Raw genomic sequence first — 56162 nt, forward strand, 5'->3', positions numbered from 1 at the left:
CAGCTTACAAAGGTCGCGGATGCGGCCGATGTAGCTGGCGCGCTCGGCGACGGCGATCGCGCCGCGGGCGTTCATCAGGTTGAAGAGGTGGCTGGCCTTCAGGACCATGTCGTAGGCGGGCAGGACGAGCGCCTTGCCCTGGTACGAGCGGGCCAGCATCAGCGGCACCTGCTCTTCCATCTGCTCGAACTGCTGCTTGAGCACGGCGACGTCGTAGCCATGGAAGTTGGCTTCCGACTGCTGGCGTTCGTTCTCGAGGAACACGTCGCCATAGGTGGTCGCGCCCAGTGGCGAATCCGGGTCGTTGAACGGCAGGTCGTAGACGTTGTCGACGCCGAACACGTACATGGCTAGGCGTTCCAGACCGTAGGTCAGCTCGCCGGCCACCGGCGAGACGTCCAGGCCGCCGACCTGCTGGAAGTAGGTGTACTGCGACACTTCCATGCCGTCGCACCAGACTTCCCAGCCCAGGCCCCAGGCGCCGACGGTCGGGTTTTCCCAGTCGTCCTCGACGAAGCGGATGTCGTGGGTGCGCAGATCCAGGCCGATCGCCTCCAGCGAGCCGAGATACAGGTCCTGCATGTTCTCGGGGTTCGGCTTCAGGATCACCTGGTACTGATAGTAGTGCTGCAGGCGGTTGGGGTTCTCGCCATAGCGGCCGTCGCCCGGACGGCGCGAGGGCTGCACATAGGCCGCGTTCCACGGCTTGGGGCCCAGGGCGCGCAACACCGTGGCCGGGTGCAGGGTCCCTGCCCCCACCTCCACGTCATGCGGCTGCAGGATGATGCAACCCTGCCGGCTCCAATAGTCGTGGAGCGTCAGGATCAGGCTTTGGAAGGACTTGGGTTTTTCGCGCGACATCAATCGAAGCAGGCCTAGAAAAAAGTCGGCGGACCATAGGGCCCGCCGACCGGTGCTTCAAGCGATGTCCTGACCGTTGAGGCCAGGTCCGCGACTAGTTTCCCTTGGGCGCGGTGCGCTTGCCGGCGTTCGACATCGGCTTGCCGTACTTGGCCCGGTTCTCCGGTGTGTCGGCCACCGGGCCGTTGGAGACGACGTTCGGATCGCCGGCCTTCAGCGAAGCCTGGGCCTCGGGCGACTGCGACGACACCGGAACCGTCCCGGCGGTGTTCACCCCGGCGGCCGGCGCGGCCGTGGCCGAGGGCGAAGCGGCCGGATCGGCGGCCATGTCGGTCGAGGTCGCCGGCGTCGCGGGGGTCGGATTGGTCGCGGCCGGGGCCGTTGTAGTCGGGGTCTGGGCGCCCGCTTGCTCGGGCGGCGCGGGCGGCGAGACCTGCTCGTTGGCGGCGACGTTCATGGTCGCGGCGGCGTCCGTCGCGGCCGGCGTGGACGCCGCGGCGGCCTGCAGGGCCGGCACGTCCTTGGGCAGCAGGACCTTATCCACCACGTGCAGCACGCCGTTGCTGGCCATCACGTCGGCCTGAACAATGGCGGCGTTGTCGACCATCGGCGTCGTCCCGCTGCCGTCCAGCATCAGCGACGAGCCTTCGACGCTCTTCACCTCGCCCTTGGCGCCCTTGATCTTGGTGGAGTCCACCTTGGCGTTGATCAGGTGGTAGGTCAGCACCTTCTGCAGCATCGGGCCGTTTTCCGGCAGCATCAGCTTTTCCAGCTCGCCGGCCGGCAGCGCCGCGAAGGCCGCGTCGGTCGGGGCGAACAGAGTCAGGTTCTGATTGGTCTTCAGGACGCTGGTCAAGTTCACGGCCGAGACGGCCTTCAGGAAGGTCGAGAACTGGCCCGAGGCCGTGGCGGTTTCGATCAGGTCGCCCTTGGCCACGACGGGCGAGGCGGCGGCCGGCGCCTGCGCGGCGGGCGCCGGAGCGGCGGCGGTCTGGGCGTGGGCGGCGCCAGCCATCAGGGCGATGGCGGCGGCGGCGGTCAGGAGGCGCTTGGTGTTCATGGTCGAGTTCCTCTCGGTTCGAGCGGTGTACGCCCGGACCCCGGACTCGGTTCCGCGATCACGCCCTCGTGATCTCCATTTCTAGCCGCGAGAAAAGAACACCAGCGCCGCGCCACAGACGATCAGGCCGAAACCCGCCAAGGTCGTCCAGCGGATCGCTTCTCCCAGATAGAAATACGAAAACAGCGTGAAGACGATCAAGGTGATCGCCTCTTGCCCGGTCTTGAGCTGGGCCGTCGAATACGTGGCGCTTCCAAGGCGATTTGCCGGAACGGCGAGCATGTATTCAGGAAGCGCGATCATCCAGCTGGACAATATCGCCACCGGCAGGGCCAGACTCTTGTGCTTCAGGTGGCCGTACCAGGCGAACGTCATGAAGACGTTGGACGCCACCAGCATCAGCCACGGCGCGATCTTCAGGACGATGGGCGGCATGTCTGCGAGCTCCGGTGTTGGCCCCTGGGGATTCCGCCAACCTAGGACAAGAGCCCCGCTGCAAACCAGAGCCCTCCCGTCGGGCGAAATCGCCGCTTTATGACGCAGTCGCGATGCGCCTCGCCCAGAATTTAGGCGCCTTGCCTATTTCCTTTCCAAAACCTTGTCGCCGCGCGCCGTCACCGAACCGTCGCCGATAGCGTGGCCGGGCCGGGGAAACGATGCAGCGCATGATGTGCGGCGTCGGCGGTGATCACACCGGGGGCGATCTCGCTTCCTGCAACCAAGCAAACAAGCCCGCGTCGCGGCGGGCCGGAGCAAGGCGGATGAAACTGATCATAGCGGTCGTCAAACCCTTCAAGCTGGACGAGGTGCGCGAAGCGCTCGTCGCCGCCGGCGTCGAAGGTCTGACGGTGTCGGAAGTGAAGGGCTACGGCCGCCAGAAGGGCCAGACCGAGATTTACCGGGGGGCCGAGTACCAGGTGAACTTCGTGCCGAAGGTGAAGTTGGAAGCGGTCGTCGACGATGCGTCGGCCGCCAAGGCGATCGAGGCCGTCAAGGCCGCCGCCGCCACCGGCAAGATCGGCGACGGCAAGATCTTCGTCCTCAATGTCGAGGAAGCCGTCCGCATCCGCACCGGCGAAACCGGCTCGGCCGCGCTGTAATCGGGAACAAGGGGATACCGACGATGAAACTCACCTTTAAACCGCTGGCCGGGCTCTTGCTCGCCGCGACCATCGCGGGGGCTCCGCTGGGGGCGACCGCCTTCGCCCAGGACGTCGCGCCCACGCCGGCCGCCGCCACGACCGCCGCGCCCGCCGAGGCTGCGCCGGCTCCGGCCGCCACGCCCGCCGCCGCCGAGGCTCCCGCGCCCGCCATCGTCGACAAGAACGACAAGGGCGACAACGCGTGGATGCTGACCTCCTCGCTGCTGGTCCTGCTGATGATCCTGCCGGGTCTGGCCCTGTTCTACGGCGGCCTGGTGCGCGCCAAGAACATGCTGTCGGTCATGATGCAGGTCTCGACCGTGGCCATCATCGGTTTCGTCGCCTGGGTTCTGTGGGGCTACAGCTTCGCCTTCACCGATGGCGGCGGCCTCGACACCTTCGTCGGCGGCCTCGGCCGGCTGTTCCTGAAGGATGTGACCCCCGCCAGCAACGTCGCGACCTTCTCGACCGGCGTGGTGATCCCCGAGTTCACCTTCATCGCCTTCCAGTCGACCTTCGCGGCCATCACCGCCGCCCTGGTGGTCGGTTCGCTGGTCGAGCGCATGAAGTTCGCCGCCATCGTCGCCTTCGCCGTCCTGTGGCCGCTGCTGTCGTACTATCCGATGGCCCACATGGTCTGGTGGTGGCCGGGTCCCGACGCGATCGCCACGGCTCCGACCGCGCCGATCAAGTCGGGCCTGATCTGGGGCTTCGGCGCCCTGGACTTCGCCGGTGGCACCGTCGTCCACATCAACGCGGGTATCGCCGCCCTGGTCGGCGCCCTGATCCTCGGCAAGCGCCAAGGCTTCGGCAAGGAGCCGATGCCCCCGCACTCGTTGACCCTGACCCTGGTCGGCGCTGGCCTGCTGTGGGTGGGCTGGTTCGGCTTCAACGCTGGTTCGAACCTCGAGTCGAACGGCTACGCCTCGCTGGCCATGATCAACACCTTCGTCGCCACCGCGGCCGCCGGCCTGTCGTGGATCATCGTCGAATGGGCCACTCGCGGTAAGCCGTCGGCCCTGGGCCTGGCCTCGGGCATCGTCGCCGGCCTCGTCGCCGTCACCCCGGCGGCCGGCTTCGCCGGTCCGATGGGCTCGGTGATCCTGGGTCTGGTCGTCTCGCCGATCTGCATCTTCTTCTGCTCGGTCGTGAAGAACGCCCTGAAGTACGACGACAGCCTGGACGCCTTCGGCATCCACGGCATCGGCGGCATCGTCGGCGCCATCGGCACCGGCTTCCTGGTCAACCCCGCCTGGGGCGGCGCCGGCATCGTCGACTACACCAGCTGCGCCAAGGACGGCGACATCTCGACCTGCGACAACGCCGTCTACAGCATGGGCACGCAAGTGATGGCCCAACTGAAGGGCGTCGGCGTCACGATCGTCTGGTCGCTGGTCGCTTCGGTGATCGTCTTCTTCGTGATTAAGCTGATCATCGGCCTGAAGGCTTCGCCGGAAGCCGAGGAAGAAGGCCTGGATATCTCGGAACACGGCGAACGCGCCTACCACAGCTAAGGCTGGCGCACCGTCGGGAGCTCAGGGGCGCGGAGGGCAACCTCCGCGCCCTTTCTCTTTGTCCGCGGATCAGGGTCCGCGGATCAGGACGGATCGATATTCGGACGCCCTACCCACCCGTTGCGGACGCCGAGTAAGATCCCTCTCTCTAAGAGAGGGATTTCACGTCCTAGACCCGCCGCGCCGTGACGATCGGCACGGGCGGATCCAGCATCTGGCCCTTCATCACCGGGTTGGTCGCCTCGCCCGGCGTGGGCAGGTTCAGGATCTTGTGGACCACCTCCATGCCCTTGATCACCTGCCCGAACGCCGCGAAGCCGACATTGTCGCCCTCCCCGGCCGGATTGGCGTCCAGGTAGGGCGCCTCGCCCACGCAGATGAAGAAATCGGAATCGCCCGTGCCAGGCGCCCTGCGGGCCAGTGACACCGTCCCGTCGACGTGACGCAGGCCCGTCTGGCTGGTGGGTTCGTGCGCGATTGGCGGAAGCAGCTTGCGCGTGTCGCCCTGTAGCCCACCCTCGATCAGGCCGTAGTCCACCGGACTGTTGGCCTTGGCGGAACGCCAGAAGCTGGCCCCGTCATAGCGCTTCTCATCGACATAGCGCAGGAAGTTGGCGACGGTCAGCGGGGCCTGCCGAACCTTCAACGCGATGATGATCGGGCCAAGGCCGGTCTCCAGCGTCACCATCACATCACCTGGCCCCGGCACGATCGGCGCGGGGGTCAGGTTCAGGATCTGGGCCGACGCCAGGCCCGGCGCGGCGGCCAGGCCGCCCAGGACGGTCAGCATGTCACGACGCTTCATGCGTTCCACTCCTAGCTCAGGCGGCAGCGCCGCACCCACCAGTCCGGCCGGATGGCCTCGACGCGCTCGGCCAGCCCCTCGGCCTCGATGTCGCCCGCGCAGAGCGCGAAGCAGGTCGCGCCCGAGCCGGACATCCGGACGAGAAGACTTTCTGGGCCGTCGCGCAGGACGTCCAGCGCTTCGCCGATCAGGGGCTGCAACGCCACGGCGGGCGCTTCGAGATCGTTTCGCGTGGCGACGGCCAGCCAGCCAGCCACCTCCTCGGCGGTCTCCAGCTCGGCCGGCATGAAGGGACGCTCGGCGCCGCCCGGATGCACGGCCCCGTCGTAGGCGCGATAGACCGCCCCCGTCGGCGACGGGACGCCGGGATTGACCAGAACCGCGTGCAGAGGCGGCAAGGCCGGCGCCGGCGACAGGATCTCCCCTCGCCCCTCGGCCATCAAGGCTGTGGCCCGCAAGCAGGCGGCGCCATCGGCGCCGAGGCTCGCGGCCAGCGGCTCCAGATCATCGTCCGTGAACTGGGGCGCCAAGGCGTCGCGCAAGAGCTTGAGAACCGCGCCGGCGTCGCTCGAGCCTCCTCCCAGCCCCGCGGCGATCGGCAGGCGCTTGTCCAGGATCAGGCGATACGGCGGCACGGGCCCGCCGAGCCTGGCGTGGAACGCTCGCGCGGCGCGGAGGACCAGATTGTCGTCGCCCGCCGGAACGCCCGCGCCGAACGGCCCGGAGGTCTCGAAGGCCGGCGCGTCGCTGGGCTGGATCATCACCGCGTCGCCCACGTCGGCGAAAACCATCAGGCTGGAGATCGGGTGATAGCCCTCGGCGTCCGGCCCGCCCACGTGCAGGAACAGATTGACCTTGGCGGGCGCGAAGGCGGAAAGCCGCATGGATCTCTAGGCTCGGATTGACGGGACGCTCGCCCCGATAGCTCAGTTGTTCGCGACCGTCGACTTGGCCGCCGCCGCGGGCTCCAAGCCGTTCTTCAGCTTGGCCTCGGCGTCGGCCTTCTGCTTGTCGTCGGGCTCCAGGCTCAGCACGCGCCGCCATTGGAAGGCCGCCTCGGTCTTGCGCCCGACCTTCCAGTAGGCGTCGCCCAGATGGCCGTTCACGTCCGGATCGCCCGGCTCCAGCTCGACGGCGGCCTCGAGCTTCTCGACCGCGGCCTTGTAGTCGCCCAGCCGGAAATAGGCCCACCCCAGCGAGTCGAGCATGGCCCCGGACTGCGGCCGGGCGTCGACGGCCTTCTGGACCATGGTCAGGGCTTCGGGAAGATGCTCCCCGCGATCGATCCAGGAGTAGCCCAGGAAGTTCAGCAGTTCGGGCTCGTCGGGATTGACCTTCAGCGCCGCCTGCAGGTCGCGCTCGGCCTCGGGCCAGCGGCTGGCCTGCTCCAGGGCCACGGCGCGCAGATAGAGCAGGCGCCAGTCGGGCGCGGCGGCCTCGCGGGCGATGATCGGGTCCAGCACCGCCACCGACTCGCTCCATTGGCCGCCCGCGCGCAGCAGGTCGGCCAAGGCCACCTGGGCGTCACGGTCGTTCGGCGCGGCGGTGGCGGCGGCCTTGGCCACCTCGAGCGCCTTGGCCTTGTCGCCGAGATCGTTCCAAGCCCAGGCAGACTTGCTCTGGGCCGAGACATAATGCGTCGAGGTCGGCGGGACGCGGCCATAGGCCTCGATCGCGCCCTTGGGATCTTCGTTCTGGTTCAGCAGGTCGCCCAGCAGCACCCAGGCCTCGTCGCGGCTGGGGTCAAGCCGCAGGGCCAGGCGCAGATAGGCCTGGGCGAACTGGATCTGCCGCTCGCCGGCGAAGGTCGCCGCGCAGGCCACCAGCCCCTCGGCCGCGCCTTGGCGGATGGTGGGCGCGGCCGGCGGCGCTCCCTTCGAAGCCGCCCGGGTGCGGGCGCGCTGAAGACCCAGATCGTTCGGCGCGGCGCGAAGCGCTGCGTCGTAAAGCGCCACGGCGTCGTCATGGCGCTTGCGACGCTCCAGGAACGCCCCGTAGTCCAAGGTGAAGATGCTGGCCGTCGTCGCGTTGGCGGTCAGGGCCTTGTAGTCGGTCTCGGCCTCGTCATAGCGCTTGGCGCGCTCGAGAAGCCGCGCCTGGCCCTGCTGGCCGAAGAACTGCACCAGCTTGTCGTTTCGCAGGGTCGGCTGGACGACCGCGCCCTCCTTGTCGCCGGCCAGGGCGGCCGCCCAAGGGGCCAGCAAGGCCGCGGCCTGCTGGTGCGGGAACCCCGGCGGCGAGGTCTTCAGCAGCGCCTGGGCCGCCTTGCCGTCGCCGATCGCGATCGCCTCGACGACGCGGGTCAGCACGCTCAGCCGCTTGACGGCCTCATTCGTGTCGGCGGCGGTGGGCGCCGCGGCCGCGGCGCGGGTGATGTCGCCGGCCAGAAGCAGGGCCGTGAAGGAGCGCTCGCCCAGCACGCCGGGATCCTCGCCCAGCGCCGCCGCGGTGTCGAAATAGGTGGCCGCCTGCTTGGACTGCCCGTCCCTCAGCGCCGCCTGCCCCGCCAGGAACTGACCGTAGGGCGTGCGCGTGTCGAACAGCGGCGAGCCCAGCGCGACCGGTCCGCGCATGTGGATCTCGCGAGGGGTCCCGGCGCACGCGGCCAGGACGGAAGCCGAAACACAGGCGAGAAGGACTTTGATACGCGTCATTCCCGCACCCTCGGAGGTTTCGGGACGGTCCGCAACAAAAAGCCTCCCGGCCGGGACCGGGAGGCTCTGGAGACGCGAGGGCCGCCCTCGTCACATGTTCGGATAGTTCGGACCGCCGCCGCCTTCCGGCGTGGTCCAGACGATATTCTGCGACGGATCCTTGATGTCGCAGGTTTTGCAGTGGACGCAGTTCTGGGCGTTGATCTGGAAGCGCGGGTCCTGGCCTTGCTCGTTATAGAGCACCTCGTAGACGCCAGCCGGGCAATAGAGGCGCGCCGGCTCGCCGTACTTGGGCAGGTTGACCGCGATCGGGATCGACGGATCCTTCAGCTTCAGGTGCGCCGGTTGGTCTTCCTCGTGGTTGGTGGCCGACAGGAACACGCTCGACAGCTTGTCGAAGCTGATCACGCCATCGGGCTTGGGATAGACGATCGGCGTGTAGTCCTTGGCCAGGCCCGTCGAGGCCGCGTCGGTCTTGTCGTGCTTCATCGTGCCGAAGAACGAGAAGCCGAACAGGTGGTTGGTCCACATGTCCAGCATGCCGAAGGCGCCGCCCAGGGCGGTGCCGAACTTCCCCAGCAGCGGCTTGGCGTTGCGGACGACCTTCAACTCCTTGGCCACCCACGACGTCTCGTAGGACGCCTGGTAGGCGGTCAGCTCGTCGCTGGCCCGGCCGGCCTGGACGGCCTCGAACGCGGCCTCGGCGGCCAGCATGCCGGTCTTGACGGCGTTATGGCTGCCCTTGATGCGCGGCACGTTGACGAAGCCCGCCGAGCAGCCGATCAGCGCCCCGCCCGGGAAAGTCAGCTTCGGCACGGACTGATAGCCGCCCTCGGTGATGGCGCGCGCGCCATAGGCGATGCGCTTGCCGCCCTCCAGGTGCGGACGCACGGTGGGATGCTGCTTGAAGCGCTGGAACTCGTCGAACGGCGACAGCCAGGGGTTCTTGTAGTTCAGGTGCACGACGTAGCCGATGGCCACGTAGTTGTCGCCGAAGTGGTACATGAAGCTGCCGCCGCCGGTCTTGTTGTCCAGCGGCCAGCCGGTGGTGTGCTCGGCCAGGCCAGGCTGGTGCTTCTCGGGCGAGACCTGCCACAGCTCCTTGATGCCGATGCCGTACTTCTGCGGCGACTTGCCCGCGTCGAGGTTGAACTTGGCGATCAGCTGCTTGGCCAGCGAGCCGCGCACGCCCTCGGCGATGAACACGTACTTGCCGTGCAGCTCCATGCCCGGCTGGTAGTCCGGCTTGTGATGGCCGTCCTTGGCGATGCCGACGACACCGACGACCACGCCCTTGACCGAACCGTCCGCGTTCCAGACGAGGTCCGAGGCGGCGAAGCCTGGATAGATCTCGACGCCCAGTTCCTCGGCCTTGCCGGCCAGCCAACGGGTCAGGTTGGCCAGGGAGGCGATGTAGCAGCCGTGGTTGTGCATGAACGGCGGCATGGCCCACATCGGCAAGCTGAGCTCGCCTTGCGGTCCCAGCAGCTTGAAGCGGTCCTTGGTGACCGGCGTCTCCAGCGGCGCGCCTTCTTCCTTCCAGTTGGGGAACAGCTCGGCCAGGCCCTTGGGGTCGATCACCGCGCCCGAAAGGATATGCGCGCCGACTTCGGAGCCCTTTTCCAGCAGGGCCACGGAGATGTCGGTTCCGGCCTTGGCGGCCATCTGCTTGAGACGGATCGCGGCCGAGAGCCCGGCGGGACCGCCGCCGACGATCACGACGTCGTACTCCATCGACTCGCGTTCGAGGTCTTCGCTCATGGGATCTCCCGGCTGGGCGCCTTGGCCCGTCTTATGACTGTTTGAATCAGAGCTTATCCGAACGTGACGCGGTGGCGGTCAAGCACCTGACTTCGCTTTTTTGCTGCGCCGCAACGTAAAGGCGGCGTCAGGCCTGCGTTCCACCCTATATTCGCCGGCGACGAACGCCAAAACCGCTCACACTTTTGTTCGCCGCGTTCTAAGACGGTGACATGAGCCCCGCCGTCGATCAACGCGCCGTCGAAAGCCTGCTGGCCTTCTGGGCCGACGCTGGTGTCGAAGTCTCTTACGCCGACGCGCCGATCGATCGCCTGGCCGAGGGCGCGGCGATGCTGCGCGCCAAGAGCCAACCGCCGCCGCCCGTTCCTCTCGCCCGTCCCGGCCTGGTGACGACGCGCGCTCCCGATGTCGGCGCGGCGATCGCGGCCGCCAAGGCCGCGGCTGCGGCTTGCGGAGATCTGGAGAGCCTGGCCGCCGCCATCGCCGCGTTCGACGGTTGCCCCTTGAAGACCCAAGGGGCCAAGCAGGCGGTGTTCTACCGCGGCGTCGCCGACGCCCCCTTGATGATCATCGGCGAAGGCCCCGGCGCCGACGAGGACGCCCAAGGCCAGCCCTTCGTCGGCCGCGCCGGCAAACTTCTGGACCGCATGCTGAAGGCCGCTGGTCTGGAGGGCCGGGTCTTCATCACCAACACCGTTTTCTGGCGCCCCCCCGGCAACCGCACGCCCACGCCCCAGGAGCAGGCCGTCTGCGCCCCGTTCGTCGAACGCGCCATCGCCCTGGTGAAGCCGAAGATGCTGCTGCTGGCCGGCGGTGCCTCGGCCAAGGCCATGCTGAAGCGCGACGAAGGCATCCTGTCGATGCGCGGCCGCTGGTTCGAATGGCTCTCCGACGACAAGGCCACCGAACTGCCGGCCATGCCGACCCTGCATCCGGCCTTCCTGCTGCGCACGCCCGCCCAGAAAAAGAAGGCCTGGCAGGACCTTTTGACACTGACCGAGCGGCTTGATCGCCCCGAGAGGCCGCACTAGAAGTCTAGCCGACCAGTCGGAACGGGGACGCGCGCCTGTGGGGGCGGCGCGGATGTTTTCTTTGCAGCTTTGGGCTCGCCCTCTGGCCATGTTTTCGGCCCTCTTCCTGTGCGTGACCGCCTTGGCGGCCCACGCCGGCGCGCTCGAGCCCCTGTCTCAGGACGACATCCGCTCGTATCGAGCCGCTTTCGCCGCCGTCGATCGCGGCGACTTCGACGCGGCCGAGGCGGCCTACGCCAACACCCACGATCACAGCCTGGCCGGCCGGCTGGCCTTCGCCAAGCTGATGCATCCGACGCTCTATTCGGCTCGCTACGACGAACTGACCAGCTGGCTGATGCGATATGGCCAAGAGGCCGGCGCCGAGCGGATCTACGCCCTGGCCAACAAGCGTCGGCCGTCCGGAAAGCGAGTCGCCGCGCCGCCGGTCCCGACCCTGTTCGTCGCCGACGAGACCGCCCCTCCGCCCGCCGACAAGGGCCGCGCCGCGCGCGAGGCCTATTATTCCGGCGACGTCAGCGGCGCCCTGACCCTGGCCATCGCCAGCGGAGAGCGATGGATCGCCGGTCTGGCCGCCTTCCGTCTGGGCGACGCCGCCCGGGCCCAGGGCTTCTTCGAACAGGTCTCCGAAGACCCCAACCAGGACGAATGGCTGCACGCCGCCGGCGCGTTCTGGGCGGCCAGGGCCGCGAGCCAGCTGGGCAAGGAAGCGCGCGCGCAACAGCTTCTGCTCAAGGCCGCCGAGGCGCCGCACACCTTCTACGGCATGATCGCCGCCCGACAGCTCACCTTGGCCGGGGTCGCGCCGCCCGACAACACCGACGACCCCATCGCCGCCCTGATCACGCGCGCGTCCTATGCGGGTCCTGACATCGCTTCCCTGAACCGCCTGATGCAGGCCGATCCCCGCGCCCATCGGGCCGCCGCCCTGGCCCAGATCGGCCGGTGGCGCGAAGCCGGCCAGGAACTGCGCGTCGGCCTTTCCCTGGCCGACACCGAAAGCCTGCGCGGCGACTGGAACGCCCTTGCCCTCGCGCTGAACGCCAATGCGCCCCTGACCGGCGGCCGGCCCACCCGGCGCGTGGGCGGCGAGGACTATCCCCTGCCCGCGCTGGAGCCGATCGGCGGCTTCACGATCGACAAGGCCCTGGTCTACGCCCTGGTGCGCCAGGAGAGCCGCTTCGATCCGCTGGCCGTCTCCAACGCCGGCGCCGTGGGCCTGATGCAGGTCATGCCGGTCGCCGCCGCGCGCGCCGCCGGCGACGACAAGCTGCTGGCCGACACCACCCCGCTGTTCGATCCGGCCTTCAACCTCCGCGTCGGGCAGGACTACTTCACCTGGCTGATGGACCGAGGTCTGCAGAGCCCCGACATCCTGCGCGCCGTCGCGGCCTATAACGGCGGTCCAGGCACGCTGAACCGCACCCTGCAGCGGCTGGGCGCCGACTGCGACAGCCTGCTGCTGATCGAGAGCTTGCCCGCCCAGGAAACCCGCAACTACGTCGAGAAGGTGATGGCCAGCTACTGGACCTATCGGCGGCTGATGGGCGCGGAGACCCGCACCCTGGACGCCGTGGCCAGCGGCGCGCGTCTGGTCGATTTCCGGCTCGACGCGCAGGTCCAGCAGCTCACCTCGATCGGCGAACTGGTCAGCCGGCTGCCGTAGGGCGTTCGGTCCGCCCCTCCGGCATTCGCCGGGGAGGAAGGGATTAGTAGGCCAGCCGCCGCGCCTTCAGCGCCTTCGCCAGCGCGCGCTCGTCGCCGCCCGTCGTCGGCCAGTCCAGCCGCCTGACCAGCACGCCGTGCAGACGCGGCGACCACTTGCCGAGAAGACCACCAGGCATGGCAAGAACCGCCGCCGTTCCGCCGCCGCCCGCCAGATGCTTCTCGACCGGCTCACGCCAGCCCTCGCGCAGGATCGGCGCGGATCGCAGGGTCAGGATCCAGTCGCCCCGCGCCGCCGCCGCCCCGGCCGCAAGCCGCGCCGACGCATCGCCGCCGACCCGGACCAGCCGCGCGCCACTGTCCTCGACCAAGGCTTCGACACCCGGCTCGTCCCCCGGTTCGCCGCCCGCGGCCAGGATCACCTCCTTGACCAGACCATCCACGGCCGCGGGCACCAGCATGGCCATCTGGGCGGCCAGGCCCGGCAAGTCTTCGGAAGCAAGCAGCACGACGGAGATCATGATCCTGCTTCGCCAGAGGGCGGCGCGGGGTCAAGGGTCAATAGGCTCCGTCAAGGACCGAACAGGTCCATCTGCGCCCCGCCCAGCATCGGTCGCTTGAACTGGCTGGCGTCGAGCGGCGTCCACGGCTGGTCCAGGCCGAACTTCTTCACCGCTAGGTGGAAACGCTGGCGCAGCACCTCGGCCACGGGGCCGTCCCCGACCATTCGCTCGCCCCAGCCCGAACGGTAGGTCTCGCCCTGGCGGATCTGGCGCACCAGAGACATCACCTTGCGCGCCCGGTCGGGATGGTCGCTCTCCAGCCACTCCTCGAACAGCTGGGCGATCTCGCGCGGCAGCCGCAGGGCGACATAGCCGGCGCCGCGCGCGCCGGCCTTGGCCGAAGCCTCCAGCACGGCCTCGACCTCGTGGTCGTTGAGGCCGGGAATGGCCGGGGCGAACATGACGGTGACGGGCACGCCCGCCTCGGTCAGGCGTCGCACAGCCTCGATCCGCTTGCCGGGCGTGGCCGCCCGAGGTTCCATGCTGCGCGCCAGCCGCCGGTCGAGGGTCGTGATCGAGATCGCCACCCGGGTCAGCTTTCGCGCCGCCATGGCGCTCAGTACGTCCAGGTCGCGCAGGATCAAGGCCGACTTGGTGATGATCGTGAACGGGTGGCTGTAGCGCTCCAGCGTCTCGATCACCTGTCGCGTCACCCGCAGCTGCTTCTCGTCAGGCTGGTAAGGATCGGTGTCGCCGCCGATGTGGATCGTCGCGGGCTTGTAGCTGGCCTTGGCCAACTCCTTTTCCAGCAGCTCTCCCGCATGCGGCTTGAAGAAGATCTTGCTCTCGAAGTCGAGCCCAGGCGACAGACCCAGATAGGCGTGGTTAGGCCGCGCGTAGCAGTAGATGCAGCCATGACTGCATCCGCGGTAGGGGTTGATCGAGCGGTCGAAGCCGACATCCGGACTCTGGTTGCGGGCGATGATTGTCCGAGACTTCATCGGCTGCAGCTCGGTCTTCAGCTGCCCAGGTTCTTCCTCCTCGCCCCAGCCATCGTCGAACGCCTCGCGCTGGACCGACTCGAAACGCCCCGTCCGGTTCGAGCGCGCGCCCCGCCCTCGGGGAACCGCGCCCTTGATGTTCGTCGCCTCGGCCATGCCCTGAACATGCTCGCGAGAACGGAACATTTCAAGAACATTTCATCCACATGGCCTCGCCTATTTGGCGGCGGAAAGCTGAGCGACGGCCAGGATCAGAGCGGCGCTTTTTCAGCCTCGGCGGTCAGCCGGTCCAGATATTGGCGGATGCTGGCCGCCTCAGCGGCGGTGTTGGCCAGGGCGATCGCCCGGTCGAACGCCTGGCGCGCCTCGCCCCCGCGTCCAGCCTGCAGCAGGAAGGCGCCGCGCGCGCCGTGGAAGTGGAAATAGCCATCCAGGCGCGCGGCCAGAGGCTCGATCATCGCCAGAGCCGCGTCAGGACCTCGCACCTTGGCCGTCGCCACGGCGCGGTTCAGGGTGACCACTGGCGAGGGCTGCATGATCTCCAGCGTCGCATACAACTGGTCGACGCCCGCCCAGTCCGTATCCTCCGGCCTTTCGGCGCGAGCATGCAGGGCGGCGATGGCGGCCTGCACCTGATAGGGGCCGGGCGCGCGCTTGAGCATGGCCTTGTCGATCAGCGCCAGCCCCTCGCCGATCATCTTGTGATTCCAGAGACTTCTATCCTGATCCTCTAGCAGGATGGCCGCGCCGTCGGCGGCGAAGCGCGCGTTCGAGCGCGCATGCTGCAGCAGGAGGAGCGCGGTCAGCCCCATCATCTCCGGCTCGGCCGGGAACAGGCGCAGCAGCAGCCTCGCCAGGCGGATCGCCTCTTCGCACAGGCCGCCCTTGGCCTCGACCGCCTTGCCGCCGGCCGAATAGCCCTCGTTGAAGACCAGGTAGATCATCGCCGCCACGGCGGCGAAGCGATCGGCCCGCTCGACCGGACCCGGGGCCTCGAACGGAGCCTCGCCCGCCCCGATCCTGGCCTTGGCGCGGGTGATCCGCTGTTCCATCGCGGCCTCTCCGACCAGGAAGGCGCGGGCGATCTCGCGGACCGAAAGACCCGAGACGATCCGCAGGGCCAGAGCGATCTGCTGCGTGGCCGGCAGGTCCGGATGGCAGCAGATGAAGAGCAGCCGCAGGACGTCATCGCGATAGTGCGATCCGTCCAGCCGCTCGGCGGCGTCGGCCTCGGCGTCCTCGAGGTTCGACAGCAGTTCCTCGGGCGGCAGCGGCGTATGGCGGCTGGTCTTGCGAACGGCGTCGATGGCGGCGTTGCGGCCGACCAGGATCAGCCAGGCGGCGGGGTCGCGCGGCGGGCCGTTGCGCGGCCAGGACTTCAGCGCCCGCAGGCAGGCGTCCTGGAACGCCTCCTCGGCCGCATCCATGTCGCGGAAATAGCGCAGCAGCGCCGCCATGGCCTGGGGCCGGGCGGCGACGATCGCGCCCTCGATCCAGGCCAGATCGGTCACGCGCCGGCGGCTCCAGGCTGGAACAGCGCGATCGGACGGATCTCGTACGAGCCGCCCGGATTGGCCTTGCCCAGGTCCTTGGCGATGCCCAGCGCGCCGTCGAGCGACTCGCAGTCGACGATGTAGAAGCCCAGCAATTGCTCTTTGGTCTCGGCGAACGGGCCATCCAGCACCAGCGGCGGATCGCGGTCCTTGCGCAGGGTGGTGGCGGCCGTCGTCGGCATCAGCCGGGCGACGGGGCCCAGCCGCCCCTCTTTCGCCAGACGCTCCTGGACGGCGCCCAGCTTTTCCATGACGGCGTCCTCCTCGTCCTTGGACCAGGCGCAGACCACGTCCTCGTAGTTGTAGCAGAGTATGGCGTAGAGCATGGCTGTCCTCGTTCCTTCCTAGGACGGCGGACCAGGCCGGCCGCCGACATCGAGTTTCCGATTTTTAGGGACGACGGGCCAGCGCCTGGAGACGGCGCCGAACCGGCTCGTCATAGAGCTTCAGAACCGTCCAGGCGCCCAGCACGATCACCGGGATCGCCACCAGCGCGAAGCCGACCGGATAGCCGTGGCCGCCGATCGCGCGGAATCCTCGCAGCATCAGCTCCCAGCCCAGCCAGTGCAGGGCGTAGAGCGGATAGGAGATCGCGCCCGAGATCCGGCAGGCCGCGCCCGCCAGGCCGTCCGGATCGCGCCGTCCGGCCAGGACCATCACCGGAAAAACCAAACCGACGCAGACGAAATCGTAGAGCCAATTCAAGGGCGTCCACGGAAAACTCATCACGGCCGCCAGCAACGACGCCAGGACCCAGGCGGGAAGCGTAAGGCTCGTGAACCCCTGAATCCGATAGCAGCCCCAGCCCAGCAGGAAGGCGAAGACGGTCCTCAGAAAGCTGATGACGAACGTGCCCCGGTCCCAGCCGGTCAGCACCCCGCCCATGCCGTGGCAGACATAGGCCATGACCGGAACCAGCAGCACGATCATCAGCACGTGGCCCATGACGCCCAGTCGCCGGACCGGAAACCAGATCGCTCCAACCGCAAGCTCGAAGAACAGAGACCAAGCCGGCGGATTTAAAGGAAAAAGCGGCGAGAAGCCGATCTCGTCGGCCCACACCCTGGGAATCATCAGAAGGCCGAGGCCCAACCATCCGGGCACGCGCTCGCGGTGCTCGATGATCACCGTCGCGCCCGCCAACATGGTCAGCGCGATCAGCGGCCACAGCCGGATCAGCCGCTGGCGCATGAAGCCCAGCCAACCGATCTCGCGTCGGCCGTAGGCGTGGGCCAGGACGAAGCCCGACAGGCAGAAGAAGAAGTCGACGGCGAGATAGCCGTGCGGGACCAGCCAGGGCCGGCCGGTCCAACTTCCGATGTGGTAGAGCATGACGCCCACGGCCGCGACGCCGCGCAGGCCGTCCAGCGCCTCGTACCGTCGTCTCGCTTCGTAAGCCAAACCGCCGCCCCCGCTCCCCGTCCCTTGCTTAGCGGACGGCGCGGCGGACGCAACTCACGGCGCGGGCTTCTCCAGCAACAGCGCCTTGGTGAGGAAGGCCCGATCCTCGCCGACCAAACGCAGCCCAGCCTCGCCGAATAGGACCGTCAGGTCGGTCTCGGCGTAGCTGCCGTAATAGGGTTCGTGGAAATAGACCGGGAAGGCCTCCAGCAGGCGGGCGAGCTCCGGGGTGTCGGTCGGCTGCACGGAGTCGACCATGACGAGCACGCCGCCTGGCTTCAGCGCCCGCGCCAGGCTGGCGGCGACCAGGGGACGCACGCGCGGCGGCAGCTCGTGGAAAAGATAGACGCAAGTCACCGCGTCCAACGAACAATCGGCAAAAGGCAAGACTTCCGCATTGGCCTTGATCCCGCCCGCGCCCGTGCGCCGTCGGGCCTCCGCCAGATAGGCCTCGGAGAGGTCCAGGCCCGCGATCGCCGCGCGCGGGAACGCCGCCTTGAGATCCTTGAGGAAGGCGCCCGAACCGCAAGCCACATCGACGATCTTGGCGCTCCGATGATCGCGCCCGCGCCAATGGCGGGCCAGCAGCGAAAGCCCTCGCCGCCGCATGGCTCCGGCCGTTCCCGAGAACAACGCCTCGACCTGGGCGTCGTAGCGCCGGGCGCTTTCGACCGTGAACCAGCCGCCGGACTGGTAGTGGAAGTTCTGGCGATAATAGTTTGGATAGGCTCGACTATCCGCCGCATCGCGAACCTCGGCGCCATCGCCGCGCCGCCGACGGCGATCGACCTCGAAAGCATCGACGATGAAGTCCGCGGCCTCCCGCAGAGCCGCCGAGGGACGCCCGGGCCCGTCCTCGACGGCGGGATAGAGGCCGGCGGCGACGTCGCGGGCGTCCTTCTCGAAGGCTTCGAGATAGGCGCGGCGCAAGCTGTCCTTGGCGGGCGGCGCGCTGCTGGCCTGGAAGCGGCGAGCCTGCGGGCCCTCGGTCGGCCGCGTCAGGCTTCGCGCCAGGCCGCCGGCGGCCGTCCACCAGGCAGCCTTGACCGCGGCCCTGGCGCGCTGGCCCAGGGCGTCACCTGCGAAAGCCGTCCGGGTTCGTCGCTCGTCCATGCCGGCCTCAGCGAGAAAAGACACCCACGAGTTCAATATGCGGCGACCAGACGAACTGGTCCACTGGCAGCACCTTTTCCAGGCGGAATCCGGCGTCGACCAGCACGCGGGCGTCCTTGGCGAAGGTCTGCGGATTGCAGGACACGCCCACCACCTTGGCGACCTTGGACTTGGCGATCTCCACCGTCTGCTCGGCCGCGCCAGCGCGCGGCGGGTCGATGACGACGACGTCGGTCTTGGCCAGCTCCGTGCTCAGCACCGGCCGGCGCACCAGGTCACGCGCCTCGACCTGGATCGGTTTCAGCCCGGGGGTCGAACCCATGGCCGCCTTCAGCGCGGCGATCGCCGGCGCGCTCATCTCGGCGGCGTACACCGCCCCGATCTCGGCCAGACGGAAAGTGAAGGTGCCGACGCCGCAATAGAGATCGGCGATGCGGCCGGCGCCCTGGGCCTGGGCGACGGCGAAGTCGACCATGGCGCGCTCGGCGGCCGGCACGGCCTGCAGGAAGGCGCCCGGCGGCAGAGCGACCACCGCCGGCCCGAGCTTCACCAGCGGCTGGCGCGCGCCGTAGACGATCTCCCCGGCCATGGTGACCCGCGCGAAATCTCCCTCGCTCGCCGCCATGGCCGCCCGCATGCGGGCGTCGGCGGAGAGACCACCGCTCTTGCGCTCCACGCCCGTCACGTCGATGTCCAGACCCGTTCCCGTCAAGGTCACGTGCAGGGTCGGCGCGGACTTCGGATGCTCTAGGAAGGGCTCGGCCAGGCGCGCCAGCGCCGGCAGGGCCGCGACGATACGCGGGTCGGTGACCGGACACTCTTCGATCGGCACGAGGTTCCAGGAGCGGCGCGCCTTGAAGCCCAGAGCCGCCGGGCGTCCCTTGCCCCCCTTGCGCGCATGCAGGGCGACGCGACGACGCGAGGCCGGCGGCGCGGCGAAGGTCGGCAGGATCTCGGTCTCAAGGCCCTCCATCGACAGCTGGATGCGGATCTGCTCGGCCTTCCAGGCGCGATAGGGCTCGCCCGCCCAGTGCTGCAGGGCGCAGCCGCCGCAGGCGCCGAAGTGGCGGCACGGTGGAACGACGCGGTCGGGGCTGGCGGCCAGGATCTCGGCGACCTCGCCGCGCGCGCCTTCGAGGTTGGCCAGCACCCGCTCGCCCGGCAGGGTCAGCGGCACGAAGACCGCGCCCTTGCCCTCCGCGTTGCGGGAGAGGCCGTCGCCCTGGGCGCCGACCGCGTCGATCGTCAGTTCTCGCATTTCGTATCCGTTTCGACGCCGAAGACACGTTTCGCCGGCGCGCAAAAGCCGTCCATACCGCGCGTGAACGAAGCTGAACACCTCGGTCAGGCGCCGTTCATCTTGGCTGCGCCATTCGTTGAGCAACGAACGGACCGGCGATCGGCGCCAAGGCGGCGGTCGCCCCCAAAATGACAAGCTCTCTCATGACCATGAACGCCTCCAAGAGCAGGACCTCCAAGATGAAGACCGTTCTGGGCGTCACCGCCGCCCTCGTCTGCGGCGTGCTGGCGCCGACCCTGGCCTCGGCCCAGGCCTATGGCTCGTCGAGCTATGGCGGCGCGTATGATCGCCAGGGCTATTACTACGACCCCTGCCAGCGTTCGACGACGCAGCGCGGCACGGGCGGTGGCCTGGCCGGCGCCGGCATCGGCGCGGCGATCGGCAGCGGCGTCGCGGCTAAGGGCGCGCGCACCGAAGGCGCGGTCCTGGGCGGCCTGCTCGGCGCGGTGGTCGGCGCCAATGTCGGGAAACACTCGGCGGCCTGCACGTCCGGCCGCGTCTCGGCGCCGCCCCCGCCTCCTCCGCCCCCGCCGGCCGCCTATAACGACGATCCGGCCTATCGCTCGGGCTCGTACGAGGACGCCCGTCGCGACGCCGATCGCGACAGCTATTACGAGCGGACCTACGAGCGCCACGAAGGCTATCGCGTCGACAACCGCGCCCAGGCCGACGTCAACGGCTGCACCCTGGCCGAGAGCCCGATCTACCTGCCGGACGGCCGGGTCCAAAAGCGCTTCGTGCGCGTCTGCCCGGACGCCAACGGCAAATACCAAGTGGTCGACTGAACGACCCGCTTTCTTGTGGAAGACGATCGGCCGCCCGCGCTCTGGGCGGCCGATTTCGTTTCAGCCCTTGGCCGCCCAGACCAGGCGCTCGACCTGGCCGTCGCCGCCGGCGATGGGGCTTTCGGTCAGCCCCTTCACGGACCACCCCGAGCTCTCCAGGAAGTCGACGACCTCGCGCTCGACACGGGCGATGGTCTCCGGGTCCTTCACCAGCCCGCCCTTGCCGACATGGTCTCGCCCGGCTTCGAACTGCGGCTTGATCAGGGCGACGAGATCTGCCCCAGGCGCCGCCAGAACCAAGGCCGCCGGCAAGGCCTTGACCAGGGAGATGAAGCTGACGTCGCTGACCACCAGTTGCGGCGCGGTCGGGATCAGGGTTTCGTCCAGCGCCCGGGCGTCGACACCCGACAGATCCGTAACGCGCGGATCGGCCTTCAGCCTTGCGTGTAGCTGGTAGCGGCCGACGTCGACCGCGAACACCTGGGCCGCCCCCCGGTCCAGGAGCACCTCGGTGAAGCCGCCGGTCGAGGCGCCGACATCGACGGCCGTGCGCCCCTCTACGGCGATCGGCCACAGATCCAGCGCGTGGACCAGCTTCAGGGCGCCGCGTCCCACCCACGGATGGGCCGCCTCGGCGATGATCTCGGCGTCCTCGTCGACGCTCTCGGCGGGCTTGGCGATCACCTTGCCGCCGACCGAGACGCCGCCGGCCTCCACGGCCGCCCGGGCCTTGGCGCGACTGTCGAAGACGCCCCGCTCGACGAGCAATTGATCGATGCGCTTGCGAGCCACGCGGCCTCCTGAACTCGAAAACACCGTCTAGCACGGGCTTGCGGCCAAGGTCTCTTCGGGTTCAACTGAACACCGATCACCGGCGCGGAAGACGCCGGCTTGTGGGAGGAAATTCATGCGTTTCAGCCGCCGCGGCCTCATGGCCGCCTCCGCCGCGATCGCGGCCGCCCCTTCGGCCTTCGCCAAGCCCAAAACGACCGGCGCGCCAGCCCCATGGACGCCGGACGCCACCGAGCTGGCCGGCCGGGTGCGCCGCAAGGAGGTCAGCGCGGCCGAGTTGGTCGAGGCGGCGATCGCTCGGATCGAGACCTTGCAGCCACAGGTCCAGGCCCTCGTGGCCTCCGACTTCGAGCGCGCGTTGGAAAAGGCCAAATCCGGTCAGGTTTCCGGACCGTTCGCCGGCGTGCCGTTCCTGGTCAAGGATCTGGACCCCTACAAGGGCCTGCCCACGCGTTACGGCACGCGCGCCAGCATCGGCGCCCGCCCCGATACGGCTCAGACGGGCTATGTCGACGCCTTCGACGGAGCTGGCTTCGTCACCCTGGGCAAGTCGGCCACGCCGGAATACGGCTTCCTGCCCACGACCGAGCCGATGGGCTTCCTGCCCACGCGCAATCCGTGGAACACCAAGCACTCGTCCGGCGGATCGTCGGGCGGTGCGGCGGCGGCCGTGGCCTCGGGCATGGTGTCGATCGCCCACGCCAGCGACGGCGGCGGGTCGATCCGCATCCCGTCGGCCAATTGCGGCCTGTTCGGCCTCAAGCCCTCGCGCGGGCGGATGATCCCCAACCGACCCAGCAGCCGAGGCATCGACCTGTCGGTGTCGCACGCTCTCACTCACAGCGTCCGTGACTCAGCGGCGTTGTTCGCCGCCACCGAACGCACGGACGCCGGCGCCCCCTTCAAGCCGATCGGCGTGGTGACCGCGCCGCTCAAGCGGAAGCTGAAGGTTGGCCTCGTCATGAACGGCGGCACGGGCCTCGCGCCCGATCCGGAAGTGCAAGCCGCCGTCGACAACGCCGCCAAGCTGCTCAAGGACCTGGGCCACCGGGTGGAGCCCACGGCTTGGCCGATGGACGGCGCTCAGTTCGGTCAGGACTTCACCGTGCTGTGGGCCTCCGGCGCGGCCGAGCTAGTCGCGGGCGTCACCAAGGCCATGGGCCGCAAGCCCGACGCCGGCGTGCTGGAGCCGTTCACCCTGGGCATGGCCGAACTGGTCGGCAAGCTGCCGCAGGGCGCCCTCCCCGCCGCGCTTCAGCGCCTGAACGCCACCATCGGCGCCTATGACGCCTGGCTTTCGAAGTACGACGTCATCCTCTCGCCGGTGCTGGGCAAGCCGCCGGTGGAGCTGGGCTATGTCGCAGGCTGGGTTTCGTTCGAGGAGCTGCAGGCGCGGCTGATGGCCTATGTCGGCTACACCCCCGTGCAGAACGTGGCCGGAGCGCCGGCCATGAGCGTGCCGCTGCACTGGACGGCGGACGGCTTGCCCGTGGGCGTGCAGATCGCCGGGCGCGCGGGCGGCGAGGCGACGTTGCTGGCGCTGGCCTATCAGTTGGAAGAGGCCCAGCCCTGGGCGCATCGGCGACCGACGGTGAGCGCGTAGCCGACGCTCCCGGCCAGTCCAAGGGTCAGCAGCCGCCCCGGCCGCTGGCCCGGACATGGTCCAGGATGTCAGCGATCAGCGCGAAGTCGATGGCTTCCGGCCGTCTCCAGCGCATGCAACCAGCGCCGCGGTCGACGCCCGCCAGACGCTCGGCGAAGGCGTCGAGCGCCGCGCGCCCCGGATAGACGGCGACGTACTGCTTCTGACTGTTGAAGGCTACGAAAGGCGCCTTCGGGTCGCCGTAGGCTGGCATGCCATAAGCCATTCCCTCGCTATCGGCGCCGAAGCGTTCAAGGCACAGCGCGCGGAGGCGGTCCAGCGCGGGGCGACGCTCGGGCGCGACCTCCTGCATGAAGTCGTCCACGCTAGCCGCCTTCGACTGGACCATGGCGCTACCCCTCCACGAACACCTTCTTCAGCTCATTCTTCATGATTTTGCCGTTGGCGTTGCGCGGCAGGGTCTCGTGCCAGAACACCACCTTGACCGGCACCTTGAAGGCCGCCAGGCGGTCGGCCACGAAGGCGCGCAGTTCGGCCTCGGTCGCGTGCGCGCCCGGCTTCAGCGTGACCACCGCCGCCGGCTCTTCGCCGAGGGTCTTGTGCGGGACGCCGACCAGGGCCGCGTCCATCACCGCCGGGTGGTCGTAGAGGCAGTTCTCGACCTCGATGCAGTAGATGTTTTCGCCGCCGCGGATCAGCATGTCCTTGGCGCGGTCGATGATGAAGCAGAAGCCCTCGGCGTCGAGGCGGGCCAGATCGCCCGTCCGCACCCAGCCGTCGACAAAGGTCTGGGCGGTGGCCTCGGGCTTGTTCCAATAGCCGCGCACCACCTGGGGGCCCTTGCACCACAGCTCGCCGACCTCGCCGATCGGGAGCTCGCGGTACGGCGCGTCTACCGTCATGATCTTCAGGTCGGTGACCGGCACGGCGGGACCGCAGCTGTCGGGGCGGTTCTCATAGTCCTCGGCCGAGTTGCTGGTCGCGGTGGCCGAGGTTTCGGTCATGCCCCAGCCGTTGCCGGGCGAGGACTTGGGCCAGATCTCCTTGATCTTGCGCACCAGTTCCGGCGCCGAGGGCGCGCCGCCATAGGCGACGTTCTCGATCGAGGAGAGATCGTACTTGTGGCGGTTCGGATGCTCGATGATCTGCCAGGCGATGGTCGGCACGCCGCCCATCTGGGTCAGGCGCTCGTCCTGGATGACCTGCATGGCCTTTTCCGGATCCCACTTGCGCATCATCACCAGCTTGGCGCCGGCGAACAACGAGGGGTTGAGCACCGCGAAGCAGCCCGTGGCGTGGAAGAACGGCACCGACAGCAGCGAACCCTTCTGCGGGGCGCTGGGATCGGGCTGGGGCGGCGCCTCGCCGCGGCGCAGGAAGGCGCGGGCCGAGGCGGCGGCGGCGGCGAAGATGTTGCTGTTGATGTTGCGGTGAGTGGCGATCGCCCCCTTGGGCTTACCCGTGGTGCCCGAGGTGTAGAAGATCGTCGCGTCGTCGTCCGCGCCCAGGGCGACCGCCGGGAGCGGCTTTTCCGCCAGGGCCGCCCAGTCGTTGGGTCCGCCGATCACGGTCTCCAGATGGACGACGTAGGGGTGAGAGATCTCCTCGGGCGAGCGGCTCACATAGACCCGCTGCAGGTCCGGACAGTTGTGCAGGTGCTCGGCCAGACGCTCGTAGCGCTCGACATCGACGATGGCGACCCGGGCGCCGGAGTCGATCAGGCCGTATTCCAGCTCGGGACCGGTCCACCAGGCGTTCAGCGGCGTGACGATCGCCCCCAGCACCATGCCCGCATAGAAGGCGACTGGCCATTCGGGCAGGTTGCGCATGACGATGGCGACGCGATCGCCCTTCTGGACGCCGAAGGCCTGCAGCTCGGCCGCCATGTGCGTCACGGCGCGATAGAAGGCCTCGAAGCTGACCCGCTCGTCCTCGTGGATCATGAAGATCCTGTCGCCGTGGGTGCGGCCCATCATCAGGGTCTCGCGCAGCGTCGGCGGGGCGTTCTTCCAGACCCGGGTCTTCACGCCACGGATCTCGACCTCTTCCATCTCACCTGGGCCGCCAGGCGTGGTGATCATCGCATAGGCCTGCTGGACCGACATGGCGGGCCACGGAATGGACGCGGGGGCGGCCTGGGTCATGATGCTTACTCTCCCGGTATGTCGCGCCTTTTTCAGCGAGCGCGTTCGTCGAGGAGAGAGCACAGTCGGCGGCCGGATGCAAACGTCCGTTTGACGCTAGGGGATCATTGATAAGTTACAGCCCTAGGCGGGCTGCCTCTTGAGCTGTTTCAACCACTGCGCGGCGTTCCTGTTGCCAGGATCCAGCGCCAGCGACTTGCCGTAGGCGGCGATGGCCGAGGCCGTGTCGCCATTGGCCGCATAGGCCTCGCCCAGGCTGTCGAAGGCGTTGCCGCTGGTCGGGTTGAGATCCGCCGTCAGCTTCAGCACCGCCAGGGCCGAGCGCGGCTTGCCGAAGGCCAGCAGGCGATAGCCCCAGTCGTTCAGCTCGTGCTCGTCGGCGGTGAAGCCGGGATGGGCGGCGCGGAAGGCCGCGACCGTCGCGGCGGGGTCCGCCGGCTCCTGTCCCGCCAGCGCCGCGCGCAGGGCCGAGACGCCGGTCAGGGACATGCCCGGGATGAAGCCTTGGGCGATCTCGTCGATCAGATCCTCGGGCGCCGAGCCGGCCAGGTTGGTCAGGACCACCACCCCGACCTTGTCGTCCGGATAGAGATAGACCGCCGAGCGGCTGCCGCCGGTCATGGCCACGGCGCGGTGCGCCGGCCGGTCCAAAACGAGCCAGCCCATGCCCCACTGGCCGAGCTTGCCGTCGGCATAGGCGACCGGCGTCCACATCGCCGTCCTGGTCGCGGGCTTTAGCAGCGTATCGTCCTGCACGGCGATCATCCATCGCGCCATGTCGCTGGCCGTGCTGACCATGCCGGCCGCCGCGCGATGCAGCGGCGAGAAGATCTCGGCGCGCGCCACCGGCTGATCCGGCGTGGCCTTGCGGTAGCCATAGGAGATGACCCGCTCGGGCCCGGCGTCGCGGCTGTCGCCCCAGCCCGTTCGGCTCATGCCGGCCAGGGCGATCTGCTCGCCGGCTAGGGTGGCGTCGGGCGCCCTGCCCCGCAGGCCGTTGATGGCCATCTGGATCAGGGCGTAGTTGGTCTGGTTGTAGTCGAACCGCTGGCCTGGCGGGAACTTGACCGGCTTGGCCACGGCGGCCGCCCAGGCAGCCTCGCCGTCGCCATCGCCGTCGTCGAAGTTCGGCAAGCCCGAGGTATGGCTGAGCAGCCGCCGGACCTCGACGCCACGCCAGGCCTCCGGAAGGTCTGGCACGTAGGCGCCGATGGGCTTGGCCAGGTCCAGTCGTCCGGCCTCGACCTCGCGCATGGCGGCCACGCCCGTGAAGGCCTTGGTGATCGAATTGATCGGAAAAACGGTCCCCGGCGTCACCGGCGCCTGCTTAGCTAGGTCGGCGACGCCGTAGGCGCGGGACATGACGATCTTGCCGTCCTTGACCACGGCGATCTGCAGGCCGGGAATGTGCTGTTCGGCCATGGCGCGACGGACGATCGCATCGGCCCGCTCGACGGGGTCCGGCGCGGCCCTGGCGGCTCCGGCGACAAGGCTCAGCGCGATCAATCCTAGACCAAGGTTTCTCATCGTCGCGTTCCATCGCCAAGCGATGGCAGAAGACCAGTCCGACGCGACCCGGCCCAGTTAATCCTTGGTCATGTGACGCGGCCTGGACACCGCCTCGTCCAGGGTGGATGACCGGGCGTCGTCTTGCCTCTCGTTCGGAGCGTAGCATTGCCCCAATCTCTCCTGTTTCCCGATCGCGAGTTCGCCGCCTTCCTGTTCGATATGGACGGCACGGTCCTGACCTCGATCGTCGCCAGCGAGCGGGTCTGGGGCGTCTGGGCGCGCAGGCACGGTCTGGACGTCGAGGCGGTGTTCAAGTGCATCCACGGCCGGCGCGCCGTCGAGACGGTGCGCAGCTTCAACATCCCCGATGTCGACGAGGACGCCGAGGTCCGGTGGCTGATGGAGGCCGAGATCGCCGACACGGACGGGATCGACGCCATCGAGGGGGCCGCCGCCTTCCTGAGCGCCCTGCCCGCCGACCGCTGGGCCGTCGTCACCTCGGCCCCGCGCGCCTTGGCCAAGGTCCGACTGGCGGCGGCCGGCCTGCCCATCCCCGCCGTGCTGGTCACCGCCGAGGATGTCGAGCGCGGCAAGCCCGCTCCCGATTGCTTCCTGCTGGCGGCCCAGCGCCTGAGCCACGCGATCGAGGACTGTCTGGTGTTCGAGGACGCCCCCGCCGGCATCGCCGCGGCCGAGGCGGCCGGCGCGAAGGTGGTGGTGATCACGGCGACGCACAGCCATCCGCTGGAGACGCCGCATCCGGGGGTTATGGGTTATGGGTCGCTGAGGGTTACGGCGTCGGGGGCGTTGAGCTTCTAGCCGCTCGGACATCAAAAAAGGGCGCGCCCACGATGGACGCGCCCTCTTCTGAAAATCGAACCTAGCCGCGCCATGGGTCCTCGCCACAAGGGCGAGGAAGGCAGGTTGAGGTCGTCACTATCCCACCGACTCCAGCCGGTTCAGCGCCGCCTCGAGCTTGGCCTTGGCGGCCTGCGCCTCGGCCAGGCGTTCGCGGTTCTCCTCGACGACCTCTTCCTTGGCGCGGGCCAGGAAGTCGGGATTGCCGAGCTTCTTGCCGACCTTCTCGATCTCGCCGACGTGGCCGGCGATCTCCTTGGTCAGGCGAGCCTTCTCGGCCGCGAGGTCGATGAACTCGGCGATGGCCAGGGCGCCGGTCGCCTCGCCCAGCACGAAGGGCACCGCCCCGGCGGGAGGGGCGTCGGCCTCGCGGGCGCTGTCCAGACGGGCCAGGGTCAGCAGCAGGTCGCGATGGCGGGCCAGGCGGGCCTTGGTCTCCGCGCCGGCGCCGATCAGGGTCAGCGGCGGCTTGGCGCCCGGAGGCACGTTCATCTCGGCGCGCACCGAGCGGATCTCGCTGACGGTGTCGACCAGCCAGCCGATCTCGGCCTCGGCCTCGGCGTCGATCCATTCGGCGGGAAGCTCGGGCCACTTCGCCGAGATCAGCATGGTCTCGCGAGCCGGACCGAACTCGGCGGTCTTGTCCCACAACTCCTCGGTGATGAACGGCATCACCGGGTGCAGGAGCTTGAGGATCACGTCCAGCGCCCAGGCGGCGGTGGCGCGGGTCTCGGCCTTGGCCGCCGCGTCGTCGCCGTTCAGGATCGGCTTGGCCAGCTCCAGGTACCAGTCACAGAACACGTTCCAGACGAAGCGATACAGAGCGCCGGCGGCCTCGTCGAACGACGGGGCTTCCAGGGCCTTGGTCACCTCGGCCACGGTCTTGACCGTCTCGCCGCGGATCCACTTGTTGATCGGCTGCTCGACCGTCGCGGGATCGAAGCCCTCGACACGAACGCACTCGTTCATCTGGGCGAAGCGCGAGGCGTTCCACAGCTTGGTGCCGAAGTTGCGGTAGCCCTCGATGCGCTGCTTGGAGAGCTTGATGTCGCGCGCCTGGCCCGACATCGCCGTCAGGGTGAAGCGCACCGCGTCGCAGCCCAGCTCGTCGATCAGGATCAGCGGATCCATCACGTTGCCCTTGGACTTGCTCATCTTGGCGCCCTTCTCGTCACGGACGAGGGCGTTGATGAACACCTGCTTGAACGGGGCCTCGCCCATGAAGTGGATGCCCATCATCATCATCCGGGCGACCCAGAAGAAGATGATGTCGAAGCCCGTCACCAAGGTGCTGGTCGGGTAGAACTTGGCCAGGTCGGCGGTCTTCTCGGGCCAGCCCAGGGTCGAGAACGGCCACAGGGCGGAGGAGAACCAGGTGTCGAGGACGTCTTCGTCGCGGTTCAGGACGACGTCGGCGCCGAACTGGGCCCGAGCGGCGGCGTAGGCCGCGTCTTCCGTCTCCTCGACGAAGATCGAGCCTTCCGGCCCGAACCAGGCCGGGATGCGGTGGCCCCACCAGAGCTGGCGCGAGACGCACCACGGCTCGATGTTGCGCAGCCATTCGAAGTAGGTCTTTTCCCAGTGCCTGGGCTCGAAGACAGTCTCGCCGGTCTCGACCGCTTTCAGCGCCGGCTGGGCCAGGGTCTTGGCGTCGACGTACCACTGGTCGGTCAGGAAGGGCTCGATGACCACGCCCGAACGGTCGCCGTGCGGGACCATGTGGCGGGTCTTCTCGATCTCCTTCAACCAGCCTTCTTCCTCGGCGCGGGCGACGATGGCCTTGCGGGCGACGAAGCGGTCCATGCCGACGAACTCGGCCGGGACGGAGTCGTTCAGCTTGGCTTCCGGGGTCAGGATATTGATAGCTTCCAGGCCCGCGCGCTTGCCGACGCCGAAGTCGTTGAAGTCGTGGGCAGGGGTGATCTTCACCGCGCCCGAGCCCTTGGTCGGGTCGGCGTAGTCGTCGGCGACGATCGGGATGCGGCGGCCGACGATCGGCAGGGTCACGAACTTGCCGACCAGCCCCTTGTAACGCTCGTCGTCCGGATGCACGGCCACGCCGGTGTCGCCCAGCATGGTCTCCGGTCGCGTCGTCGCGACAACGATGTAGTCGCGTGTCTCGAACTCGGTGGGCTTGCCCTCCTCGTCGAAGGCGATCGGGTGCTGGTAGGTCACGCCGTCGGCCAGCGGATAGGCGAAGTGCCAATAGGCGCCGTCGACCTCCTTCTGCTCGACCTCAAGGTCGGAGATGGCGGTCTGGAACTGCGGGTCCCAGTTGACCAGGCGCTTGTCGCGATAGAGCAGGTTCTGCTTGTAGAGCTGGACGAACACCTTGCGGACGGCGGCCGACAGACCCTCGTCCAGGGTGAAGCGCTCGCGCGACCAGTCGCAGCTGGCGCCGAGACGGCGCAGTTGGTTGGTGATGGCCCCGCCGCTCTCGGCCTTCCATTCCCAGACCTTCTCGACGAAGGCGTCTCGGCCCATGTCGCGGCGGCCGATATTGCCGGCGGCGGCCAGCTGGCGCTCGACGACCATCTGGGTGGCGATGCCCGCGTGATCGGTGCCCGGCAGCCAAAGGGCGGCCTTGCCGCGCATGCGGTGGAAGCGGGTCAGCACGTCCTGCAGCGTGTTGTTCAGCGCGTGGCCGATGTGCAGCGAGCCCGTCACGTTCGGCGGCGGGATCACGATGACGAACGGCTCGGCGTTCGGATCCTCAGCTGGCTTGAAGGCCCCGGAGGCCTCCCAGGCGGCGTACAGGCGGGGTTCGACGGATTTGGGATCGAAGGTCTTATCGAGCATGGCGGAGCGGATATGCCATCTGCGGCCCCGGCGCGAAACCGGCGGGCCTTGGTTTTCTGAGGTATTTCGCAACGAAAAAGGCGGCCGCCTTGGCGACCGCCTCGATTTTTCGAAGATCGAGGGGGCTTAGACGCGGCCGCGAGCGATCCGCTGTACTTCTTCCTCGACCTTGGTCTCGACGATGCGCGGCAGGTTCTGGTCCAGCCATTCCTTGAGCAGCGGGCGTAGCAGTTCGCGCACCACATCCTCCAGCGTCCGACCGTCCTTGGGCATCAGCAGGGCCGAGCTCAGACTGCCGAAGGCGCTGGCGGCGGCGGAGGCGGCGCTGTCGCCGACCAGGTTGTCGGCCGCTTCGTCGCGATCGAAGATCGGCGCGCTCGGCGCCGGTTCGGGCGCGGGAGCCGGCGGCGAATAGACGTCGATGTCTCCGACAGTCTCCAGCGGCGGCAGTTCCGGCTCGCCCTGGGGCTCCTCGGGCGCGATCGGATCGGTCAGCTCGAGAACGTCATCGACCGGCTCGGCGTCGAGCGTCGGCGCGGCTTCGAGAGCCGGTTCCGCCTCGGGCTCAAGTTCCGCGGCCGGTGCTTCCTCGGCGGCAGGCTCCGCAGGCCCATCATCCTCCGAGATGATGCGCCGGATGGAGGCGAGGATCTCCTCCATCGTAGGTTCTTGAGAGCTCTGATCGGACATGTGCGAGGCCGTCGTAAAGGGATACGAATCCTTGCGCGCTTACCGCACGCTAGTCCGCGATGGTGCAGACTTGCGCAGGTTAAGCAAGCTTAAGGATAAGGTGTGGGCGGAAACGACGCGGCTTCGCGTCTACTTGGATCCGCCCTTGGCCTTGACGGACGGCGCGCCAACCTTGTCGACCGCCTGCACCACCGGCTCCCACGGAACCCAGCCAACGCTGTGCGTCACGCGGTCGTACGAGGTCTTGGGATCGTAGGCGGTCGTGGTCGACGACAGCTTGCTCACCCCCAGTTGGCCCATGGCCTGGAGCACGACGGCGCTGGCGACATATTCGTCGCGGCGCGCGCCGACCAGGGCCAGTTCGGCGTTGGAAAGCTCCAGCTGGGCGTTCAGCACGTCCAGCGTGGTGCGCAGACCGACCTGCTGCTCCTGGCGCACGCCTTCGAAGGCGATGCGCGTGGCGCGCACCTGCTCTTCGTTGGACACCAGGTTGGCGCGCGAGGCCAGGAGATTGCTCCAGGCGTTGGAGACCTGCTGGATGGCCGTGCGCTTGGCCCCCTCGGTGGCGCTGCGGGCGGCGTTCTCACGCTCGGTCGCGGCGCGAACCTGCGAGGTCGTCAGGCCGCCGGTGAAGATCGGGATCGAGGCGGTGATCGCGCCCGAGATGGTGCGGTCGTAGTCGTCGAACTGGCTGCCGACGCCCGAGCGCTTGTCGGCGGCGTAGCCGAGCGAGGCCCGCGCCGAAACGGTCGGCCGATAGCCGGCCTTGGCCACGGCGACACGGGCGGCGGCGGCCTCTTCATTGTAGCGGGCCGAGGTCACGCCGGGGTTGGTCGTCTGGGCGGCTTCGAAGGCCTGGTCGACGGTCGCCGGCAGCAAGCCCGCCAGCGTCGGCTCGGGCGCCAGTTCGCCGGGGGTCTGACCGACGACGGCCGCGTAACCGGCGCGGCTGACTTCCAGCTGCGCCTGCGCGGACGACAGGCCCGCCTTGGCCGCGGCGAGACGCGCCTGCGACTGGGCGACGTCGGTGCGGGTGATCTCGCCCACGTCGAAGCGGGCGTTGGATTCTTCGAGCTGGCGTTGGAGGACGGCGACGTTCTCCTTGGCGATGCGCAGGCGCTCCTGGTCACGGCGCACGTCGACATAGGCCTGGACGACGCTGACCAGCACGCTCTGCTCGACCGAGCGCAGACCCTCGCGGGCCGACAGCACGTCGGCCTCCGCGGCGCTCAGGTTGGCGCTGGCGCGGCCGCCGGTATAGAGCGGCTGGCTGATCGAGACCGTGGCGCCGCTGCCCGACGCCTTGACGTCGGCGCCGGTGTCGGGGCTGGTCTTCGAGCCCGTCACGTCCAGCTCGCCGCCGATGGTCGGACGGAAGCCCGTCTTGGCCTGCACCACGCCCTCGTCGGTGATCCGGGTGCTGGCGCGCTGCTGCTGCAAAGTGGGGTTGGTCTGGTAGGCCAGCGCGATCGCGTCAGCCAGGGTTTCGGCCCGAGCCGCCGAAAGGGGCGCGGCGAAAAACACACCGGCCATCAAGCTGACGCTGCAAGCGGCGGCCAGCAATCCGGCCCGTCGACGGTTCGACATCTAGGTTCTATCCCCAATCACGCGAAGCTCGCGTCGCCACAATATGATCGCGTGTAAGTCGGACCGCCAGTCGCCGCCAGTTAAGCTTTTTTCACGCAGACGTTGCGGTGACGGGGCCCGGCGCCTTCAGAAACTGAAGCCGGTCTCGACCTCGAAGCCCGCCAGGATCGGAGGCGAGGCGTCGAAAGCCTGACGGCGGCCGACCCCGTCCTCGGCCCGCAGATAGACGACCGCGCGGCCGACTGGCCCGGTGCGCTCGATCACGCCAAGGCGGCCACCGACGGCGAGGGCGTCCTGCCAGGTCTTCGGCGCGGCCGCGACGGCGCCTTCGCAGACGATGACGTCGTAGCCGCCGCCCGGAACGGTCTTCAGGTCGTCACCTTCCAGGCGCGTGACCGACAGACCCATGGCCTCGAGCACGGCCGCGGCGTAAGGCGCGGCGATCGCCAGGGCCTTCTCGCCCTCGCGCGGCTTGAGGTTCTGCAGCAGCTTGCCCACTTCGCGCGGACGCAGCAGCCAGCGGCCCGGCGCGTATTCGATGTCGGCGTCGGCATAGGCCAGATAGGCCTTCGAGGCGGGCGTGACCGTCTCGCGCGCCACCACCCGCAACGCGTCCTGCAGCGGCAGATCGGTGACGTCGGCGGTGCGAATTTGGCTCTCGACCATATTCAGCCGCGCGGCGGCGAAGTCGGTGCTCATGGAATCCCTCGAAGGACTGGACTTTCGAGCAGGCTTATAGGTCTCCCGCTCGCCCGAAGGCAATGCGATCGCGGAAAGCCAACGGCCGAAAGAGCGCCGTACGATGGTCCCAAAAGCGCCAACAACGCGCCGCCCCATGGCGGAAAGACCAAAAGAACGGCGTTTTGCGCCGCGCAAACCATTGTCACGCAATGGCGATTGATCGCGACGCAAACGTGGTGAAGATATGGCTATCGGCGGCGTGTCCGCGGATGGGGGAGGAAGCCCGAACTTACGGCTTCATGGGGAACTGCCATGCTTGACGCGAAAGTGGTGATCGCCGCCGCGATCGTCGCCCTTGTGGTGATCTATTTCCTGCCGCGCATCGACACCCGGGCGCGCAAGGCCTACGGCCGCTGGCGCCGGCGTCGACGCGAGCTGCGCCAGCAGCGCCAGCGTGACGACCGCCTGGAGCGCGGGGTCTCGCCGCAATAGGGCGACAACAAGGCGGCCCTCGGAACCAATCGTGATCGACGGAACTCATCTTGGGCGGACCAGCGCCGCGCCCAGTTCCTCCGTCGAAAGTCCGCTTGATGAAGATCGCCCAGGTCACCCCGCTTTATGAGGCTGTTCCGCCGCGGCTGTATGGCGGCACCGAACGCGTCGTCTCCCATCTGACCGACGCCCTGGTCGATCTTGGCCATGACGTCACCCTGTTCGCCAGCGGCGAGGCCGAGACCAAGGCCCGTCTGATCGCGGTTCGCGATCAGGCCATCCGCCTGGACCCCGCTCCGCTGAAGTCGGACCTGGCCGCGCACATGGCCCAGATCGCCGAGGTCCGGACCCTGGCGGACGAGTTCGACATCATCCACTTCCATACCGACATGATACAGTTCCCGTTCTTCGCCGATCGGGCCGAACGCACCCTGACAACCCTTCACGGCCGACTGGATCTGAAGGACCTCCCGGCGGTCTACAAGCGCTGGCCGCAGTTTCCGCTGGTGTCGATCAGCGACGACCAGCGTCGCCCCCTGCCCTTCGCCAACTGGGCCGGCACGGTCCACCACGGCATGAGCGCCGACGTCTATCGACTGTCGAAGACGAGCCACGGCTACCTGGCGTTTCTGGGCCGCATCTCGCCCGAGAAGCGCCCGGACCGGGCGATCATGCTGGCCAAGCGACTGGGCAAGCGCCTGAAGATCGCCGCCAAGGTCGACCCCGCCGACCGCGCCTATTTCGAGGATAAGATCGCCCCGATGATGCTGGGCGACCCGCTGATCGAGTTCATCGGCGAAATCGGCGACGGCGAGAAGTCGGCGTTCCTGGGCGGGGCCGACGCCCTTCTCTTCCCGATCGACTGGCCCGAGCCCTTCGGCCTGGTGATGATCGAGGCCATGGCCTGTGGCACGCCGGTGGTGGCCTATCGCTGCGGTTCGGTGCCGGAGGTGATCGACCCGGGCGTGACCGGTTTCATCGTCGACAACGACGATGAGGCGGTCGAAGCGATCAAACAGGCGACTCTGCTGGATCGAAACCTGGTCCGTCGGCGTTTCGAAGAACGGTTCTCCGCCGAGGCGATGGCTCGGCGCTATGTCGCGCTCTACGAACAGCTGCGCGATGGCGCCGCTGTGTATCCGTCCTTGGTCGAGCTCGCCGCGAGCGCATGACATGAAGGAGGGGCCATGGAGAATCTCGCGCCGGCCATCGAGGCGCCGGTCGACTACGGCGTGACGGCTGAGGTCCGCGCGCCGCAGAATCTCTACGCCCTGAAAGACAAGGACACCTTCATCGTCGCCGATCAGTTCGGCGACATCACGGGCCAGGGCGATGGCCTATTCCACAATGACACGCGGATCCTGTCGTCCTTCCGCCTGACGCTCGGCGGTCATGCGCCATCGTTGCTGTCGGCCGCCGTCGCGCACGACAACGTCTTTTTCACCTGCAACGGCACCAACCAGGCGCTGCCCTATCCGGGCGGACCGATGGGCCCGCCGGGCGTGCTCCACATCGAGCGCAAGCGGTTCCTCTGGGGCGAACGGCTGTTCGAGCGGATCCGCTGCGTCAACTACAGCCGCGACGTGGTGCTGCTGCCGATGAGCCTGGAATTCGACGCCGACTTCCGGGACATGTTCGAAGTACGAGGCACGCCGCGGGTCCGCCGGGGCGTCAAGCGCCCGCCCCACATCGACGGTCGCCGCGTCGCCTACAGTTATATCGGCCTGGACGGGGTCGAACGATCCTCCGTCATCGCGTTCTCGGACGCGCCCTTCCGGCTGGGGCCTCACAAGGCCGAGTTCATGTTCACCCTGCAGGCCGAGGGCCAGACCGAACTCTATCTCGAGATCGGCGCGGTGGACGGCCATACGCCCAGCCGCGAACGCTTCCGCGACGCCGCCGCGCGGGCGCGCTGGGACATGCGCGCCAGACGGCGACATGGGGCGCGACTGAACAGCTCGGGCCGCCTCTTCAACGAGTGGCTCGGCAAGTCGCGGGCCGACCTGGCCCTGCTGACCACCAGGATGGAGACCGGCCCCTACCCCTATGCCGGCATCCCCTGGTTCTCGACCGCCTTTGGGCGCGACGCGATCATCACCGCCTGGCAGATCCTGTGGTTCGAGCCATCCCTGGCCAAGGGCGTGCTGCGTTACCTGGCGGCCCACCAGGCTCATGAGCGCTCCGCCTTCCGCGACAGCGCGCCGGGCAAGATCATGCACGAGACGCGCAAGGGCGAGATGCCGGCCTTGGGCGAGGTGCCGTTCGGACGGTACTACGGCGGCGTCGACACCACGCCCTTGTTCGTCGCCCTGGCCGACGCCTACCAGGCCCGCACCGGCGACGATCGGCTGATCGACGAGCTCTGGCCCGCCCTGGAGCGCGCCATGCACTGGATCGAGAACGACGGCGACACCGACGGCGACGGTTTGATCGACTATGCGCGCGGGCAGGACAGCGGCCTGTCGAACCAGGGCTGGAAGGACAGCGAAGATTCCGTGTTCCACGCCGACGGCCGCTATCCGTCGGGGCCGATCGCCCTGGTGGAGGTGCAAGGCTACGCCTTCGCCGCCTATCGCGGCATGGCCCGGCTGGCGGAACGCCGCGACGAGATCGGACAGGCGGCCATATGGCGCCACAAGGCGGAAACGCTGCGCCAAAAGGTCGAAACGCTGTTCTGGATGGACGAGCGAAACTACTACGGCATCGCCGTCGATGGTCAGGGACAGTTGTGCCGCGTGCTGTCCTCGAACCCGGGCCACCTGCTCTTCTGCGGCCTTCCGACGCCCGAACGCGCGCGCAAGGTCTCCGAACAGCTGCTCTCAGCCGACTTCAACTCGGGGTGGGGCCTGCGGACCCTGGCCGCCGGCGAGGCCCGGTTCAATCCGATCAGCTATCACAACGGCTCTGTCTGGCCGCACGACACGGCGCTGTGCGTCATGGGTCTGTCGCGGTACGGCGAACGGGACGGCGTGGTGAAGCTGACCTCGGCCCTGTTCGAGACCGCCAGTCGCATGAACATGCGCCTGCCCGAGTTGTTCTGCGGCTTTCCGCGCTCGCCGGGCGAGCCGCCTGTCGCCTATCCCGTGGCCTGCCTGCCGCAGGCCTGGGCGGCCGGCTCGGTATTCATGATGCTCCAGGCCTGCCTGGGCATCACGATCGACGCCAATCGCAACGAGATCGTGCTGGTGGATCCGCGCCTGCCCATCGGCATCGACCGGCTGCGCGTCGAACATCTGCGGGTGGGCGACGAAAGCGTGGATCTGACGTTCGAGCGCCAGGGAGACCGCGTCTCCGTCCACGCCGAAGGCGGCGCGCCGCTGACGATCCGTTCCAAGCCGGTGTGGGACTAGAGATTTCGGCGAAGGTCCGGAAGAGCTTGGCGGCGCGTGAGGCTTGTGGGCCGAATGTCCGGCGTCACAAATCTGACGTTGAGTGGCTCCGCGGGTAGGATTCGAACCTACGACCAGCCGGTTAACAGCCGGCTGCTCTACCACTGAGCTACCGCGGAACAGGTCGCTCTTCGAAGAGGCCGCGTGATAGCCGCCGCTTCGAGTCGATGCAAGCCAGACCGAAGACGAGACTGCGGTCATGAAGACGGATTGGGGCGCGAAAGCGCGCGGCACGTCCCGCGAACATCCGGTCCGAGATTTCGGAAAGCTTCTGAGCGATCAGAAGAAGGAGTGGCTCCGCGGGTAGGATTCGAACCTACGACCAGCCGGTTAACAGCCGGCTGCTCTACCACTGAGCTACCGCGGAACAGGTCGCTCTTTCGAAGAGGCCGGGTGATAGCCGCCTCCCCGCGGCGATGCAAGCGCCTTGTGCCAAAAAAGAAGCCCGGTCCTGGGACCGGGCTGTGGAAAGTCAGTGATGGTGGTGCGCCTTCAAAGAAGACGCCCCGAAACTCGGGCCTTTATGGTTAACCAGACCCTAATTCTTAACGCGCGAGCTAAAAGGTCGCAGGCGGGCGCTTTGGTCAGGCGGGGCGCTTGGGGATCTCCAGGCCGCGCTGCACGGCCGGACGCGCCATACCCGCTTCCAGCCATCGCGGCACGTGCTTGAGCGCGGCGTAGTCCACGAGCTCGCCCGCGCCGTAGAAGCCCACCAGGTTTCGCACCCAGCCCAGGGCCGCGATGTCGGCGATCGTATAGTCGTCGCCCATGATCCAGGCGCGGTCGGCCAGACGGCTCTCCAGAACGCCCAGCAGGCGCTTGGACTCGGCGACGTAGCGGTCGCGCGGACGCTTGTCCTCGTAGTCCTTGCCCGCGAACTTGTGGAAGAAGCCCAGCTGGCCGAACATCGGCCCGATCGCCGCCATCTGGAAGAAGACCCACTGCAAGGTCTCGTAGCGGGCCGCTGGATCGGCGTGCAGGAACTTGCCGGTCTTCTCGGCGAGATAGACGAGGATGGCGCCAGACTCGAACAGACCGATGGGCTTTCCGCCCGGACCGTTGGGATCGATGATCGCCGGGATCTTGCCATTCGGGTTCAGCGACAGGAACTCCGCCTCCCCGGTCTCGTTCTTGCCGATATCGATCATGTGCGGCTCGTACGGCAGCCCGGTCTCCTCCAGCATGATCGAGACCTTCACGCCGTTGGGTGTCGGAAGCGAATAAAGCTGGATCCGGTCGGGATGCTGGGCGGGCCAGCGGCGGGTGATCGGAAAGGCGGAAAGATCCGACATGCGGGTGAACCTCGTCTTCGGCTCCGGCGGCGGAGCCGTCCCGATTTGGCGTCTCCGGCCGGGCTTTTCCAGGGGCGCATCGGAACTCAAAACGCGCCGCGCCCGGCGGCGGCGCTTTTCCCGCTCGCCAAACCCCGCTATCGGGACCCCAGGGGGAACTACGAACACATGGCGACCGCTGACGATCATTGGCCGGAGACACTGAACCGGGTGACCGCGGCTCTCGACTTCGAGCTGACGGACACGAAGATCGGCGCGGCGACGACCAAGCCCAGCTTCGCGATGCGCACGTTCGCGCCCAGCGATCTGTCGGCCCTGCCCGCGCTGGTGGCCACCGCCGTTCACGCCGGCTTGGAAATCGACCGCCTGATCGCCGCGCCAGGCCCCGGCGCCTTCGACGCCCAGGCCCGCACCGTGCGCCTGGCCCTGGCCGAGGCGCTGAACATGGAGCCCCCCGGCGCCACCCGCTCGCCCTTCGTCACCGGTTACAAGACCGCCTACCGCCTGGAGCTGGCGCGGGTGATCTGGAAGGCCATCGCCGACGCCCCCGTCCGTCGGCTGGAAGAGCTGGCGCGCGCCCGGCTTGTTTGATCCCTACCAGACGCCGGTATTGGGCATCGAAGCCCACGGCTCGGCCGGCGGCAGGCTTCCGTCCTGAAGAAGCTCGACCGAAACGCCGTCGGGCGAACGGACGAACGCCATGTGGCCGTCGCGCGGCGGACGGTTGATCGTCACGCCCATGTCCATCAGGCGTTGGCAGGTCTCGTAGATGTCGTCGACGCGATAGGCCAGGTGGCCGAAGTTGCGACCGCCGGAATATTCCTCGTCGTCCCAGTTGTAGGTCAGCTCGACCAGCGGCGCCTTGCGCTCCTTGGCCAGTTCCACGTCCTCGGGCGCGGCGAGAAAGACCAGGGTGAAGCGCCCCTTGTCGTTCTCCATCCGGTACATTTCCTGGAGCCCCAGCCCCTCGCAATAGAACCGCAGCGAGGCGTCCAGATCGCGGACGCGGACCATGGTGTGCAGATAGCGCAAGGCAAAGCTCCCTGAAGCGGCGACGTCGCCGGTATAGCCCCCGGCTCCGACCCGCGAAATCCTCTAAACCGGTTCGCGTTCGCGCGTCTGGCGACGCCAGAGGGCCGCGTACTCGCCGCCGGCCTCCAGCAGCGCCTCGTGGCGGCCGCGCTCCACGATCTTGCCCCGCCGCAGGACCACGATCTCGTCGGCGTCGGCGATGGTGGAGAGGCGGTGAGCCACCACCAGGGTGGTGCGTCCCGCCCTCGCCTTGCGCAGCGTGGCCTGGATCGCCGCCTCGGTGCGGCTATCGAGCGCGCTGGTCGCCTCGTCCAGGATCAGCACCCGGGGCTTGGCCAGCAGGGCTCGGGCGATGCCGACTCGCTGGCGCTCGCCGCCCGACAGCTTCAGGCCCCGCTCGCCCACCTTGGTGGCCATGCCGTCCGGCAGGTTGCGGATGAACTCGCCCAGTTCCGCCGCCTCGGCCGCCGCCCAGATCTCGGCCTCGGTCGCTTCGGGCCGCGCGAAGGCGATGTTGGCCGCCAGGGTGTCGTTGAACAGGGCGACGTCCTGCGGCACCAGGGCGATCGCGTGACGCAGCGAGGCCTGGGTCAGGGCGCGCAGGTCGTGACCGTCCAGGGTGACCCGCCCCGCCTGGGGATCGATCATCCGCAAGGCAAGGCGCACCAGGGTCGTCTTGCCCGCGCCCGAGGGGCCGACGATGGCCACCGTCGTTCCCGGCGCGACCGTCAGGGAGACGTCCGTCAGCCCCTCCGAGCGCGCGCCATGCCGGAAGGAGACGTGCTCGAAGCTCACCGCGCCGCCCCGCTCGTCGGCGCAGGGGGGAAGATCACGGGCGTCCGGCGCGTCGGCGACATCGGCGGTCTGCCGGCGCAACTCCAGCATCGCTTCCATGTCGATCAGCGACTGGCGGATCTCGCGATAGGCGAAACCCAGGATGTTCAGCGGGGCGTAGAGGTTGATCAGGATCAGTACGGCGGCGGTGACGTCGCCGGGTCCGATCCGGCCCGCCGCCGCCTCGCTCCCCGCCAGCACGGCCATGCCGCCCAGCCCGACGCTCATGATCGCCGACTGCACGATGTTCAGCAGGTTCAGCGAGTTGGTCGCCTTGATCTGGGCCTCGCCATAGCGCTCCAGCGCGTCGCCATACGCGCCCACCGCCCGCGTCTCCGCGCCGAAGGACTTGACGGTCTCGTAGTTCAGCAGGGCGTCGACGGCGCGTCCGGCGGCCTCGGCGTCCGCCTCGTTCAGCGCCCGGCGATGACCGATCCGCCAGTCCGAAATCGCGAACGTCAGGTAGCCGTAGACCGCCACCGTGCCCAGGGCGACGGCCGCGAACCGCCAGTCATAGGCCTTGGCCAGCACGACGGCGGCCATCACCAGCTCGACGCCGGTCGGCGCCAGGTTGAACACCAGGCTGCGCAGCAGGAAGTCCATCGACCGCGCGCCTCGGTCGATGACTCGCGAAAGCGAGCCGGTCCGCTTGGTCTGGTGGAAGTCGATCGACAGCGACAGGGCGTGGGAGAAGGTCTCGACCGCCGCCCGCGTCTGAGCCGCCTGGGCGACGGGCGTGAAGATCGTGTCCCGGGCCTGGGGCGCGGCCGCGGAGACGAAGCGGACGAACGCCCACCCGACGGCCAAGCCCGCGAAGGCCCAGGTCACCGCGACCGCGGCGCCCTGCCCGGCCGACAGCTGATTGACCGCCTTGCCCAACATCAGCGGCGCGATCACGCCCAGAGCCTTGCCCGACAAGGTCAGGATCAGGGCCAGCGTGACCCGCCAGCGCAGGCCAGGCGCGCGCGAGCGCAGCACCAGCCGGACGAGATCGCCCATCGCGCTCCAGAATCGCACCGGCTGGTCAGCCTTGGCCACCGCGCCCGGCGTGGCCTCGCGTCCGGCCGAGGGCGGACCGCCCATGCCTCTCATCGCGCGCCGCCAATCAGCATCGTGGTCTGGACCCCACCGCCCGGCGTCATCCAGTCGATACGCCAACCCTGGGCGCCGCGCTCGGCGCGAACCGGACCGGAGACCAAGGGCGCGGGCGCCGAGCTGACCACCGACACCGCATCCTCGCCGCCCTCGCCCGCCACCTGGATGTCGTGAGAGCCCTGCGACAGGGAATCGCTCAGCGAGATGAAGAACCGTCCCTCGTCGTCGGCCCGCCCGCCGCCGCGGGTGACGCGATCGACCCTCACGTTCAGCCCCGCGCCGGGCGCGGCCACGCCGGAAACCACCGCCCCGCCCTCGCGATCCAGATCGATGGTCAGGATCCGCGGCGAGGAAGAGGCGGCGGTCAGGCTTCGCGCCCCGGCGCCCGCGCGCAGCAACGCCACCTCGCCCCCCTCGGCGACCATGACATAGCCCTCCGCCTGGACCGTGCGGCCTTCATGGGTCGTCGACAGGCCGAACAGCCGCACGCCGGCCTCGTGGGGAACCGACAGGCTCCAGCGGCCCTGGGCGTCAGACCGCCCAAGCACCACCTCGCCCGTCGGCGAGCCCAGGCGGACATCGGCGTCGGCCGCGCCCCGCCCCGACAGCGTCACCCCGCCGGCGGTCCGCTGCGCGCTCTCCAGGCTGGGCGGCGCCACATAGCCGGCCTCGGCGCTGTCGATCTTGTCCGCCGGCTTGACCTCGCCCTGGGGGCCGGGGCCGCAGGCGGCGAGCAGCACGGCGGTCAGCATCACGACGGCGGGCCCGGTCGCGACGATCGGCGACTTGCAACCCCTGAAGCGAATCCTGATCATGCGCCCTCAGATAAGAACGGTTCGAAGGCGCGCGAGCCCGCGCGCCTTTCGTCTTGTGTGTGGAGTGGACGACGATGCCCAACGAGTCTAGGCGCCTGGGCTCCGTCTGCGTCTATTGCGGATCCTCCGACACCGCCGACCCCAGCTATATCGTCGACGCTCACATGATCGGCGAAAGCTTCGCCAAGGCCGGCCTGAAGCTGGTCTATGGCGGCGGCGGGGTTGGGCTGATGGGCGCCACGGCGCGCGGCGCCCATGCCGCGGGCGGGACGGTGTTGGGGATCATCCCAAACTTCCTACGCGGCCGCGAGCAGCCGTTCGACGACGTCGAAACCGTCATCGTCGACACCATGCACGAACGGAAGATGCTGATGTTCGAGCGCTCCGACGCCTTCGTCGTGCTGCCTGGCGGTATCGGCACGCTGGAGGAGATCGTCGAATTGCTATCTTGGCGTCGTTTAGATCTTCACCAGAAGCCGATCGTGTTCCATAACCCGCGCGGCTTCTGGGATCCCCTCTTCGCCCTGATCCGGCATACGATCGACCAGGGCCTGACCCCGCCCAGCCTGGCCCAGGCCTGGCGCACGGTCGAACGAGCAGAGGACGTCACCCCCGCCCTGCTGGCCTGGGACGGCGAAATCGACGTCGCCGGCGCGCCGGACACGCTTCGCCGGTTGACTTAGTTTCTAAAAAAGACGCACTATGGCGATGAGCCTGCGACCCTTGCGGATCGTCGGCTCGTGCGCCGGAACTCCCATCCGGCGCGGGGATAGGAGACCAAGGAAATGCGTACCGCTGCTTTCGCGGGCCTGACGGCCTGCGCCCTGATGGCTGGCCTGCTGGCCGGCCCCGCCTTCGCCGCCGATAGCGAAGGCGCTTGGCTGAAACTGAAGACCCCCTCTTCGACGGACCACTTCATCCAGGACGGTTCGGTCTGGCGCTGCACGGGCGACGTCTGCTCGACGACCAAGGTCCGGGCCCTGCCCGTGGCCCGCGCCTGCCGCAAGCTGGCCGGCCAGCTGGGTGAGCTCTCGGCGTTCAACTATCGCGGCGAACCGCTGGACGACGCTGCGATCACCGAGTGCAACACCGCGGCCAAGCCCAAGGGTTAACCCCCTCGATCAAGGCGCAAGAGCCTGTCTGGTTTAGATGGAACCATCTAAACCAGATAAACAGGCTCTTCTTCTTACATTTAGAGCGCGTCCGGGCGGGTTAGCCGCTTACACCTAATCCTAACGCGCTCTAGCAAGGGCCTCCGCCGGGCGACCGGCGGAGGCCTCTTTCTTTGGAAAAACGGCTGGGGCCTACTTGCGCCCGAAAAGCTTGGACAACAACGAAGCCGACTTCGCGCTGGGCCGGCTTCCCACCAGCATCCCGCCCATCAGGGCGAACGAAAACATGGCGTGGTTCATCTTCGATACGTTCATGGCGGCGTCTCCCAGACTTGCCGTTAGGACCAGGAGACGCGCGCGGCTTACAGGGGCGTTCCCCTCCTAGTCGTCAGCGCGTCATGGGTAAAGGATGGCCCCATCCCCGTGCGACGCAAGAAAAATAATCCGTATAAGGATGATATCAGCCTGCGGATGATCTCGGCTCAGCGCGCTGAATTTGCTCAGCTATTCAATCCGTACACGGCGATATTTTTCACAAACCTGAGCGCTGCAAGGCTTTGCGGCGCTCGAACCTCTCGCCGACACCTCCGGTTGGCTTGGCGAAACCGCCTCCCGCGCGCCGCGCACGAAAAAGCCGCCCGCGTCGGCGTGACGCAGGCGGCTTCATCGTTTCGGACCCGTTGTTCCGTGCGCGGTTTACGCCGCGGCGTCGAACGACAGGGATTCGTAGCGCTTCAGGTGATGGTCGACCGAGCCGAACAGCCCTTCGATCAGGCTGGCGCGCTTGAAGTAGTGGCCGATGGCCAGCTCGTCGGTCATGCCCATGCCGCCATGGATCTGGATGGCGTTCTGGCCCACGAACTTGCAGGCGCGTCCCACGCGAACCTTCATCGCCGAAACGGCCTTGGCGCGCTCGGCGGCGCTCTCGTCGACCTTGATGGTGGCCATGTAGGTCATCGACACCGATTGCTCGACCTCGATGAACATGTCGACCATGCGGTGCTGCAGCACCTGGAAGTTGGCGATGGCGGTGCCGAACTGCTTGCGCTGCTTGGCGTAGTCCAGGGTGCCTTCGTGCAGCTTGCGCAGCACGCCGACGGCCTCGGCGCCGACGGCGGCGGTGGCCTCGTCGATCACCTTGTTGACCAGCGACAGGCCGTCTTCGGCGATCAGCGCGTCGGCCGGAACCGAGACGTTCTCGAAATAGACTTCGGAGGCGCGGTTGCCGTCGACGGTCGGATAGTCGCGCGTGACGACGCCCGGCAGGCTCTTGTCGATCAGGAACACCCCGACGCCGCCGCTGTCGCGCTGGGCGCCGCCAGTGCGGGCCGTGACGATCAGGTGCGTGGCGAACGGCGCGCCGACGACCACGGCCTTGTGACCGTTCAGGACCCAGCCCGAGCCGTCCTTCTTGGCCGTCGTCTTCAGGTCCTGCCACGTGTAACGGGCCTGGGGTTCGGCGTAGGCGAAGGCGATGGTGGTGGTCCCGCCGATGATCCCCTCGATGACCGAGGCGGCGTTGGCGTGGCCCGAGTGCTTCAGGAAGCCGCCGCCGATCACCACCGTGCCCAGATAGGGCTCGATGACGAGCGCCTTACCGAACTCCTCCATGACGATCATATTGTCGATCGCCCCGCCGCCCAGGCCGCCCAGATCTTCGCTGAACGGCGCGCCCAGGATGCCCAGCTCCTCGGCGAAAGCCTTCCAGTAGTCGGCGCGCCAACCGCTGTCGGAATTGACAATCTTGCGGCGGGTCTCGAAGTCGTACTTGTCCTGCAGGAAGCTCGCGATGGTGTCGCGGAGCATCGACTGTTCTTCGGTGAAATTGAAATCCATGAGGGACGTTTCCTCTTATGGTTCCCCGTCAGGGGTTTGATTGTTGTTCCCGAGCCCTTCTCCCCTTGCGGGAGAAGGTGGCGTCCGAAGGACGTCGGATGAGGGGTCGCGCGGGCCGCGCCCAGAAACCCCTCATCCGTCGCTTCGCGACACCTTCTCCCGCACGGGGAGAAGGAAGATGAGGATCAGAGCCCCAGCACCATCTTGGCGATGATATTGCGCTGGATCTCGTTGGAGCCGCCGTAGATCGACGTCTTGCGGACGTTGAAATAGGTCGGCGCGGCGCGGTGGGCGAAGTCGGGGCCGATCGGGTGGGCGTTGTCGCCGTCGGTCGGGAAGCCGCGGAAGTACGGCGCGCCGTAGTGGCCGGCCGCCTCCAGCACCAGTTCGGTTATCCGTTGCTGGATCTCGGTGCCCTTGATCTTCAGCACGCTGGACTCCGGACCGGGACCCTTGCCGGCCGCCTCGCCCGCCAGGGTGCGCAGCTCGGTGTATTCCAGAGCCGTGAGGTCGATCTCCAGTTCGGCGACCTTGCGCTTGAACATCGGATCCTTGATCAGGGCCGAGCCGTCGTCGCCCAACTCAGCCGAGGCGATCTGGCGGATCCGCTCGATGCCGCGCTTGGAGCGCGCCACGCCGGCGATGCCGCTGCGTTCGTGGGCCAGCAGGAACTTGGCGCAGGTCCAACCCTTGTTCTCGTCGTAGATGCGATTCTCGACCGGCACCTTGACGTTCTCGAGCCAGACCTCGTTGACCTCGTGCTCGCCGCCCAGGGTGATGATCGGGCGCACGGTCACGCCGGGCGACTTCATGTCGATCAGCAGGAACGAGATGCCTTCCTGGATCTTGGCGTTCGGGTCGGTGCGGACGAGGCAGAAGATCCAATCGCCGTGCTGGGCCAGGGTGGTCCAGGTCTTCTGGCCGTTGACCAGGTAATATTCCTTGCCGTCGTCGCCGGTGAAGCGCTCGGCCTTGGTCTTCAGGCTGGCCAGGTCCGAACCAGCGCCCGGCTCGCTATAGCCCTGCGACCACCAGATGTCGCCCGACAGGGTCGGCGGCAGGAAGCGTTCCTTCTGCTCGGGCGTGCCAAAGGTGTAGATCACCGGCCCGACCATGTTGATGCCGAACGGCAGGATCGGCACGCAGTCGGCGCGGGCGGTCTCTTCCGACCAGATGTAGCGCTGCACCGAGGTCCAGCCCGGACCGCCGTACTTTTCCGGCCAGGCCGGGGCGACCCAGCCCTTCTTGGCGAGGGTGCGGTGCCAGGAGAGGAAGTCCTCCTTGGCCATCTCCTCGCCCTCTTCCTGCTTTTCCCGCAGGCCCGCCGGATAGTTCTGCGCGATGAAGGCGCGGACCTCGTCGCGGAAGGCGAGGTCCTCGGGCGAGAAGTCCAAATTCATGGCGAGCTCCCGTTCAGCCGGCCCTTCTCAGGAAGGCCGTTATTGCGTTTCGGGCGCCACGATAGATGTCGAACGAATGTTTGGAAAGATGACGTTAGCGTCAACGGAAGTGAATATGATCCACGTTCACTTAGATCGGCCGGAACCGGCCTAGCGAACCTCGCAGGCCAGCTTGACGAGAGCCAGGGCCGAGGCGCCGCCAACCCCTTCCTCGTCGACCGTATCGAGCGCCAGAAGCGGCCGCTTGTCGAGGATTTCGAGTAGTCGCGCATGGCCCTTGGTCGGGCTGACGTGAGCGGCCAGGCAATGATCGATCGCGGTCGACTCGACGGCGCGCAGGATCGCCGCGGCCGCGCAGGCGGCGTAGCCGTCCAGCAGCACCGGAACCTTCTGGACGCGCGCGGCCAGGATCGCCCCGACGACGGCGGCGGTTTCGCGCCCGCCCAGTTGGCGCAGGATCTCAAGCGGGTCTTCGCCCATGCCCTCGGCCTTGGCCCGCTCGACGGCGGCGGCGACCGGCTCGGGATCGTCGCTCCAATCGGAAGCCTCGCCCCCAAACAGGGCCAGGCACACGGCGGCGGCCGTGCGCGCGGGTTCGGCGGCGATGACTCCGGGGATCAGCAGGTCGGGCTGCTTGGCCAGGGCCTCCATGCCAAAAGCCATGGTGGCGGCGGCCTCCTTCTCACTCATCGACGGCTGCCCCACGAAGTCCGGCGACGGACGGTCGATGGCCAGGTCGAAGGCCTCCAGCCCAGCGCCTTGCACGCCGGCCAAACGCGAGACGGTGGCGCCGCCCGAGGCGATGGCCTCCAGGCGATCGCGGGCCCAGCCACGGGGGCCGACGTCCTTGCGCGCGCCGGCGTAGAGGGCCACGACCGGCCGGTTGACGGCCGGCGGGCTCTTGCCGCTCCAGGCGGTGAGCCAGGCCGAAATCTCGGCGAGCCGGCCGCCCTGCTCCAGCGTCGGCGACGGACCCGGCGCGGGCGGCGAAACGGCGAGCTGGCGGATGTCGGCGAAGGGGGAAGCGGTCATGAGCGCGGACTTAAACCCGTCCGCGCCCAAAGCAACCCCTCAACGCTTTAAAGGCTAGGACGCGGCGACCTGGGCGCTCAGGTAGACCTTGCAGACGCCATCGCGCTCGGCCAGCAGCTTGGCCTTGCGGATCTCGTCCTTGGTCTTGCCCTGGCGGGTGGCTTCGGCCCGCAACGAGACGCCCCGATCGGTGATGGCGCTGCCGCGGCCAAATTCCTGCGACTTGATCTGGGCGGCCAGATCGCCGGTCGGCAGTTCGCCCAGCGCGGCCGACTGAGCCAGGGCCAGGCAGCGGTTGGCCTGCAGGTATTGGCCGTCCGTCCAGCGCGCCTCGCCGGCGAAGGCTGGCGCGGCCGAGGCGGCGATGATGGTCGCGAGGGTCGAGACGATGATCTTGCGCATGATTTTCTCCCGAATTTCGACACGGGTCCGCCCCCGCCGCCGACGCTTGCGCCTCGGCGGCGGAACGGAGATGCTTGAAGAATGACGACCGAACCGGTGACGCCGGCCGCCAAACCGCCCCGCCCCATCGCGACGCCTTGCGTGAAGGTGTGCGCGGTGGATGGCGCGACCGGCTATTGCCTGGGCTGCCGCCGCACCTTGCCGGAGATCGCCGGCTGGGCGCGGCTCAGCGACGAGGAGCGCGCGGCGATCATGGCCGCCCTCCCTGATCGTCCAGACCCGATGGTCACGCTGATGGCGGCCACCCGGGGCTGAACCTTACTGGGCGGCCTGTGAGGCCGTCAGGAAGCCGGCGCAGACGCTTTGACGCTCGGCCAGCAGCTTGGCCTTCTTGGCGCCGTCTGCGGTGTCGGCCTTGCGGCGGGTGGCGATCATTTCGCTGGTGGCCGAAACCCGGACCGAAGGCTTGCGGCCGGCCGATTCCTTGCTGAGGAACGCTTCGAGCGACGTGGTGTCGAGCTTGCCTAGGTTTTCGGACGCCGCGAGGGCGCTGCAGCGCGAGGCGGCCAGGAACTGCTTGTCGGTGACGCTGGATTGAGCGTGGGCGACGCCCGCGAAACTCACGGCGACAAGCGCGATGACGACTTCTTTCATGGCGATACTCCCTCTGTAGGCCAACTCATCTATGGCCAGAGGCAATAGCGCCGAGATCAGTATTCGCATAATTAAATCAAAGACAGGATTTCCATTACATCTATGTAATACTTCGAATTAAATTCGCGTAATGAATATAGGAGGCATCGAAAGCCCGCCCTTCCGGCCGCCGTGGTCGGCGCGCGAAAAATCTCCCGCGGGATTCATGCCTTGAAAACGCCTGGCTTCTAATGATTTGGAGAATGCCGCAGAAGCGGCCTTGGAGCCGACAAGGCGGGATGTCTTCGATGTTGAGGTTCGCGGCGATCGCGCTGGTGGGCGCCTTGTCAGCGGTTGGCGCGGCAAAGGCCGTCGTGTCGCTGGACGACCTGCGCCACCCGGAATTGCGCGCGCCCTCGGCCGCCTCGGCCACCCTGGGCGGCGCCGAAGGCGGCGCGGCCCAGATCACCAAGGACAGCGACGGCCATTTCTGGGCCCAGGCCGCCGTGGACGGTCATGCGGTCCGCTTCCTGGTCGACACCGGCGCCACCGCCGTTTCGCTCAGCATGGCCGACGCCCAGCGCCTGGGCATCGACACCAGCAAGCTTAACTACGACTACAACGTCATCACCGCCGACGGTCGGACCCGCGCCGCCTCGGTTCGCTTGGCCAGCGTCGCCATCGCCGGCGCGCGCGTCCGCGACGTCGACGCCCTAGTCATCGAGAAGGGCCTCGAGAACTCGCTGCTGGGCATGAGCTATCTGGGCCGTCTGTCGCGGTTCGAGGCCACTCCGAACTCGCTGATCCTGCACCCTTAGATCTTAAGCCGCCGGCGCCGTGCGCTCGTCACGCGAGGCCAACGCCACGCGCACGGCCTCCAGGGCGCGATCGACGACATCGAGGCCCGCGCCCGGCTTGACGCCCTCGACGGTCAGGATGCGGCGCCAGGCCCGCGCGCCCGGCAGGCCGTGGAACAGCCCCAGCATGTGCCGGGTCATGGCCGCCAGATGCGTTCCCGTCGCCAGTTCGCGCGCCAGGTAGGGTCGATAGCGCTCGACCGCCTCGAAACTGTCGACGTCCTCGACGTCGAGGCCGAACACCCGCCGGTCGACCTCGCCCAGCAATCCCGCCTCGTGATAGGCCGCCCGCCCGAGCATCACGCCGTCGACATGCTCGAGGTGCGCGAGCGCCGCGTCGACGCTCGGCACGCCGCCATTGATCACGATGGTCAGGTCCGGCCGCTCGCGCTTGAGCCGGTACACGAGCTCGTAGTCCAGCGGGGGGATATCCCGGTTCTCCTTGGGCGATAGCCCCTGCAGCCAGGCCTTGCGGGCATGGACCACGAAGCTGTCGATCCCAGCCGAGGCGCAGCGGTCGACCAGGGTGAACAGGCTCTCTTCCGGATCTTGGTCGTCGACCCCGATGCGGCACTTCACCGTGGCCGGGACCGTCACCGCGTCCTTGATCGCGGCCATACATTCGGCCACCAGGTCCGGCTCGCGCATCAGGCAGGCGCCGAACCGGCCGCTCTGCACCCGGTCGGAGGGGCAGCCGACGTTCAGATTGATCTCGTCATAGCCCCAGTCCTCGCCGATCCGCGCGGCCAGGGCCAGTTCGGCCGGATCCGAACCGCCCAGTTGCAGCGCCACCGGATGCTGCCCCGGCTCGAAGCCCAGCAACTTGTCGCGGTCACCATGCGCCACGGCCCCGCTGGTCACCATCTCGGTATAGAGCAAGGCCTCCGCCGACAGGACCCGGTGCAGCGACCGGCAGTGCCGGTCGGTCCAGTCCATCATCGGCGCCACAGAGAACCTATTAGCCTTAAATTTCATAACTTCTATCGTATATTCAATGAATTAAACCCACAAAAAGGCGCCGCCAAAAACACGCTGCATCCCGCATCTTTTCGCTACGTTTCGACGCCTCACTGTTCACATGGCGTACACGAAAATGGCCACCTTCGTGAATCTGCCTTCGAGATCATGGTGCGCCATCATCCGTCGGAAGGGCCGCTATATAAGCGAGACGTTCAAACTGCGCGAGGACGCGCGGCGTTGGGCCACGGCGCAGGAAAGCGCGATTGTCAGGGGGCCGGCTGATCGCAGCGACCGGCCCCCGTCCTGCGGGGCGACTAGGCGAGCGGCTCGGGCCTTCTACACCCGCAGGCTCATGGTCGGGGCGAAGCCGCAGGCGCCATCGCAGCACGAGGCGCGCGCCTGGGACAGGAAGTCCGGCTCGTGCCACCAGTACTCGGACGCGGCTTCGCAGACGAAGCGCCGTCCGCCCGCCAGGCTCGCCTGCTGGTTCGCGCCAGCGAACGGTCCGATCAGGTCGCTGATCGTGTAGACGGTCCCGTGCTTGATGACCTTGGACACCTTGGCGGCGTCCTCGATCCGGGAGAGCGGATCGCCATCGACCAGCGTCAGGTCGGCATAGGCGCCGGGCGCGATCATGCCCAGCGGTTCGTCCAGATACTCGCCCGAGGCGCTGGTCGCCGTGACCAGGGCCTCGAACGGGGTCATGCCATAGCGCACCATGGCCCGCAGGTTCATGTGCAGGCTGACAGCGTTGAAGTCGATCGGCGAGTCCGTGCCCGTCGTGATCCGCCCGCCCGCTCGAACGGTGCGGGCCACCTCGGCGACGTTGCGCGACAGCGAGGCCAGGATCACCGAGCGGTCCATGGCCTCCATCTGCTTGGCCCGCTCCAGCAGGCGCGCATATTCCCAGGGCGGATAGAGCGCCTTCACGCGCGGATCGTCGACCAGGGACCGGTCGTCTCCGAACAGCGCGGTCGAGGTGAACAGGGTCGGCGTTCGCGCCGCCTTGCTGGTCACGAAGGCGGCGTTGACGTCCTGATAGATGTTCCCCAGCGCGCTGACGGTGCGGGAATAGCCGGTGCGGCTGGTCGCCCCCAGGTGCTCCATACCGTCCATGCCAAGGCCCAAGGCCGGGTAATGATAGTGCGAGGTCAGCGGCAGACCTTTGGCGTGGGCCCAGGCGATAACCTCTTTCTGGCGCTCGCCAGAAAGGCGGACGTAGGTCTTGATCAGGTCGTAGGACAGCGCCTCGGCGCGCTGCATCTCCAGCGCCATCTGGCCGGGCTCGGTCACCGGGCGCATGAAGTTGTAGAAGATCCGCGACCCGTCGATCGCCTCGCCAGTGGCGTAGTAGCGGGGGCCGATCCGCTTGCCGGACTCGATCGCCTCCTGGTCTTCGACGGTGTGATAGGCGGGGCCGCCGGGCGAACGGGTGGTGGTGACGCCCAGCGACAGCCAAAGCCGCCCTTCCCGGTCGCCATAGCCGTAGCCCTGCATCTGGCGGTGAGTGTGCATGTCGATCAGGCCGGGCATCACCGTGCCGGTCGGCGCCTCGACCACCGTCACGTCGCTGGCGACCGCGCCGCGCGGTCCGATCCCGGCGATACGGCCGCCCGAGATCAGCACGTCGACATCCTTGCGCACCTCCGGCGACTTGCCGTCCCAGAGCCTGGCGGCCCGAACGACCATCCGCTCCTTCGGGCGGACGCTGGCCCAGGTCAGGCCGTGCGGTACGGTCCGAGGCGCGCCGCCCGCGGCGGAGATCAACTTCAATTGGCCGGCCGAGATGTAGATCAAGCTCTTGCCGTCGCCGCTCCAGCTGACGGCGTCGGTGACCTCGTCGTTCAGGGCCTTGGGCGGCCCCAGCAGCTTGCCGGTCTCGTCCACGGGCGAGACATGCAGGCGGCTGGCGAAGACATAGGCCAGACTCTTGCCGTCAGGCGACCAGACGGGGCCGTCGTCCCCGCGCGTCCCCAGCGACCGGTCCGGCAGGATCGGCGCATAGGTCCCCTTCCCCGTCGCGACATCGACGGTGAGGATTTCACTGAGGCCCTCGCGGAAGCGGGCCGAGTAAGGCTTGAAGGCGGCGTAGGCGATCGTCTTGTCGCCGGGGCCCCAGGTCGGTTTGCCCGGCTCCCACAGGTCGCCGTAGATCCGGCGCGTCTGGCCCGTCGCGACGTCGGCGACGAACAGCCCGCCATTCTGGCTCAGGAAGGCGATCGACTTTCCGTCGCGCGACCACGCGCCGGACACCGCGGCGCCGTCGAAATGGGTCAGCTGGCGGCTAACGCCCGTGGCGGTATCGCGCAGCCAGATGTCGAGCGTACCGCCCTTGTCGGTGGAATAGGCCAAGGTCTTGCCGTCCGGCGACCAGGCCGGATCGACCTTGTAGAATGCATCCTTGATCAGCGGCTTGGCCGGCCCGCCGCCGATATCGAGCAGGTAGAGGTCGTTGAGCGCGCGGAACACCACCTGGCGGCCGTCCGGCGACAGGGCCGGGCTGCCGATGCCGACCACCGGCCGGATCTTGGTCGACAGGAAATCGCGGCTCTTCTTCGTGTAGCGCGGCGTCAGCACCGGCACAGTGGCGGCGAAGGCCACCGTGCTCACGTCACCGCCCAGCTTGCGCAGCTTGATCTTGCCGTCGGCCGTGTAGAGCAGCGCCCCGTCTTTCAGCCACGAGGGGCGGAATGGGAACACGTCCTCGCCCGCGACCACGACGCCGGCCGCGTTCCGCAGCTCCGCCTTGCCGTTCTCGATCGCGGTGAAGACCACGTCCTCGCCATCGGGCGTGAAGGCGGGACTGGCCAGGGAGGCGGCGTTGAAGCGGTCGGCCGACGGCTTGACCTTGGCGACGGTCCGGCGAGCGCCATCCACGGCCTGGACGTCGATGCGGACCTTGTCGACGGTGAAAACGATGCTCTTGCCGTCCGGCGACCAGGAGGGCTCGAATTCGTCGCCAGGACCGGTGCTGAACGCGGTGAGCGCCCCACTGGCGACATCCAGCAGATGCACGCCATAGCGCCCGCCCCGATCGCTGGAGAGGGCGATGGTCTTGCCGTCCGGCGACCAGCGCGGCTCGCGACAGTCGAAGGCTCCCTTCGTCAGTTGTTTCAGGCCGCGCCCGTCAGCCCCGATGGTCCAGACGTGAAAATTCCCGTCGCGATAGGACTGGAAGGCGATGGTCTTGCCGTCGGGCGACCAGTCGGGCTGGGCGATCTCGTAAATCTCGTCGGTCAGTCGTCGCGCTAGGCCGCCCTCGATCGGGACCAGCCACAGCATGGCGTAGACGTCGAACGCCACGGTCTTGCCGTCGGGCGAGACCCTGGCGCAGATGTTGGTGCCTTCGGTTGCGGTGACCTGCCGGGTGTCGGCGGCGAGAGGCTGATCGGCCGCCTTCGCCCCGGACGGCGTCAACGCCGCGGCGCTCGAGGCGGCGATGGCGCCGCCGCCGAGCGAAAACAGACGACGTCGGCTGACGCCGCGCTTGGAGCTCTTGGTCATCGTCAACTCGCAAAAAAGAGCCGGCCCGGGGGCTGCCGGACCGGCTTGAGGCAATCCTAGAACCGGGCGGCGACGCGGGCGTAATAGAAGCCGCCGCTGATCCCGTACGGAGCGTACTGATTGTAGTAGGCGAAGGCGGGCGTGCCGCGATTGGCGGCTCGGACGCTGTCGGGATAGGCGTCCAGCAGGTTGTTGGCCCCGATGCTGACGGTGATGGCCTTGCTGACCGCGTAGCTCAGATCCAGATCGACGATCAGCTTCGGCGACACCGTCTCGTCATTGGCGGCCAGGGAGGTGCGCTGAATGACCTCGCCATAGCGGGTCAGACGCAGGTTGGTGTCGAGTTGCCCGAGGGTCCAGTCCGCGCCCAGGATGTACTTGTCCTTGGGCGTGCCGACCGTCAGGTCGCCGATCTTCACGCGATCGATATAGACGATCCCCGCCGCCGCCAGCGCCGGCGGCGGTTGGACGACGCGCGTGAACTCGTTCTTGGTGTGATTGGCCGAGAACGTCCAGCGCACCGAACCGAAGTCGCCCAGGTCGGTCTTGTAGTCGACCACGAGATCGACGCCGCGGGTCTTGGTGTCGGCGAAGTTGCCATAATAGAACGCGGCCTGCTGCGGGTTCAGGTTCTGGCTAGCCAGGGCGTTGCTGACGGCCGCGTTGGGACCCAGCGTGCCGCTCTGCAGGATCCGGTTGTCGATCTTGATCTGGTAGACGTCGAGCGTGACGTTCATCCGCGGCAGCGGCTGGGCGACCAAGCCGACCGAATAGTTGACCGACTTCTCGGGACGCAGCGGCTTGGCGCCCAGGGCGATGGCGGCCGGGTTGTCCGGTGGCAACAGTTGCACCGGATAGAGTTGGGTCGTCGTCGCCGGCGGCACGATCACGCCGATGGTGCTGGAAGAGGCGTAATGCTGCTGCTGCAGGGACGGTGCGCGGAAGCCGGTGCTGGCCGTGCCCCGGATCGCCAGATGCGGCAGGACCGCATAGCGGCTCGACAGCTTGAAGGTCTTGGCGTTCCCGAAGTCCGAATAGTGCTCGAAACGCCCGGCCAGAGCGAATTCGAGCTGGTCGGTCACCTTCTGCTCGACGTTCACATAGGCCGAGATGTTGTCACGCGAGAACGACCCGGCGGAGAACGGCGGGAAACCCGTCACGCCCTGCGAGCCGCCAGCGAAGACCACGCCGGCCTGCGGGCTGCCGGCCGGCGCGACATAGCCGCCGTTGATGTAGGAGGCCGGTTCGCCGGCGACGATCTCGAACTTGTCGTCGCGATACTCCGCGCCCAACGCCAGGAACAGCGGCCGCGAGAAGACGCCGGTGTCGATCTCGCGCGTCAGGTCGAGGTTGGAGGTCCATTCCTGGAACTTCAGCGTGCCCAGATAGAAGTAGCTGGGGCTGGACGGGCCGAGCGACGCGTTCAGCGAGTTCTCGTAGTAGTCCACGTCGTCGCGGCTGAAGGTCGTCGACAGGTCCCAGTCAAAGCCCAGGAGATCGAGTCCCTTGGCGCCGGCGGCGACCTGGAAGTCGCGGTCCTTCAGGAACAGGCGCGGCGTATAGCCGTCCGGATAGACGGCGACATTGTTGTTGCTGGCGTTCGGGTTGCGGAAGGTCAGCCAGGCGGCCGTGTTGCGGCTCGAGAAGGTTCCGAACGAATAGAGGTCGATCTTGTCGTTCAGGGGCGAGCCGGCGCTATAGCCCAGCGAGAACAGCTGCACCTGCGGCGAACCCGGGTGGCTGGTGTGGCGATTGGCGGTGGCCTCGCGCGGATCCGGCGTCGAACCGGCGGTCCCGACCTTGACCGGTTGGCCGGCGGCGTTGAGCGGGAAGTACATCACCGTGGTGTTCAGCGTCTTGTCGCCCCGATCGGTCGGGTCGGTGAGGCGCACGTCCGCGGTCAGGTTCAGGTAACCGCTCTCGCCTAGCTTCATGCCGAGATTGCCGGAGAACTGTCCGGTCTCGCCGTCGCCCTCGGCGGTCTTGCCGTAGAGCGCCGTCATCGAGCCGCCCTCGGGGCTCTTCTTCAGGATGACATTGATCACGCCGGCCAAGGCGTCAGAGCCGTACTGGGCCGAAGCGCCGTCGCGCAGCACCTCGATCCGCTCGATCGAGCTGGAGGGGATGAGGTCGAGATCGGGCGGCGACTGGCCGTTCTGGGTCGTGCCGTTGACGAACAGGATGGCGGTGTTGTGCCGACGCTTGCCGTTCACCAGCACCAAGGTCTGGTCAGCGGAAAGACCGCGCAAGGACACCGTCTTGATCGCGAAGCTGGCGCCGGCGCCGCTGTTGGAGGTGTTGGCCGAGGGCACCAGGGTCGAGATCAGGTCGCGCGTCGACTGCTTGCCGCTCTTGGTCAGTTCGGCGGACGAGATCACATCGATCGGCGCCATGCTTTCCGTCACGGTTCGCGACGTCGAGCGCGTGCCAGTGACGATGATCTCCTCGATGACGCTGGGCTTTTCCGGCTCGGTCGGAACCGGATCGGCCACGGGCGCGAGCGGCGCGGCGGCGGCGGCGGCCCACCGGGTGCGGATCAGCCGCGAGCGCGGCGGCGCCAGGATGATGGTCTTGCCGTCGTTCGAGACAACCGTCAGGTCAGAGCCCGCCAGCAGGCGATCGAGCGCTTGGTCGAGCGAAAGAACACCGCGAACCGGCGCCGTCC

Annotated in this window: 50 protein-coding genes and 2 tRNA genes; 15 read left to right on the top strand and 37 right to left on the bottom strand. The window is 68.1% G+C overall.

Features of this window, described 5'->3' with window-relative positions:
- The 3 genes from VJ655_RS14855 to VJ655_RS14865 form a co-directional block, all read right to left on the bottom strand.
- Positions 1-861, bottom strand: an 861-nt coding sequence (locus tag VJ655_RS14855) for a glycine--tRNA ligase subunit alpha (protein ID WP_324112360.1), incomplete at its 3' end; no start/stop codon positions are given.
- A 94-nt stretch (positions 862-955) separates the two neighbouring features.
- The gene (locus tag VJ655_RS14860; protein WP_324112362.1) at positions 956-1921 is read right to left on the bottom strand and encodes a fasciclin domain-containing protein; all 966 of its coding nucleotides are present in this window, start codon (positions 1919-1921) and stop codon (positions 956-958) included.
- 81 nt (positions 1922-2002) lie between these two features.
- Positions 2003-2356, bottom strand: a complete 354-nt coding sequence (locus VJ655_RS14865; protein WP_324112364.1) for a DMT family protein — start codon at positions 2354-2356, stop codon at positions 2003-2005.
- Between the two features lie 326 nt (positions 2357-2682).
- Between VJ655_RS14865 and VJ655_RS14870 the strand changes: the two genes are divergently transcribed.
- A complete protein-coding gene (locus VJ655_RS14870) occupies positions 2683-3021 on the top strand; it encodes a P-II family nitrogen regulator (protein WP_324112366.1) in 339 nt (112 codons plus the stop codon).
- A 23-nt stretch (positions 3022-3044) separates the two neighbouring features.
- Entirely contained in the window at positions 3045-4577 is a 1533-nt protein-coding gene (locus tag VJ655_RS14875) for an ammonium transporter (RefSeq protein ID WP_324112368.1), read from the top strand.
- 169 nt (positions 4578-4746) lie between these two features.
- On the opposite strand, the gene VJ655_RS14880 is transcribed toward VJ655_RS14875, so the two are convergent.
- The 4 genes from VJ655_RS14880 to VJ655_RS14895 all read right to left on the bottom strand — a co-directional run bounded on the left by VJ655_RS14880 (position 4747) and on the right by VJ655_RS14895 (position 9797).
- A complete protein-coding gene (locus VJ655_RS14880) occupies positions 4747-5382 on the bottom strand; it encodes a peptidylprolyl isomerase (protein ID WP_324112370.1) in 636 nt (211 codons plus the stop codon).
- Positions 5383-5393: 11 nt separating this feature from the next.
- Complete coding sequence (locus tag VJ655_RS14885; RefSeq protein ID WP_324112372.1) at positions 5394-6266, bottom strand: 4-(cytidine 5'-diphospho)-2-C-methyl-D-erythritol kinase; 873 nt, start codon at positions 6264-6266, stop codon at positions 5394-5396.
- Positions 6267-6308: 42 nt separating this feature from the next.
- Positions 6309-8036, bottom strand: a complete 1728-nt coding sequence (locus tag VJ655_RS14890; protein WP_324112374.1) for a tetratricopeptide repeat protein — start codon at positions 8034-8036, stop codon at positions 6309-6311.
- 90 nt (positions 8037-8126) lie between these two features.
- On the bottom strand, positions 8127-9797 hold the full coding sequence (locus VJ655_RS14895) for an electron transfer flavoprotein-ubiquinone oxidoreductase (RefSeq protein ID WP_324112375.1): 1671 nt from the start codon (positions 9795-9797) through the stop codon (positions 8127-8129).
- A 212-nt stretch (positions 9798-10009) separates the two neighbouring features.
- Between VJ655_RS14895 and VJ655_RS14900 the strand changes: the two genes are divergently transcribed.
- Together VJ655_RS14900 and VJ655_RS14905 are read left to right on the top strand one after the other, a co-directional pair.
- Complete coding sequence (locus VJ655_RS14900) at positions 10010-10828, top strand: uracil-DNA glycosylase (protein ID WP_324112377.1); 819 nt, start codon at positions 10010-10012, stop codon at positions 10826-10828.
- A gap of 52 nt (positions 10829-10880) precedes the next feature.
- Positions 10881-12494: a lytic transglycosylase domain-containing protein gene (locus tag VJ655_RS14905; RefSeq protein ID WP_324112379.1), complete on the top strand. Its 1614-nt coding sequence runs from the start codon at positions 10881-10883 to the stop codon at positions 12492-12494.
- A 43-nt stretch (positions 12495-12537) separates the two neighbouring features.
- Here the strand turns inward: VJ655_RS14905 and VJ655_RS14910 are convergent, their stop codons facing one another.
- From VJ655_RS14910 to VJ655_RS14940, 7 genes are all read right to left on the bottom strand, one after another.
- Positions 12538-13014, bottom strand: a complete 477-nt coding sequence (locus tag VJ655_RS14910) for a cell wall biosynthesis glycosyltransferase (protein WP_324112380.1) — start codon at positions 13012-13014, stop codon at positions 12538-12540.
- A 50-nt stretch (positions 13015-13064) separates the two neighbouring features.
- Positions 13065-14153, bottom strand: a complete 1089-nt coding sequence (locus VJ655_RS14915) for a PA0069 family radical SAM protein (protein ID WP_324112449.1) — start codon at positions 14151-14153, stop codon at positions 13065-13067.
- A gap of 95 nt (positions 14154-14248) precedes the next feature.
- Positions 14249-15508 carry an RNA polymerase sigma factor gene (locus VJ655_RS14920; protein ID WP_324112381.1) on the bottom strand — a complete coding sequence of 420 codons (1260 nt, stop codon included), beginning with the start codon at positions 15506-15508 and terminating at the stop codon, positions 14249-14251.
- A complete protein-coding gene (locus VJ655_RS14925; protein ID WP_324112384.1) occupies positions 15505-15876 on the bottom strand; it encodes a YciI family protein in 372 nt (123 codons plus the stop codon). The genes VJ655_RS14920 and VJ655_RS14925 overlap by 4 nt, the downstream gene beginning before the upstream one ends.
- Before the next feature lie 64 nt (positions 15877-15940).
- Positions 15941-16951 carry an acyltransferase gene (locus tag VJ655_RS14930; RefSeq protein WP_324112386.1) on the bottom strand — a complete coding sequence of 337 codons (1011 nt, stop codon included), beginning with the start codon at positions 16949-16951 and terminating at the stop codon, positions 15941-15943.
- Between the two features lie 54 nt (positions 16952-17005).
- Complete coding sequence (locus VJ655_RS14935) at positions 17006-18064, bottom strand: class I SAM-dependent methyltransferase (RefSeq protein WP_324112388.1); 1059 nt, start codon at positions 18062-18064, stop codon at positions 17006-17008.
- Positions 18065-18071: 7 nt separating this feature from the next.
- On the bottom strand, positions 18072-19322 hold the full coding sequence (locus VJ655_RS14940) for a class I SAM-dependent RNA methyltransferase (RefSeq protein ID WP_324112390.1): 1251 nt from the start codon (positions 19320-19322) through the stop codon (positions 18072-18074).
- A gap of 185 nt (positions 19323-19507) precedes the next feature.
- On the opposite strand from VJ655_RS14940, the gene VJ655_RS14945 reads away from it, so the two are divergent.
- Positions 19508-20149 (top strand): hypothetical protein, encoded by a 642-nt coding sequence (locus VJ655_RS14945; protein ID WP_324112392.1) that lies wholly within the window; start codon positions 19508-19510, stop codon positions 20147-20149.
- Positions 20150-20209: 60 nt separating this feature from the next.
- On the opposite strand, the gene VJ655_RS14950 is transcribed toward VJ655_RS14945, so the two are convergent.
- On the bottom strand, positions 20210-20941 hold the full coding sequence (locus VJ655_RS14950) for a TlyA family RNA methyltransferase (RefSeq protein WP_324112394.1): 732 nt from the start codon (positions 20939-20941) through the stop codon (positions 20210-20212).
- Positions 20942-21056: 115 nt separating this feature from the next.
- On the opposite strand from VJ655_RS14950, the gene VJ655_RS14955 reads away from it, so the two are divergent.
- The gene (locus VJ655_RS14955) at positions 21057-22544 is read left to right on the top strand and encodes an amidase (protein WP_324112396.1); all 1488 of its coding nucleotides are present in this window, start codon (positions 21057-21059) and stop codon (positions 22542-22544) included.
- Positions 22545-22569: 25 nt separating this feature from the next.
- Here VJ655_RS14955 and VJ655_RS14960 read toward each other — a convergent pair whose 3' ends face one another.
- From VJ655_RS14960 to VJ655_RS14970, 3 genes are all read right to left on the bottom strand, one after another.
- Complete coding sequence (locus tag VJ655_RS14960; RefSeq protein WP_324112398.1) at positions 22570-22932, bottom strand: DUF1801 domain-containing protein; 363 nt, start codon at positions 22930-22932, stop codon at positions 22570-22572.
- A 4-nt stretch (positions 22933-22936) separates the two neighbouring features.
- Positions 22937-24688 carry a class I adenylate-forming enzyme family protein gene (locus VJ655_RS14965; protein ID WP_324112400.1) on the bottom strand — a complete coding sequence of 584 codons (1752 nt, stop codon included), beginning with the start codon at positions 24686-24688 and terminating at the stop codon, positions 22937-22939.
- A gap of 123 nt (positions 24689-24811) precedes the next feature.
- A complete protein-coding gene (locus VJ655_RS14970) occupies positions 24812-26215 on the bottom strand; it encodes a serine hydrolase (RefSeq protein ID WP_324112402.1) in 1404 nt (467 codons plus the stop codon).
- A 147-nt stretch (positions 26216-26362) separates the two neighbouring features.
- On the opposite strand from VJ655_RS14970, the gene VJ655_RS14975 reads away from it, so the two are divergent.
- Entirely contained in the window at positions 26363-27016 is a 654-nt protein-coding gene (locus tag VJ655_RS14975; protein WP_324112404.1) for an HAD-IA family hydrolase, read from the top strand.
- A gap of 117 nt (positions 27017-27133) precedes the next feature.
- Here the strand turns inward: VJ655_RS14975 and VJ655_RS14980 are convergent, their stop codons facing one another.
- From VJ655_RS14980 to VJ655_RS14995, 4 genes are all read right to left on the bottom strand, one after another.
- The gene (locus VJ655_RS14980; RefSeq protein WP_324112406.1) at positions 27134-29854 is read right to left on the bottom strand and encodes a valine--tRNA ligase; all 2721 of its coding nucleotides are present in this window, start codon (positions 29852-29854) and stop codon (positions 27134-27136) included.
- A gap of 126 nt (positions 29855-29980) precedes the next feature.
- Positions 29981-30544 (bottom strand): DUF2497 domain-containing protein, encoded by a 564-nt coding sequence (locus VJ655_RS14985; RefSeq protein WP_324112408.1) that lies wholly within the window; start codon positions 30542-30544, stop codon positions 29981-29983.
- Between the two features lie 129 nt (positions 30545-30673).
- Positions 30674-32131 (bottom strand): TolC family outer membrane protein, encoded by a 1458-nt coding sequence (locus VJ655_RS14990; protein ID WP_324112410.1) that lies wholly within the window; start codon positions 32129-32131, stop codon positions 30674-30676.
- A gap of 126 nt (positions 32132-32257) precedes the next feature.
- Complete coding sequence (locus VJ655_RS14995; RefSeq protein ID WP_324112412.1) at positions 32258-32830, bottom strand: protein-L-isoaspartate O-methyltransferase; 573 nt, start codon at positions 32828-32830, stop codon at positions 32258-32260.
- Between the two features lie 294 nt (positions 32831-33124).
- Between VJ655_RS14995 and VJ655_RS15000 the strand changes: the two genes are divergently transcribed.
- From VJ655_RS15000 to VJ655_RS15010, 3 genes are all read left to right on the top strand, one after another.
- A complete protein-coding gene (locus VJ655_RS15000) occupies positions 33125-33304 on the top strand; it encodes a hypothetical protein (RefSeq protein WP_324112414.1) in 180 nt (59 codons plus the stop codon).
- A 98-nt stretch (positions 33305-33402) separates the two neighbouring features.
- Entirely contained in the window at positions 33403-34476 is a 1074-nt protein-coding gene (locus tag VJ655_RS15005; RefSeq protein WP_324112416.1) for a glycosyltransferase family 4 protein, read from the top strand.
- Positions 34477-34491: 15 nt separating this feature from the next.
- Positions 34492-36654, top strand: coding sequence for an amylo-alpha-1,6-glucosidase (locus VJ655_RS15010; RefSeq protein WP_324112418.1), 2163 nt, complete (start codon positions 34492-34494; stop codon positions 36652-36654).
- An 83-nt stretch (positions 36655-36737) separates the two neighbouring features.
- On the opposite strand, the gene VJ655_RS15015 is transcribed toward VJ655_RS15010, so the two are convergent.
- The 3 genes from VJ655_RS15015 to VJ655_RS15025 all read right to left on the bottom strand — a co-directional run bounded on the left by VJ655_RS15015 (position 36738) and on the right by VJ655_RS15025 (position 37985).
- A tRNA-Asn gene (locus VJ655_RS15015) sits at positions 36738-36812 on the bottom strand.
- Between the two features lie 173 nt (positions 36813-36985).
- A tRNA-Asn gene (locus tag VJ655_RS15020) sits at positions 36986-37060 on the bottom strand.
- A 217-nt stretch (positions 37061-37277) separates the two neighbouring features.
- Positions 37278-37985, bottom strand: a complete 708-nt coding sequence (locus tag VJ655_RS15025; RefSeq protein WP_324112420.1) for a glutathione S-transferase N-terminal domain-containing protein — start codon at positions 37983-37985, stop codon at positions 37278-37280.
- 168 nt (positions 37986-38153) lie between these two features.
- Between VJ655_RS15025 and VJ655_RS15030 the strand changes: the two genes are divergently transcribed.
- The gene (locus tag VJ655_RS15030) at positions 38154-38576 is read left to right on the top strand and encodes a hypothetical protein (RefSeq protein WP_324112422.1); all 423 of its coding nucleotides are present in this window, start codon (positions 38154-38156) and stop codon (positions 38574-38576) included.
- A 3-nt stretch (positions 38577-38579) separates the two neighbouring features.
- Here VJ655_RS15030 and VJ655_RS15035 read toward each other — a convergent pair whose 3' ends face one another.
- The 3 genes from VJ655_RS15035 to VJ655_RS15045 all read right to left on the bottom strand — a co-directional run bounded on the left by VJ655_RS15035 (position 38580) and on the right by VJ655_RS15045 (position 41761).
- Positions 38580-39017 (bottom strand): VOC family protein, encoded by a 438-nt coding sequence (locus VJ655_RS15035; protein ID WP_324112424.1) that lies wholly within the window; start codon positions 39015-39017, stop codon positions 38580-38582.
- A 63-nt stretch (positions 39018-39080) separates the two neighbouring features.
- Positions 39081-41009 (bottom strand): ABC transporter ATP-binding protein/permease, encoded by a 1929-nt coding sequence (locus VJ655_RS15040; RefSeq protein WP_324112426.1) that lies wholly within the window; start codon positions 41007-41009, stop codon positions 39081-39083.
- A complete protein-coding gene (locus tag VJ655_RS15045; RefSeq protein WP_324112428.1) occupies positions 40940-41761 on the bottom strand; it encodes a hypothetical protein in 822 nt (273 codons plus the stop codon). Before VJ655_RS15045 ends, VJ655_RS15040 begins: the two co-directional genes overlap by 70 nt.
- A gap of 74 nt (positions 41762-41835) precedes the next feature.
- Between VJ655_RS15045 and VJ655_RS15050 the strand changes: the two genes are divergently transcribed.
- Both VJ655_RS15050 and VJ655_RS15055 read left to right on the top strand, forming a co-directional pair.
- Positions 41836-42444: a TIGR00730 family Rossman fold protein gene (locus VJ655_RS15050; protein ID WP_324112429.1), complete on the top strand. Its 609-nt coding sequence runs from the start codon at positions 41836-41838 to the stop codon at positions 42442-42444.
- A 102-nt stretch (positions 42445-42546) separates the two neighbouring features.
- Positions 42547-42873 carry a CC_3452 family protein gene (locus tag VJ655_RS15055; RefSeq protein ID WP_324112431.1) on the top strand — a complete coding sequence of 109 codons (327 nt, stop codon included), beginning with the start codon at positions 42547-42549 and terminating at the stop codon, positions 42871-42873.
- Positions 42874-43065: 192 nt separating this feature from the next.
- Here VJ655_RS15055 and VJ655_RS15060 read toward each other — a convergent pair whose 3' ends face one another.
- From VJ655_RS15060 to VJ655_RS15080, 5 genes are all read right to left on the bottom strand, one after another.
- Positions 43066-43188: a hypothetical protein gene (locus VJ655_RS15060; RefSeq protein WP_414646985.1), complete on the bottom strand. Its 123-nt coding sequence runs from the start codon at positions 43186-43188 to the stop codon at positions 43066-43068.
- 381 nt (positions 43189-43569) lie between these two features.
- Positions 43570-44709, bottom strand: coding sequence for an acyl-CoA dehydrogenase family protein (locus VJ655_RS15065; protein WP_324112432.1), 1140 nt, complete (start codon positions 44707-44709; stop codon positions 43570-43572).
- Positions 44710-44894: 185 nt separating this feature from the next.
- Positions 44895-46109 carry an acyl-CoA dehydrogenase family protein gene (locus tag VJ655_RS15070; protein ID WP_324112433.1) on the bottom strand — a complete coding sequence of 405 codons (1215 nt, stop codon included), beginning with the start codon at positions 46107-46109 and terminating at the stop codon, positions 44895-44897.
- 150 nt (positions 46110-46259) lie between these two features.
- Positions 46260-47141, bottom strand: coding sequence for a nicotinate-nucleotide--dimethylbenzimidazole phosphoribosyltransferase (locus tag VJ655_RS15075; RefSeq protein ID WP_324112435.1), 882 nt, complete (start codon positions 47139-47141; stop codon positions 46260-46262).
- Between the two features lie 54 nt (positions 47142-47195).
- Positions 47196-47543: a hypothetical protein gene (locus tag VJ655_RS15080; protein WP_324112437.1), complete on the bottom strand. Its 348-nt coding sequence runs from the start codon at positions 47541-47543 to the stop codon at positions 47196-47198.
- 96 nt (positions 47544-47639) lie between these two features.
- Here VJ655_RS15080 and VJ655_RS15085 point away from each other — a divergent pair, with 96 nt between their 5' ends.
- On the top strand, positions 47640-47858 hold the full coding sequence (locus VJ655_RS15085) for a DUF1289 domain-containing protein (protein ID WP_324112453.1): 219 nt from the start codon (positions 47640-47642) through the stop codon (positions 47856-47858).
- Between the two features lie 3 nt (positions 47859-47861).
- Here the strand turns inward: VJ655_RS15085 and VJ655_RS15090 are convergent, their stop codons facing one another.
- Entirely contained in the window at positions 47862-48197 is a 336-nt protein-coding gene (locus tag VJ655_RS15090) for a hypothetical protein (protein WP_324112439.1), read from the bottom strand.
- Between the two features lie 278 nt (positions 48198-48475).
- On the opposite strand from VJ655_RS15090, the gene VJ655_RS15095 reads away from it, so the two are divergent.
- Entirely contained in the window at positions 48476-48994 is a 519-nt protein-coding gene (locus VJ655_RS15095) for a TIGR02281 family clan AA aspartic protease (protein ID WP_324112441.1), read from the top strand.
- Between the two features lie 3 nt (positions 48995-48997).
- Here the strand turns inward: VJ655_RS15095 and dusA are convergent, their stop codons facing one another.
- The 3 genes from dusA to VJ655_RS15110 form a co-directional block, all read right to left on the bottom strand.
- On the bottom strand, positions 48998-50008 hold the full coding sequence (gene dusA, locus VJ655_RS15100; protein WP_324112443.1) for a tRNA dihydrouridine(20/20a) synthase DusA: 1011 nt from the start codon (positions 50006-50008) through the stop codon (positions 48998-49000).
- Positions 50009-50329: 321 nt separating this feature from the next.
- Positions 50330-53497, bottom strand: a complete 3168-nt coding sequence (locus tag VJ655_RS15105; RefSeq protein WP_324112445.1) for an amidohydrolase family protein — start codon at positions 53495-53497, stop codon at positions 50330-50332.
- A gap of 56 nt (positions 53498-53553) precedes the next feature.
- A partial coding sequence (locus VJ655_RS15110) for a TonB-dependent receptor (RefSeq protein ID WP_324112447.1) occupies positions 53554-56162 on the bottom strand: 2609 nt, incomplete at its 5' end.

Origin of the sequence: Caulobacter sp. (assembly GCF_035254145.1) — a bacterium.
Taxonomy (GTDB): domain Bacteria; phylum Pseudomonadota; class Alphaproteobacteria; order Caulobacterales; family Caulobacteraceae; genus Caulobacter.

What these genes read in the sequence shown, in the direction of transcription:
- VJ655_RS14980 (WP_324112406.1), bottom strand. Translation starts at nt 29,854, where the DNA reads ATGCTCGATAAGACCTTCGATCCCAAATCCGTCGAACCCCGCCTGTAC.
- VJ655_RS14875 (WP_324112368.1), top strand. Translation starts at nt 3,045, where the DNA reads ATGAAACTCACCTTTAAACCGCTGGCCGGGCTCTTGCTCGCCGCGACC.
- VJ655_RS14895 (WP_324112375.1), bottom strand. Translation starts at nt 9,797, where the DNA reads ATGAGCGAAGACCTCGAACGCGAGTCGATGGAGTACGACGTCGTGATC.
- VJ655_RS14865 (WP_324112364.1), bottom strand. Translation starts at nt 2,356, where the DNA reads ATGCCGCCCATCGTCCTGAAGATCGCGCCGTGGCTGATGCTGGTGGCG.
- VJ655_RS14925 (WP_324112384.1), bottom strand. Translation starts at nt 15,876, where the DNA reads ATGCTCTACGCCATACTCTGCTACAACTACGAGGACGTGGTCTGCGCC.
- VJ655_RS14955 (WP_324112396.1), top strand. Translation starts at nt 21,057, where the DNA reads ATGCGTTTCAGCCGCCGCGGCCTCATGGCCGCCTCCGCCGCGATCGCG.
- VJ655_RS15065 (WP_324112432.1), bottom strand. Translation starts at nt 44,709, where the DNA reads ATGGATTTCAATTTCACCGAAGAACAGTCGATGCTCCGCGACACCATC.
- VJ655_RS14995 (WP_324112412.1), bottom strand. Translation starts at nt 32,830, where the DNA reads ATGAGCACCGACTTCGCCGCCGCGCGGCTGAATATGGTCGAGAGCCAA.
- VJ655_RS15060 (WP_414646985.1), bottom strand. Translation starts at nt 43,188, where the DNA reads ATGAACGTATCGAAGATGAACCACGCCATGTTTTCGTTCGCCCTGATG.
- VJ655_RS14905 (WP_324112379.1), top strand. Translation starts at nt 10,881, where the DNA reads ATGTTTTCTTTGCAGCTTTGGGCTCGCCCTCTGGCCATGTTTTCGGCC.
- VJ655_RS14870 (WP_324112366.1), top strand. Translation starts at nt 2,683, where the DNA reads ATGAAACTGATCATAGCGGTCGTCAAACCCTTCAAGCTGGACGAGGTG.
- VJ655_RS14860 (WP_324112362.1), bottom strand. Translation starts at nt 1,921, where the DNA reads ATGAACACCAAGCGCCTCCTGACCGCCGCCGCCGCCATCGCCCTGATG.
- VJ655_RS15010 (WP_324112418.1), top strand. Translation starts at nt 34,492, where the DNA reads ATGGAGAATCTCGCGCCGGCCATCGAGGCGCCGGTCGACTACGGCGTG.
- VJ655_RS15055 (WP_324112431.1), top strand. Translation starts at nt 42,547, where the DNA reads ATGCGTACCGCTGCTTTCGCGGGCCTGACGGCCTGCGCCCTGATGGCT.
- VJ655_RS14940 (WP_324112390.1), bottom strand. Translation starts at nt 19,322, where the DNA reads ATGCGAGAACTGACGATCGACGCGGTCGGCGCCCAGGGCGACGGCCTC.
- VJ655_RS15025 (WP_324112420.1), bottom strand. Translation starts at nt 37,985, where the DNA reads ATGTCGGATCTTTCCGCCTTTCCGATCACCCGCCGCTGGCCCGCCCAG.
- VJ655_RS15080 (WP_324112437.1), bottom strand. Translation starts at nt 47,543, where the DNA reads ATGCGCAAGATCATCGTCTCGACCCTCGCGACCATCATCGCCGCCTCG.
- VJ655_RS15005 (WP_324112416.1), top strand. Translation starts at nt 33,403, where the DNA reads ATGAAGATCGCCCAGGTCACCCCGCTTTATGAGGCTGTTCCGCCGCGG.
- VJ655_RS15030 (WP_324112422.1), top strand. Translation starts at nt 38,154, where the DNA reads ATGGCGACCGCTGACGATCATTGGCCGGAGACACTGAACCGGGTGACC.
- VJ655_RS15075 (WP_324112435.1), bottom strand. Translation starts at nt 47,141, where the DNA reads ATGACCGCTTCCCCCTTCGCCGACATCCGCCAGCTCGCCGTTTCGCCG.
- VJ655_RS14960 (WP_324112398.1), bottom strand. Translation starts at nt 22,932, where the DNA reads ATGGTCCAGTCGAAGGCGGCTAGCGTGGACGACTTCATGCAGGAGGTC.
- VJ655_RS14990 (WP_324112410.1), bottom strand. Translation starts at nt 32,131, where the DNA reads ATGTCGAACCGTCGACGGGCCGGATTGCTGGCCGCCGCTTGCAGCGTC.
- VJ655_RS14890 (WP_324112374.1), bottom strand. Translation starts at nt 8,036, where the DNA reads ATGACGCGTATCAAAGTCCTTCTCGCCTGTGTTTCGGCTTCCGTCCTG.
- VJ655_RS15095 (WP_324112441.1), top strand. Translation starts at nt 48,476, where the DNA reads ATGTCTTCGATGTTGAGGTTCGCGGCGATCGCGCTGGTGGGCGCCTTG.
- VJ655_RS15105 (WP_324112445.1), bottom strand. Translation starts at nt 53,497, where the DNA reads ATGACCAAGAGCTCCAAGCGCGGCGTCAGCCGACGTCGTCTGTTTTCG.
- VJ655_RS14935 (WP_324112388.1), bottom strand. Translation starts at nt 18,064, where the DNA reads ATGGACGAGCGACGAACCCGGACGGCTTTCGCAGGTGACGCCCTGGGC.
- VJ655_RS14910 (WP_324112380.1), bottom strand. Translation starts at nt 13,014, where the DNA reads ATGATCTCCGTCGTGCTGCTTGCTTCCGAAGACTTGCCGGGCCTGGCC.
- dusA (WP_324112443.1), bottom strand. Translation starts at nt 50,008, where the DNA reads ATGAAATTTAAGGCTAATAGGTTCTCTGTGGCGCCGATGATGGACTGG.
- VJ655_RS14985 (WP_324112408.1), bottom strand. Translation starts at nt 30,544, where the DNA reads ATGTCCGATCAGAGCTCTCAAGAACCTACGATGGAGGAGATCCTCGCC.
- VJ655_RS14885 (WP_324112372.1), bottom strand. Translation starts at nt 6,266, where the DNA reads ATGCGGCTTTCCGCCTTCGCGCCCGCCAAGGTCAATCTGTTCCTGCAC.
- VJ655_RS15090 (WP_324112439.1), bottom strand. Translation starts at nt 48,197, where the DNA reads ATGAAAGAAGTCGTCATCGCGCTTGTCGCCGTGAGTTTCGCGGGCGTC.
- VJ655_RS15050 (WP_324112429.1), top strand. Translation starts at nt 41,836, where the DNA reads ATGCCCAACGAGTCTAGGCGCCTGGGCTCCGTCTGCGTCTATTGCGGA.
- VJ655_RS14915 (WP_324112449.1), bottom strand. Translation starts at nt 14,153, where the DNA reads ATGGCCGAGGCGACGAACATCAAGGGCGCGGTTCCCCGAGGGCGGGGC.
- VJ655_RS14900 (WP_324112377.1), top strand. Translation starts at nt 10,010, where the DNA reads ATGAGCCCCGCCGTCGATCAACGCGCCGTCGAAAGCCTGCTGGCCTTC.
- VJ655_RS15045 (WP_324112428.1), bottom strand. Translation starts at nt 41,761, where the DNA reads ATGATCAGGATTCGCTTCAGGGGTTGCAAGTCGCCGATCGTCGCGACC.
- VJ655_RS14970 (WP_324112402.1), bottom strand. Translation starts at nt 26,215, where the DNA reads ATGAGAAACCTTGGTCTAGGATTGATCGCGCTGAGCCTTGTCGCCGGA.
- VJ655_RS14965 (WP_324112400.1), bottom strand. Translation starts at nt 24,688, where the DNA reads ATGACCCAGGCCGCCCCCGCGTCCATTCCGTGGCCCGCCATGTCGGTC.
- VJ655_RS14945 (WP_324112392.1), top strand. Translation starts at nt 19,508, where the DNA reads ATGACCATGAACGCCTCCAAGAGCAGGACCTCCAAGATGAAGACCGTT.
- VJ655_RS14880 (WP_324112370.1), bottom strand. Translation starts at nt 5,382, where the DNA reads ATGAAGCGTCGTGACATGCTGACCGTCCTGGGCGGCCTGGCCGCCGCG.
- VJ655_RS15070 (WP_324112433.1), bottom strand. Translation starts at nt 46,109, where the DNA reads ATGAATTTGGACTTCTCGCCCGAGGACCTCGCCTTCCGCGACGAGGTC.
- VJ655_RS15000 (WP_324112414.1), top strand. Translation starts at nt 33,125, where the DNA reads ATGCTTGACGCGAAAGTGGTGATCGCCGCCGCGATCGTCGCCCTTGTG.